Source organism: Saezia sanguinis (assembly GCF_963921665.1).
Classification (GTDB): domain Bacteria; phylum Pseudomonadota; class Gammaproteobacteria; order Burkholderiales; family Burkholderiaceae_C; genus Saezia; species Saezia sanguinis.
In genome coordinates, this window is the sequence record NZ_CAWUGC010000016.1 from 180,515 (window position 1) to 223,685 (window position 43,171).

Sequence of the window (43,171 nt, forward strand, 5' to 3'; positions counted from 1 at the left end):
TAGATCAACACATTGGCACCTGTTGCGCTGACACTGCCATCCAGTATAGATTTCAGCGCCTTGTAACCCACTTCGCCTTCATCAAACGAAAGATCATCGGCAAAAATAATGAATTTTTCCGGCCGTTCGCTTACACATTCGACCAGGTCAGGCAGATCCATCAGGTCAGTCTTGTCCACCTCAATCAGACGCAACCCCTGGCCTGCAAAAGCATTCAGGCAGGCTTTCACCAGGGAACTTTTCCCCGTCCCGCGCGCTCCGGTCAGCAGTACATTATTAGCCAGCCGGCCCTGTACAAACTGCTCCGTATTGCGTACCAGCCGTTCTTTCTGCGCATCGGTCACTGCAATATCACTCAATTGAATTTCAGCAACATGCCGCACCGGCTCCAGCACGCCATGGCCTGATGCTCGCTTGCGATACCGGAATGCTGTAGATGCATTCCAGTCCGGCGCACGCAATGGTCCGGGCAGCGCATCTTCAATGCGCACCATCAACTCCTCTGCCCGCAATAAAAACGCTTTCAATTCCGGTGTCATGATCGGTAATCCGCATTGATGGATACATAATCATGACTCAGGTCACACGTCCATACGGTTGTTGATGCCGCACCGCGCCCCAGTTGCACCCGCACTGCAATTTCTGCTTGTTTCATGACACGCTGTCCGTCTTCTTCCTGATAATCCGGATGACGCCCGCCACGGGTCACCACATGCACATCATCAAGGAATAATTCAATCTGGTTTTGGTCAAGGTCTGCAATACCCGCATAACCCACAGCTGCCAGAATGCGCCCCAGATTCGGGTCACTGGCAAAAAATGCGGTTTTCACCAGGGGTGAATGGGCTATCGCATATGCCGCCTGGGCACACTCCTGCTCGTTTTTCCCACCTTCAACAGTGATGGTAATGAATTTGGTCGCACCTTCACCATCACGGATAATGGCCTGGGCCAGCGTCTGCGCCACCTGTTTCACCGCAGCATACAGTTTCCGGCCTGCTTCACTAGCCAAACTGTCAATCACCGTCTTTCCACGTCGCTGGGTTGCCATGACAATGAACGAATCATTGGTCGACGTATCACCATCTACCGTAATGCGGTTAAATGATGCATTGGCAGCCTGTTGCACCAGTTGCTCCAATGCCTCGGCTGAAATTTTGGCGTCCGTTGCCACAAACCCGAGCATGGTCGCCATATTCGGGTGAATCATGCCCGAACCTTTGCTGATGCCGGTCACCGTGACCGTCTCACCATCCAGTTCAATCTGTACCGATGCCGCCTTGGGGATGGTATCGGTCGTCATGATCGCGGTCGCAGCATCCATCCAGCCGGCTTCACGCCCATCAGCAACCGCCGCAGGCAATCCAGCAACCAACCGATCTACCGGGAGCATTTCCATGATCACCCCGGTTGAAAAAGGCAACACCTGTTGCGCATTGACCTTCAAAAGCTGAGCCAGCGCCGCACAGCTTTGTTGCGCCGCAGCCAGTCCGGCTTCCCCTGTTCCGGCATTGGCATTGCCGGTATTGATCACCAGTGCGCGTACCGCGGCACTCTGCGCCAGATGCTGCCGGCATACCTGTACCGGTGCCGCACAGTAACGGTTTTGCGTAAAAACGCCGGCAGCCAAGCTGCCTTCAGCCAGTTGAATCACCGTCAGGTCTTTTCGCCCCGCCTTGCGTATACCCGCCTGCGTCACACCCAGTTTGACACCAGCTACGGGGAAAATTGCCTTGGGATCAGGAGTGCTGAGATTAACCGCCATTTTTGATATCCTTTATGACCTCTCAAAGTTTATTATTTTACAACGCTTACAGCCGCCTGCCCGTTAAATAGTTTGCGTGGTCAAAAGCTGTACTGCCGTAATAAAAATCGCATCCATTTAGCACATTCAACTTGATGCCTTCTGTCACGCCTGCGCTGATGTCAGCGTTTTACTTTTACTTTAAATTCAGCGTACATGAAAAAAGGGGCTTGCGCCCCTTTTCCCTTTTCAAAACAGAGACACGCATCAACGCAGCCGTCCATGGCATTGTTTGAATTTTTTGCCGCTGCCGCACGGGCAGGGATCGTTGCGCCCGACGCCTGCGTAAATATCATTCACCATGGTGGACGGGTCTGTCAATGACTCAACCCCGCCCGTATCGGTCGGCGCGGTATACGTCAGGTTATGTACAGCAGGTGCCGGTGGCGCACTCAGGTTCACCGGTTGTTGTTCTTCCGGCATCTGGATCTTGACCCGCATCAGCACACGCGTGACCTCATCGCGGACCCGGTCCAGCATCAGGCCAAACAACTGGAATGCCTCACGTTTGTATTCCTGCTTAGGCTGCTTCTGGGCATACCCGCGCAGGTGAATCCCCTGACGCAGATAATCAAGTGCAGCCAGATGCTCACGCCAGTCGTTATCCAGTGTCTGCAGCAGAATCGCTTTTTCAAAAGGCATGAAATTGGCTTTCCCTACCAGTTCCACTTTACCGTTAAAGGCCTCATTGGCAGCCTCAAGTACTTTTTCCAGCAAGTCCTGCGCATCAAAATCCGAGCTGTCCCCGATAATGGCTTTCAGGAACACATCCAGATGGAACTCATCGTGCAAGGCACGCTCAAGCCCGGCCAGATCCCATTGTTCTTCCAGACTTTGCTCAGGCACATACATGCGGACCATATCGGTCACCGCATTTTCGCGCATGGTACTGATATGCTCCGTCACATCTTCGGTGTCCAGAATTGCATTGCGCAGTTCATATATGGCACGGCGCTGGTCATTGGCCACATCATCAAAATCCAGCAACTGCTTGCGGATGTCAAAGTTGCGCCCTTCGACCTTGCGCTGTGCGCTTTCGATAGAGCGTGTCACAATGCCCGCCTCAATGGCTTCGCCGCGCGGTATCTTCAGACGCTCCATGATCGCACGTACCCGGTCTGCGGCAAAAATACGCAGCAACGGATCATCCAGGCTCAGATAAAAGCGCGATGACCCCGGATCACCCTGCCGCCCTGAACGGCCACGCAACTGGTTATCGATACGACGGCTTTCATGACGCTCGGTCGCAATGATGCGCAAACCGCCCAGGCTGATCACCTGCTCATGCAGTTGTTTCCATTCATCACGCAGAGCCTGAATACGCTGTGCCTTCTCTGTGTCTGAAATGCTTTCATCCACCTCAATGGCTTCAATATCTTTCTGGATATTGCCCCCCAGCACAATGTCGGTACCACGGCCAGCCATGTTGGTCGCAATGGTAATCATCTTCGGACGCCCGGCCTGGGTAATGATATGCGCTTCTTTTTCATGCTGTTTGGCATTCAGCACCTGATGCGGGAGCTTGGCCTTGGTCAGCATCGCGGAAATCAGCTCCGAGTTTTCAATCGATGTGGTGCCAACCAGCACCGGCTGCCCGCGCTGGTAGCATTCGCGAATATCTTCCAGCACCGCCTCATATCGTTCATCAGAGGTTTTATACACGCGGTCCAGATTGTCCACCCGCTGGCTGGGTTTGTTCGGTGGAATAATAACGGTTTCCAGACCATAAATCTGCTGGAACTCATACGCTTCGGTATCTGCCGTCCCGGTCATGCCACCCAGTTTTTCATACATGCGAAAGTAGTTCTGGAATGTGATCGAGGCCATGGTCTGGTTTTCGGCCTGAATCTTCACCCCTTCTTTGGCTTCCACCGCCTGGTGCAACCCTTCCGACCAGCGCCGACCCTGCATCAAACGCCCGGTGAATTCATCCACGATGATCACTTCGCCATCCTGCACCACATAGTGTTGGTCGCGGAAATACAGATTATGTGCACGCAGCGCTGCATACAAATGGTGAATCAGCGCAATATGCTGCGGGTCATACAGCGACGCGCCTTCGGTAATCAGCCCCTGCTGTACCAGAATGCTTTCCGCTTTTTCGTAGCCCTGATCCGTCAGCGTCACATTGCGCGATTTTTCATCAATGGTAAAGTCGCCCGGCTCAATCACGCCTTCACCGGTACGCGGGTCTTCTTCACCAATCTGCTTTTTCAGTAGCGGTGCAATCTGATTCATCTGTAGATACAGCGTTGTCTGGTCTTCAGCCTGACCGCTGATGATCAGCGGCGTTCTGGCCTCGTCAATCAAAATGGAGTCCACTTCGTCGACAATCGCATAGTTCAACTTACGCTGTACACGCTCATTCTTGTCATAAACCATGTTGTCGCGCAGATAGTCAAACCCATACTCATTGTTGGTGCCATAGGTCACATCCGCAGCGTAAGCAGCCTGTTTGTCCTCTTTGGGAATATAGGCCATGTTAATGCCCACCGTCAGCCCCAGAAAGTTATACAGCCGCCCCATATCCGTCGCGTCACGCCGTGCCAGGTAATCATTGACTGTCACCACATGCACGCCCTTACCGGCCAGCGCATTCAGATACACCGGCAATGTGGACATCAGCGTTTTACCTTCACCGGTGCCCATTTCCGAAATCTTGCCCTGATGCAGCGCAATGCCACCGAGCATCTGCACATCAAAATGCCGCATTTTAAGAACCCGCTTGCTGCCTTCCCGCACAACAGCAAACGCTTCGGGCAGCAGGCTGTCCAGAGTTTCACCCTTTTGCAGCCGGTCACGGAACTCATCTGTTTTCGCCCGCAACTGTTCATTTGTCAGGCTTTCCAGTTGAGGCTCCAGCACGTTGATCTTGGCAACAAGTTTGCGGTACTGTTTCAACAAACGGTCATTGCGACTACTGAAAATCTTGGTAAGGAAATTGGCCATAATGCTCGAAGGTGATCCATCAGGCATCACCCCCGGTGTTCTTTCAATTAAAAACTAAATAATATGTCAGACTTTAAACCTTAAGGGGTTTGCCACCTGCCACCCAGTCAATCTGTCGATTTTACAGCCTGTAGCCAATTATCTGGTCATAACTGCTATATTTCACATATATCTGTGCATTTTTACCTGCAAAAGTTCGTCTTTTTATGAAATCCCGTCATCCCGGTGCCCGAACTGTTCAGCAAGTGCTTGACCAGTCCCCCGCACTGACACAATTAACTGCGCGCCTGCAACTATCGAAACAATGCCTGCAGGCTGTACTACCCCTTATCGCCCCGGCCATGCGCAAAGCCGTACATGCCGGCCCGGTAGAATTTGGCACCGACACCACGCCCGCCTCTGGCGGCGAAACCGCAGCCGCGCCTCATGCTTACTGGGTACTTTTAGCCGATAATGCTGCTGTGGCAGCTAAACTACGCCAATTGCAGCCCCTCATGCTGCAATCACTGGGAAAAACCGGTATCTCCCTACAGGAAATCCGCATACAGGTTGTTCCCCCTACAACGTAGCGATTCTGTACTTTGCAAAGCAATAACAACCATGACCGGTCCACAACGTTACATCGCTCACCTAGATATGGATGCTTTTTACGCATCTGTTGAGCTGTTACGTTACCCGCAACTCAAAGGCCTGCCGGTTGTCATCGGCGGACGCAAAAGACATGCCGGAGAGGTCACCGAAACAGATCTGCCTTTGGCCCAATGGCCACGCCTGAAAGACTATACCGGGCGTGGTGTCATCACCACGGCCACTTATGAAGCCAGAGCGTTTGGGGTTCACTCGGCCATGGGCATCATGAAAGCTGCGGCGCTTGCGCCAGATGCATTTTTACTGCCGGCAGATTTTGACCGCTACCGGCATTTTTCTCGTTTATTCAAAGCTGCCGTGCGAGAGATTGCCCCGGTGATTGAAGACCGTGGAATTGACGAGATTTACATTGACCTGACTGATATCCCCGGCATTGACGCCTCCACCCCAACCGACCCTATGGCCGGCGCCAGACGCATTGCGCAGGCAATCAAGGATAACGTCAGACAGGCCACGCAACTGAGCTGTTCTATTGGCATTACGCCCAACAAACTCCTCTCTAAACTGTGTTCCGACCTGGAAAAACCCAATGGCCTGACCCTGCTGCGCGCGCAGGATATTCCTGAGCGCATCTGGCCGCTGCCGGTGGCGCGTGTCAACGGCATTGGCCCACGTGCCACCCAGAAACTGCATGACCTGAACATCATCACCATTGGCGAGCTGGCCCAAACACCTGTCACCACGCTGATGCAGCACTTCGGGCACCGTTATGGCGTCTGGCTGCACGAAACGGCACTGGGGCATGATGAACGCATCATAGAAACCGAACGGCTGATACAAAGTGTCAGCCGCGAAACAACTTTTGAACACGACCTGCACGTCAAACGCGACAAACAGTTGCTGGGGGAAACCTTCACCCGCCTGTGCCAGCAGGTCGCCAAAGACCTGAGTGCAAAAGGTTTTGTCGGGCGCAATATTGGCGTGAAGCTGAAGTTTGACAACTTTCAGACCGTAACGCGAGCCATCACCATTCCCTACCCTACGGGGGACGCCAGAGTGATCCGGCAAGTGGCAGGCCAATGCCTTAAACGCATTGAGTTCAGCCGGAAACTGCGCCTGCTGGGGGTACGGATAGGCACGCTGACGCCCTACTCGCCGGAACAAAACACCACGGCACTTGATCAGGGCGATACTTTGCCCCTGTTTTGAGCCGCTTTGCTGCACATGGCATCGCGTGCACGCTCAAAATCCTGCCAGAACCGGGCATCCTGGGAGGTTGCAAAGTTGATACGCATATAGGTAGAAGCGCCCGAGTTGACCATGAACAGCGCACCCGGCGCAAGCAGCCAGCCCATATCAGCCATGCGCTGCGCAAGCGCTGCCGTATCAACACCGGTATCCACCCAGCCAAACAGACCAGCCGGATCAAAAATAAACTGGCAGCCGGCTTTTTCCGCCAGCCGGACACTGCGCACCCGTGCAGCATCCAGCCGCTCGCGCAGCCGTTCGGCGTGGCGACGCACCTGCCCCTGCTCCAGGCTGTATGCCAGTGCACGCTCCATCAGCGAAGGTGTGGTCAGTGTTGAAATCAGTTTGGTGGCAATCAGCCGGTCAACCAGCGCCGGCGCAGCAGCCAGATAGCCTACGCGCCAGTTGGGCGCGAGTATCTTGGAAAAACCGCCCACATAGATCGTCCTCACCAATCCATCGAGTACGCTCACACGCGTCATGTGTGCTGGGGCAAAAGAAGCATAGGTATCATCTTCTGCAATATAAAAATCGTGTTGCTGCGCCAGTTGCAGCATTTGATGCGCCGTCATCGGCGACAGGCAGGTACCGGTCGGGTTGTGCAGCACACTGACGCTGACATACAGGCGCGGATGAAACTCTTCACAATAATGCTGCACCACGCTCAAGTCGGGCCCCTGCGGGCCACGCGGCACCGGCAGCACGCGCATCCCCAAAGAAACCAGCCGCGCAAACTCCACCGACCAGCCGGGCTCTTCCACCATTACCGCATCACCCGACTGCAACAATGTGCGCGTGATGATATCCAGCGCCTGGGTGGCGCCAATGGTCGTCACAATCTGGTCTGCATGCGCCACCACATCGTACTGCGCCAGGCGATGCGCCAGCATTTCACGCAGCAGCCGGTCTCCGGCAGGCTCTCCATAACGCAGGCTCATGTCATTGAACAGCTTGGCACTGCTGGCGCGGCGCAAAGCCATGCCTAAAAATGAATTCTCCAGCCATTCCACCGGCAGCGCTCCGGAACCCGGCATCGGGCGGTCCTGAAAACCCGGCCACGGCTGCATCATGCCACGAATCAATGCCACCGCATTAACCGGCGCATGCACATCCGCGCTATTGGCAGAAGACCGGTTGTGCGCAGCATGGTTATGCTGCAGGTCATGCGACACATCGCGCACATAAAACCCACGCTGCTTTCGCGCCTCCACCAACCCTTGCGCCTGCAACTGGTCATAAGCGGCAACCACGGTATACGGGCTGACGCCATGGCGCCGGGCACACTCACGCACAGAAGGCAGACGCGCACCCGGCAGCAGCACACCCTCCTGAATCTGCCATGTATACCGGTTGACCAGTTGTTCGGTCAATGTTTGGGAAGAGGTTCTCGTTAACATCTGATCTTTATCCTTTCCCCTTCTGTATTGGTAAATTAACCAATACAGAGTCAGGAATTGATTGCATTACTGTATTGGGACTGTACTGGTTTCTTTTTATAAAGTAAAGCCTTCATACAAAACACTTTTATTTTTGATTCCCGTTGATGATGCGCAGTGAAACCCGTGGACTTTGGCTTGGTTTTTTAGGTGTTGCTATTTTTGCAGCAACGGTACCTATGACGCGCTTGGCAACCGGAGATGCCTCCAACCCGCAACTCTCTCCATGGTTCATTGCATTCGGGCGCGCCTTTGTGGCCGGCATGCTTTCCATCATCTTTCTGGCGGCTGTACGCTCCCCCTGGCCCAAAGGGCGTATGCAATGGACATCGCTGAGCCTGGCGGTCGTGGGCAATGTCATTGGCTGGCCCCTGTTTCTGGGGCTGGCCATGCGGCAGGTATCTGCAACACACGCCGCCGTTATCACCGCTTTGGCACCCTTGGCAACGGCCATTGTTGTGGCCTGCATTCTCAAGCTCAGGGCACGCCCGCTGTTCTGGGTCTGTGCCTTTCTGGGCGCCGCTTTGACCATGGGCTTTTCGATGCTGCGCGCTTATCAGCAAGGGCATGGTTTTGCGCTGGAAACGGCAGACTTGTACCTGATTGCTGCAATCATTTTTGCCGCGATTGGGTATGCATACGGCGCACGTGTCACCCCGGCACTGGGTGCAGAGCAAACCATCTGCTGGATATGCATCCTTGGTTTGCCCATCACCATTCCGGGCACGCTCATGAGCTGGCCGCAAGCCCCGGTGGAAACCAGTGCCTGGATCGGTTTTGCCTATACCGGTATTTTTTCGATGTGGGCCGGCTTTTTTGCCTGGTACCGTGGGCTTCACCTGGGTGGGCCGTTGCGCGTCAGCCAGTTGCAGTTGTTTCAACCCTTTCTCAGCATTCTGATAGCGATTCCCCTGCTGGGAGAAGCGTTTGACCCGACCGCTTTGTTGTTTGCCGCGGCCGTTGTGATGGTCGTTATGATTGGCAAACGCCATGCCATACCGAAATAAGCAGTTTTCAAGGCCGCACTATCATTAACAAAACATTTCATCATCTCACTTTTATATAAAAACAGGAATTAGCATGACAGAATGGACACTAGCACAACGCGTTAAATCATTTGATCCGGGCATCGTCCAGGGGTTGCTCAAGCTGACAGAAAACCCTCAGATCATTTCGCTGGCTGGCGGTTTGCCAGCCGCACAGACGTTCCCGGTTGAAATGATGGCGCGTGCCTGCCAGCAGGTGCTGTCCAGTGCAGGGTCTGACGCCTTGCAATACTCCGCCGGCGAAGGCTACGCCCCACTGCGCGAATGGGTTGCCAACGACCTGAAAAAACAGGGGATGAAAGTGGATGCCGATCAGGTCATCATCACAACCGGCTCGCAACAAGGGCTGGATCTGATTGCCAAAGTATTGCTGGACTGCGGCAGCCGTATCCTGGTTGAAACGCCCACGTACATGGGGGCCCTGCAGGCATTCTGCCCCATGGAGCCGGTCGTGGACAGTGTGCAAAGTGACGACTGCGGCCCCATCCCTGCAGACCTGAGGGAAAAAGCCGGAACCGGCGCACAAAAAGCGCGCTTCATGTATGTTCTGCCCAATTTCCAGAACCCAACCGGCCGCTTCATGAATGATGAGCGCCGTGCCGCTCTGGCACAGGAAGCACAGCAGCTTGGCATTCCGCTGGTGGAAGATAACCCTTATGGCGACCTGTGGTTTGAAGCGCCGCCACCGGCCTCGCTGACTTCGCGCGCACCTGAGCAAAATATCTATCTGGGCTCATTCTCCAAGGTGCTGGCACCAGGCCTGCGCATGGGCTATCTGGTTGCGCCAAAATCCATTTTCAGCAAACTGCTGTTTGCCAAAATGGCCGCAGACCTGCACGCCCCGACCTTCAACCAGCGCATTGTGTATGAAGTCATTAAAGACGGTTTTCTGGACCAGCACGTGCCAACCATTCGCGCGCTCTATAAAGAAAAGCGCGATGCCATGCTGGCAGCGCTGGAGCGTGAAATGACCGGACTGGGTGTGACATGGACACGACCCGTTGGCGGCATGTTCCTGTGGCTGGATCTGCCCAAGCAGATCAACACCATGGACATGTTCCCGCGTGCCATTGCCCACAATGTGGCCTATGTGCCCGGCGCAGCGTTTTACGCCAATGCCCCGGAACAAAACCACATGCGCTTGTCTTATGTTACCGCATCGGTGGAACAGATCAATACAGCAATTGCGGCTTTGGCAACCACCATTAAAGAAGAACTGGCACGCTCTTAAGCCCTTGCACGCCGTACTTCATTGAATAACAGACTGGATCAATACTTGCTTGACCAGTCTGTTAATTGTTTTTTACAGGGAATTATTCCCTTCTATTTCACAAAACAAGCATGTTGCACACCTGTTTTGTGAATGTACGGCGTTATGGAAGGCGGTGAATATTGGTTATCATCGCCTTTCCTTGCAGTGGTTTATGTATTTCAACCATTGCCTTATAAGGTTGTGCGTTGGGAATGACTATTTTTGCATCGCAAATAAAACGGTAATTCATACCCGCAACAATTTGAGTTGCCACAGAAACCGGTACATACTGAACGCCGACAAAGCCTGTCAAGGCTTCGTCAAATACGGCCTTGTCCTCTTTGGTCAATGGTTTCTGTTCACTCCAGCCGCCCACCATATTGGCATTGTTAGCGCTTCCTGCTGCAGGCTGAATTTCAACGGTCATTTCCTCTTCGTACAAAGCATTGGAAAGATCAAACACTCTGAATTTTGCCAGTTGAAATACTGCTTTCCCCGGCTTCATGCCTGCAAAGCTGAATACCCGTTTTACAGGCCCTCCGGATAAAGATGACTGGGATACCACATCCATGTCGATCAAAGACAACCCGCCGTCAAGTTTGACCAGATGGTAGCTATATCCTGTACCAGCCTGTTCTACACGCTCTACTGTAAATACTTCACCAACATTCTTTTTCATCCAAGTCTCCTGTTTTACAAATTTAAAATATGACAACGCATGGCCATGTACTTCAATACATACCAAATGTCACAGTTGAATGGAATTTAAAACTACAACTCCGTAGTTACCCTGGATATTTCAATACAACGTTTGGCCAAAAAAACGGCCATTTTTATAATCTCAGGTATGGAATCGTATCGGGATGAAAACTTAGCAAATCCGCAATAAGTAAGGCTTTTCCAAGTAACCGGTTTCAGTATACATGAAAAAAACTGGCTCAATCAACGATTTCAAAGAATAATTCCGCATCGCAAAATCTCCTCTCATATGCGTGTTGCTGTGGCCCAAAAGTCAACACAAATTCAAATGGATTGCAACGGCTACTTTGCGCTGATCATCATAAAAAATATGAATCCGGTAGCATGGCATATCAATCACTGCTACAGTGGAACTTTTAAAGTTAAACCATTTATTTTTGAAAGCCAACGATGGTTTCATATCCTTTTCATCTGGTTGATGTTTTTTCTTCACAGCCATTTCGCGGTAACCCTCTGGCCGTTGTGCACCATGCGCAGGCACTGGATGAAATCGCCATGAAGCGCATTGCCAGTTGGCTGCACCTGTCGGAAACGGTATTCCTGCTCCCACCCACTCAGGCTGATGCAGATTATCAGATGCGCATATTCACCGCCAACGGTACCGAACTGCCGTTTGCAGGGCATCCAACCCTGGGCGCCTGCCATGCCTGGCTGCAAACAGGCGTTCAACCAAAACATACCGGCAAAATAATCCAGCAATGCAAAGTCGGCCTGGTGGAAATACGCCAGATGAATCCCGCGTATCGCAGCTTTGCCGCGCCGCCAATTCAGCGCACACCATTGGCCAAAGCGGATCTGGAACTGATTTGCCGGGCGCTTGACCTTGATTGCTCACAAGTTGTGGACCATCAGAGGCTGGATGCCGGGCGTCCTTACAACGCCCTTTTGCTTGACAGCGCGCAAACCGTGTTAAACGTTATCCCCAACCTGCAAATGCTTGGCGAGGCCGGGCTGGATGTCGGGCTGATCGGCCCACACGAGAACATTGCTGAAAACGCAGACTCACCCCAATTTGAAGTCCGTTTTTTTGCGCCTGTCATGGGAGTTGCAGAAGACCCGATCACCGGCAGCCTGAATGCATCGCTGGCGCAATGGTTGATTGCAACACAACAGGCACCCACGCACTACCTGGCAGCACAAGGCACAGTACTGGGGAGGACTGGCCGCATCTATATCCAGCAGGATGACGCTGGCCAGGTCTGGGTCGGAGGACATACCACGACCTGTTCTGAAGGAAACTTGCAGCTCTAGCCGACTTGCCGTTGCATATAACCATCCAAAGAAACATCCGTATATGAGCCATTCGCCTATTCTGACATCCGATCAGCTTGCCCATGCCGGTCAGGTCGTTTATGCCCATTTGCCAGCGTCCCCTCAATATGCCTGGCCGTTACTGAAAAAACGGGTTGGCGCCACCGTCTGGGTCAAACACGAAAACCACCTGCCTGTAGGTGCCTTCAAGATTCGCGGCGGGCTGGTTTATGCCAACCGCCTGCTGCAAGCCGGCACCAAGCCTGCGGGCTTATTGTGTGCCACACGGGGCAACCATGGGCAGTCCGTCGCACTGGCTGCAAGCCTGTGCAATCTGCCGGTAACCATTGTGGTACCGCATGGCAACTCGGCAGAAAAAAACGCGGCAATGCAGGCCTTAGGCGCCGAGCTGGTGGAACATGGCGACGACTTCCAACAGGCCAAAGAATACGCGACAGCGCTCCAGCACCAGCAGTCTTTGCATTTTGTTCCTTCATTTCACCCTGATCTGATTGCAGGCGTTGCCACCGCATGGCTGGAATTTTTTAAAGCCGTACAACCAGATGTGCTTTTTGTCCCCATCGGACAAGGGTCGGGCTTCTGCGCTGCAGCGGCTGTTCGTAACCTGCTCAATCTGAAAACACGTTTGATTGGTGTGGTTTCGGCACATGCCTCCGCCTATCAGCAATCATTCATTGAAAAGCGCGCCGTTGTCGTTCCGGCAACAACACAACTTGCCGACGGCCTGGCATGCAGCACGCCTGATCCACAGGCGCTTGAACTGATCTGGCAGGAAGCAGAAGATGTTGTTGCTGTCACCGACCAGGAAGTTGCCAACGCCATGCGTATTCTGTTTACCGACACACATAACGTAGCTGAAGGCGCAGGTGCTGCCGCACTGGCCGCAGCCATCCAGCAAAAAGACCGCTGGCAAAACAAAACCGTTGGCGTCTCCTTATCCGGTGGCAATGTAGATGCAGCATTGTTCACGCAGGTTCTGTCGCGGGCATTTTGAGCGTAAAGCAAATCGCCTTGTCATGGTTTTGGCACAGGCCACACTGCAAAAAATCTGGCTGCTGCTTCTGTTTCCTGCACATTCCATGTATATTAGAGGCTGATCGTTTTTGATGGCAGCATGCCATTTTTGTGCTTCTGGTCAGCACCAGACAAAAGGCTTTAGATATTCAGGGCGTTCTCTATGCGTATCATTGGTATTGAAAACACAGCACGTGAGTATACTCAGGCACCCCAGGCACTCAGTGGCAGCGAATTTTTATGGCTGTCCTGCGCCCGGAGTGAATTTGAAGAATGTCTACCTGATATTCAGGAGATTCTGACGAATCTGGATGGCCGTCCGTTACTCGATTTTCACATCCAAGATCTGCTGAGCACACAACAGCCGTCGCATTATGACTTTACCTCCTATTACGATGTCATCGTATTCCGGCGCCTGACCGCTTATAACATGGATGACAGTGAAAACGAAAACCCGGATGCGTGCGAGTTGAGCTTTGCGCGGTATATCAGCACGGCACCGGTCGGCTTTATCATCTTCGACCGCATCTTATTGACCGTGCATGACGACATTGAACACCGCAACCAGTTTGCCGCCAAGTTACTTAACGACAACACCGCATCTACCGGGCGGCTGCGGCGTACAGGCCTGCATTTACCCATCAGCCCGGATGAACTCATGCTGCGGCTGGTAGACTTTTTGATTGACGGTTATGTGGATCTGCGGCGGCACCTGTCACACCAGCTTGACCGCTGGCAAAACGCACTGCTCAGTACCGAACAGCCCCAAACCAACTGGCAGGCGTTGTTCGAATCCCGCAATGCGCTGCACCAGATGGAAGATTTGTGCGAAGACCAGAGCGTTGCCATCAAAGCCTGGCTGGAATCCATTGAAGATGAAGGGGATGACAGCAACACCGAACTGCTGGAAGTACGCGCGCGCGACGTCATTGAGCACATTGAGCGCTCACGCTCCCATGTACACCGGCTGGAATCCTCTTTAGAAGGCGCGATTCAACTGCATTTTTCTGCCACGGCCAACCGTACCAACCATGTGATGCGTACACTCACCGTACTGACCGCCATTTTCCTGCCGCTGAATCTGCTGACCGGTTTGTTTGGCATGAACTTTGCCGATATGTTCTTAACCAAATACTCATGGGGCTTCTGGCTGGTGCTGGTGGTCATGCTGGTGAACACTGCGGTGCTGGTGCATTACTTCTCCCGCAAAAATTACCTGGGGTAACCACCAGAACATGTTTTTGCAGTTGTGCCTACTTTGTCAGTATCGCCAGCCCTGCCTCTGATATGCGGTATAGTTCTACCCACATCCCTTGTTTGACGATGACCTGGCGTTAGTTGCAACATGTTTCTTTTTCAAATGACCTCTGCCTTTTCCGCGCGCATTCACCCTAAGCGGCAGCCTGTACAGCCTATATCTCATTCATCATCACACCCCCCATCCTGGCAACGCCGGCTCATGTACACCATATGCGCCGCAGCAGCACTGTTGCTGCAGGCCTGTATGGGGCCAACCGGGACGTATGACGATACAGACCCTTATGCCCACTATCCTGCGGCGGACGGGCCGGATATTCCTTTGCGCTTACCGTCTGACTACAACAGGGTTTCACCCACCGCCCGCACGATTTACATGCCGGGCAGCCGCTGGGTTCCTGTGCGCTGGGCTGATTTACCAGGCTGGAACCATGACCGTGTCGGTGAGGCATGGCAGGCGTGGGTCTGGAGCTGCAGCCAGACTTCTGCGACCTGGGCCCAGGCCTGCGGACAGATCATTCATCTGGCCAACGCCAGCGAAAATACCAAACGCCAGTGGATGTATGACCACCTCCAGCCCTACCGCATTGAAGCGCTGAACGGCAACACCAAAGGCATTCTGACCGCGTACTATGAGCCTATTTTCCGGGCCCGCCGTCAGCCACAGGGCGACTTTACCGTACCGCTTTACTCTCCTCCGCCCGACCTGCACCCCACCAACCCTTACTGGAGCCGAAAAGACATCGAATCCAACCCGCGCGCGCAACGCGCCGTCCAGGGGTACGAATTTGCCTATCTGGCAGACCCGCTGGATGCGCTGATTCTGCACATTCAGGGCTCCGGGCAACTGGTACTGACAGAGCCTGACGGCACCACCCACCGCGTACGCGCTGCTTACGCGGCCAGCAACAACCACCGCTATGGCAGTGTGGGCAGATACCTGCTCGATCGCAACCTGATTACCGATGCCACCTGGCCCGGCATCAAAGCCTGGCTGGACGAACACCCCGAACGGCTGCAGGAAGTCCTGTGGTCCAACCCGCGTTACATCTTTTTCAATGAAGTCCCGCTGGACGACCCTACCCTGGGGCCGGTTGGCGCCCAGGGCGTCCCGCTGACATCCGGGCGCTCCATTGCCGTAGATAAACGCGCCATTCCTTACGGCACACCGGTATGGATCGCAACCGAAGACCCTTCCGGGCAGACCCAGCCTTTACAGCGACTGGTACTGGCGCAGGACACCGGCTCGGCCATTGTCGGCGCGGTTCGGGCCGACTACTTCTGGGGCCAAGGGCATGAAGCCGGTGAACAGGCAGGCCGCACCAAACAGACACTTTTCATGTGGGCCTTTTTGCCCAAACCCGAATAAACCATATCGCTGCGCATAACATTTTTAGTTATAAACTCATGAAAACATGTTCTAGCCGCACAATCAGATTTCGCGCTAATATATTCACTTTAAATGACCTGCCGGCCTGCATACAGAACGCTTCAGAAAAACTGCATTCCGGGCCGCTGAACATCTACCATCACTTTGTAGCCTTTTAAAGGAGATTTTTGAATGAATACATTACACCAGCGGCGCTCCTTTTGGCGCGTGCTTTCCGGTGGCGTTGCCGCCGTTGCACTTTCGCTCACAGCATTTGCCACCCAGGCACAAACAACCACCACACTGAAGGTCGGCGCCACGGCGGTACCACATGCTGAACTGCTTGAATTTGTGAAACCTACGCTCAAAGCGCAGGGTATTGATTTGCAGATCATGGAGTTTTCCGACTATGTGCTGCCTAACCGTGCGCTTGCAGACAAGCAGCTTGATGCCAACTTCTTTCAGCACAAACCTTATCTGGACACGTTCAACAATGAACATCGCACCACGCTGGTCGTAGTGCCCAACGGCAATGTGCACATTGAGCCCTTTGGTGCTTATTCCAGAAAAATCACCCGCATTGAAGACCTGAAAGATGGCGCTACAGTGGCTTTGCCCAATGATCCATCCAACGGTGCCAGGGCATTGCTGCTGTTGCATGCCGCCAAGATCATCCAGTTGAAAGACCCGACCAACCTGCTGGCCACATCCAAAGATGTGATTGATAACCCGAAAAACCTGCGTTTTGTCGAACTGGACGCAGCCCAGTTGCCGCGTGTATTGCCTGAAATGGATCTGGCGCTGATCAACACCAACTATGCGCTGCAAGCCGGGCTGAATCCATTGAAAGACGCCTTGCTGATTGAAAGCCAGGATTCACCTTACGTCAATGTGGTGGTATCCCGCTCAGACAATGCCAACGCCCCGGCCATTGCCAAGCTGATGGAAGCCCTGCACAGCGAGCAGACCAAACAATATATTCTGGAACACTACAAAGGTGCGATCATTCCGGCATTCTGAGTGCATAAATAGAAGGCTCTATTTATAATCCGCCTAAGGCATGACAGTCTGTCATGCCTTTTGTTTTATTAAGAGATCTCATTTTTGCAGGCGCATGAAGTTAAATACAGGAAACTCAATAACCACATTGACGCTGCTCACCATCGGAACGCTTGTGCTTTTGCTGGTGCCCGGCATCGCTGTTGCGCTGCACTGGCAGTGGCTTCCTCCCGTTGAGATTCCGGCTTATCTGTTTCCGCTGTACCTTGTCACAGAAACCGGGACCGTGCCTTATGCATTTGTGACCTGTATTGTTCTGGGCATCATCCCCCTGTTTTATTACCCGCAGCTACCCGCACGCAAAAAACTGCTGCTGGTCGTCATTATGGCCGCAACGCTCGGGGTCGGACAGATTGTCAAATCCACACTCAAAAACGTGGCCCAGGCACCCCGCCCCTATATCGTCTGGCTGGAAAAAAGCAACCACATCAATGCCAGCGATTTTTACCAGCTCACGCGTGAAGAACGCAAAGAATTTCTGACACGGCAGGACTTTTCACAATTCACCGTTCCATCATGGCAGCAGGCCCATTGGGCCAAGGAAACCGGATTTTCATTTCCATCCGGGCATAGCATTTTTGTGGCGCAGTGGATGCTGATGTTGTGGCTGTTGTTATGGCGGAAAAAAGCCTACATCATGATGACATTGATCATGTGCTGGGCCTGTGCCATTGAAGCCAGCCGCCTGCTGCTTGGAATGCACTGGCCGCAGGATGTCATGCTTTCGTGTCTGCTGGCATTTATTTTGATTTACATTGCCCGCATTTGCTGGAACAAATGGGTTTTTCACGCTCCTGTTCCTTAGGGTCAGGACTCATTAAATAGAGAGATTGCGTTTGCTGGAATGGGGGTAGGACAAGGCGCGAAGCGAAGACAATGGTAAGACCCTTGCCAAGCTGGGCAACGCCCTATTTAATGTGCCCTGTCCCTAAAAGCATTCAGCAAGCCAGACACAAGCTCACCTCCGGTGAGCTTTTTTATATTCATTGCTGTTTTTCAAGCACTTGATGCTGTATAAATATACAGTATAATGGAGTATATTTTATCCGTTGACCACTGTGCCGGGTTGCCTGGGTTTGTTGGCCTGCATCACTTCTTTGCTTTCCTTGTGCAGTTGTTAAACGAGTGGAGCGGCTCATTGGCCCCAAGTGATACCATGAAAGATACGCTTGTTAAAAAGCTCGAAATTCTGGCCGAATCAGCCAAATACGATGTTTCCTGCGCGTCCAGTGGCGTTACACGCAAGCATCGGCAAGGGCAAATTGGCAGTGCTTCAGGCTGGGGCATTTGTCACAGTTTTACTGAAGATGGCCGCTGCCTTTCACTGCTGAAAATCCTGCTGACCAATATCTGCATTTATGACTGCGCCTATTGCATCAACCGCAAAAGCAACGATGTGGCACGTGCGGCATTCACCGTGAAAGAACTGGTGGAGCTGACCATTGCGTTTTACCGCAGAAACTACATTGAAGGCCTTTTTTTAAGTTCCGGCATCATTAAAAATGCCGACCACACCATGGAGCGCATGGTTCGCGTGGTAAAAGAACTGCGCTTGGTTGAGCGCTTCAATGGCTACATTCACATGAAAAGCATTCCAGGCGCCAGCCAGGAGCTGATCAATGAAGCAGGCCTGTACGCCGACCGCCTGAGCGTTAACATTGAAATTCCGTCTGAACGCAACCTGAAGCTGCTGGCACCGGAAAAAGACCACCAAAGCGTCTACCGCCCCATGCATTACATTCAGCGCGGCATTGAAGAAAACCGTGAAGCCAGACAAAAATACCGCTCTGCCCCACGGTTCGTTCCGGCCGGGCAAAGCACCCAGATGATTGTCGGCGCCTCGGGGGAAACAGACCGGGACATCCTGCTGCTTTCCTCAGCGCTATACCATCGCGCCAGCATGAAGCGCGTTTACTACTCTGGCTTCATTCCTGTCAACGCTTATGACAAACGCCTGCCAGTGGTAACGCAAGCCCCTTTGCTGCGCGAAAACCGCCTTTATCAGGCCGACTGGCTGATGCGGTTTTACCAGTTTGATGCGGCTGAAATTGTCGATGGCGATTCTGCCCAGCTTGATCTGGACATTGACCCCAAGCTGGCCTGGGCACTCCGGCATCCGGAAATATTCCCCATCGATATCAACCGGGCAGATTATGCGCAGATTTTACGAATTCCCGGCATTGGCGTGAGATCGGCCAAAATCATTATCAACGCCAGACGGCATGGCACACTCACACTGGAAACGCTGCGCAAAATAGGAGTCGTTACCAAACGTGCCCGATACTTCATTCGCTGCCCCGGCTCTGCTGCATCATCCCGGCTTGATATCAATCCGTTGCAAATCAGACGGCAGTTAACCGAAACAAAATCCGTCCGTCCGATTGCTCAGCAACTGGACCTGGTTTTTTAGGCGTACCGCCATGCAGGTATTTTTATTTGATGAAACCTTTGACGGCTTGCTGACCTGCGTTTTTGAGGCATATCGGCAAAAGTGTTTTCCCGAAAAACTGCTGCCTTACAACGCTGTGCTGCCCCTGTTTACAAGCCACGCCACCAACATTCAAACAGACACACACAAGGCAACACGTGTATGGCATGTGTTGCACAACAAGCTTTCTGACCAGGCCTGCTACCAGTTACTGTGCGCGTGGTTTTCGGAAGATGCAGACTGTGCCAGCCTGGTGTTCAGAGTCATCCAAAAAGTCGTTGACAATGACATGTCTATTGAAGGCAACCTGAGCGATGAAGATATTCTGGCATTGTGGCAACTGGCAAAAAGAGTCAGTAAAGAGCAACTGCATCTGATTCAGTTTGTACGTTTTCAGAAAACGGTAGATGACATTTACTTCGCCCCGGTCAACCCGGTGTATAACGCATTGCCGCTGACGCTTTCACATTTTGGCGACCGTTTTGCCGACCAGAAATGGATCATCTACGATATGGGACGCGGTTATGGTTACTTTTACGACCTGAACAGCATCACCGAAATCACGCTGAACTGGGATGAGCACTTTACCCAGGGACAACTCAAAGCCAGCGCATTAGCCGATGATGAAAAACTGCTGCAAACCATGTGGCAGAAATACTTTAAGGCGCTGACCATTCAGGAACGGCTGAACCCCAGACTGCACCGGCAGCATATGCCCAGGCGCTTTTGGCGCTATCTGACAGAAAAGCAGAATTTGTAAAACAGCGCATCATGCCTGTGAAAGGATATCCTCTCTGAATAAAAAAAGAGGCCTGTACAGGCCTCTTGATCTGTTGAGAGAATACGCTCTCAGTCGATGACTCCGATCATCAATATGGCTATTCATTAAACATAGCCATACATCGCAGCCAAAATATAACCAAAAATACATGATGTGATCACACCAATCAGCCCTGGGAAAATAAAACTGTGGTTGATCACAAACTTGCCGATCCGGGTGGTACCGCTGCGGTCAAACTGAATCGCAGCCAAATCACTTGGATACGTTGGCAAAATGTAATAGCCATAACATGCTGGTGCAAACGCCACAATCACGCCCGGTGGCACGCCAATGCTCAATGCCAGCGGAACAAATGCAGCAATCGCGGCCGCCTGCGAGTTCACAAATTTAGAGATGATCAGCAGCATGACCGCATACGTCCAGGGATGCTCTGTCACCACTTCACCCAAAGCGGCTTTGATCATCGGTGTATGAACCGCAAACATGGAATCTGCCATCCACGAAATCCCGAACACCGCAACCAGTGCAATCATACCGCTGCGGAAAATTTCATTTTTACCGATCTTGCCCGCATCGGTCGGTGTGAAGATCAGGATAAACGACCCGGCAAGCAACATGAAAATCTGAATGGTATTCACCATATTCAGGCGGGTAATCTTGCCGTTAGCGCCTTCCCATGCCGGCCGCAGATCTTCGTATGCGCCCATCAAAGCAACCACGACAATGGCACCCAGGAAAATCCACATGGCCAGCCAGTTGGAACGTGGCAGCTTTTTACCCAGCAGGGTTTCTGTTTCACCATAAACATACTGCCGGTTTTCGGGGTTGGAAATGAACTTCTGGAACACAGGGTCCTTATCCAGATCTTTCCCTCTGAACCAACTGAAAATACCAATACCCAACACACCACACAGCGAAGAAGGAATCGTTATTTTCAGCAAATCAAGATAGCCATCGAAACCGGCCAGCGGGTGGTTGGCATTGATCAGGAACGCTGTCAGCGAAACAACCGCCACTGAAACCGGACTGGCGATAATCCCCATTTGCGAAGCGATTGACGATGCCGCCATGGGACGCTCAGGGCGGATACCATTTTTAATGGCAATATCATAAATAATCGGGAGCATGGTATAAACAACGTGCCCGGTTCCGCACAATACAGTCAGAAAGAACGTCACAAACGGGGCCAGAAGACTGACATACCTGGGGTTGCGCCTTAAAATTCTCTCTGCGATCTGCAGCATCACATCCAGACCACCACTGGCCTGTAACGTCGCGCTGGCAACCACCACAGCCAGAATCGTCAACATGACATCAATGGCAGGTTTTCCCGGCTGGACATTGAAGCCAAAGACCAGAACCACCAGACCGATACCACCCAGCAACCCTAGCGCAATACCACCTTTCTTTGCGCCGTAAAACAAACAAATGAGGACAATGATTAATTGAAGGGCAAACTGCGTGCCTTCGTTCAAGCTGGTTAGAAAACTCATATCACGCTCCCTTATACGGTGAGAAACCAATATGGCTATTTAAAATTGTACTGATACCCGCCCTTGAGAAAAAGCAATTTATTGCTGTTAGCGTCTCATAAAAAGTGTTATTTGCAACACCATCGCCTATTGTTTCAAGAAACATTGATACGCATCAATCTGTCCAATGCCATTGTGCCCAGAACGTGCCCGGATATTTTATATATGAGGAATTTGAATATTCTTATGCGATGAGATCGCTATATTGACCATGCATATCTTATTATTTTTTTCACGGCCTGTGGACGTATTTTTCTTTATTGCATACAGATGATTGATATGCATGCATTTTTAAGAATACAAAAATCCACCAAAAAAAGGTTTTTATTCTTTTCGGCAGCAGTCTATTATTTCTGATGGATGGCCAGCATGAAAATTGCAGACACCTTGGCCAACACCATCTACCCTGCAACAGTGGTCAAAAGCGATGACCGCAGCAGGAAATCAAAATGCCCGGCGTTTTGATGCTATTTCTATAACAGGCATACAAACAAAAAAGGCCAGATCGCAAATGATCTAACCTTTTGATTTTACTTGGTGGCCAGAGACAGAATCGAACTGTCGACACGCGGATTTTCAGTCCGCTGCTCTACCAACTGAGCTATCTGGCCTTACGTAAAGAAGAAGGAGTATAGCAGATTAATTTTGATTTGTGCGTTTTGCCCGAGAAAGATCTATGCCTAATTGTTTCAGCTTGCGATACAGGTGTGTACGCTCAAGGCCTGTCTTCTCCGCCACACGGGTCATACTGCCATTTTCTTGGTACAGATGAAATTCAAAGTAAACCGTTTCAAATTCATCTCTAGCTTCGCGCAATGGTTTGTCAAGGTTAAAACTGCGCACCGGCTGGTTGCGTTCGTCTTCAACAGCAAAGCTGCCGGGCATATTGGTTGCCGCAACAGGGGCGGCCATCTGCTGCGCCATGTTTTGCATACCCGCCTGCGGCATTGCCTGCGCAGCAGACTGCATCGCAACCCCTGCCATTTGTACGGTGTTTGTATTGCCCGCAGTAGCCAACGCAGGCACAACGCCCAACATTGGTTTTGCCGGGTTCAGTGCCTGGTCCACAGCCTTCAGTAGTTTTTGCAGCGTAATGGGCTTTTCAAGAAATGCCATCGCACCAATTTTGGTGGCTTCCACTGCCGTGTCAATGGTAGCGTGCCCTGACATCATGATGACAGGCATGACCAACTGACCACTGCTGCCCCATTCCTTGAGCAGCGTAACCCCATCGGTATCGGGCATCCAGATATCCAGCAACACCAGATCCGGGCCAAATGCAGATAAAACCTGCCTAGCTTCTGTTGCATTCTGTGCGGTTTCTACCGAGTGTCCTTCATCATTCAGAATTTCTGAAAGCAACTCTCGAATACCGAGCTCGTCATCAATGATCAGTATCTTTGCCATATACGTTAAAGTTTACTCTATTGTATGCGATGCCTGCATATGCTGCGTGGGAGTAATCACTAATGCTGGAAATGATAGCAGCACTTGTGCGCCTGTGATATTTCCTTGCTCATCGACATGGTTGCTCAGACCAATACGGGCACCATGCTCATCCATAATTTTCTTAACAACCGCCAGCCCTAAACCAGTACCCTTCAGTTTTGTTGTGACATAAGGCTCAAATGCCCGTTTCAGTATTTTTTCAGAAAACCCGCATCCACTGTCACGCACAATCAAACAAACCTGACCTGCGGACTGGGCATCTTCCTGAGCCGCCTTGTATTGGGTTGCCACTACAATTTTCTGACCCGTCTGGCTTTCCTCAGTTGCATCCAGTGCGTTCTGCAGCAGGTTATGCAGAACCTGCCTCAGTTGTGCCGCATCTCCTTTGATCAGCGGAAGGTCTGCAGCAAGCATCACATCAATATGCGTTTGCTGTTTATGCTGTGCGCCTATGTATAGCTGAATAATATCACGCACCAGCACATTCAGATCAAGTGGTTTTAATTCCGCTACTGGTAAACGTGCATATTCCCGGAATTCATTGACCAGCCGCTTCATCGCGTCCACCTGATCCACAATCATTTTGACCGACCGCTGTAAAACGGCACGGTCCTGATCCTCCAGCTTACTGGCAAACTTGTGTTCAATACGTTCTGCTGATAATTGGATGGGCGTTAACGGGTTTTTAATCTCGTGCGCCAAACGGCGCGCCACTTCACCCCAGGCAACAGAGCGCTGCGCAGAAATAATGTCACTGATATCGTCTATCACCAGCAACTGCAACGTTCCCCCCAGCCAGGCGCCACGGGCAACAACGGTAATGTTATCGCCTGACTGGGTATCCTCAAGCTCAAACGTCTCCTGCCAATACGCATCCTGGTTGGCCGGCAATGTAGAGAATTGTTCTGCAACGCGTTTACCCAATGCTTCCAAAGCAGGCACGGCCTGCAATGTTTGCCCTACATTGGGCTGCAGATTCTGGCGCAAAATACGCTCGGCACCAGGATTGATGCTCTGAACCGCACCGGCGCGGTCAAGCACAATCACCCCGGCTGTCAGGTTATCCAGTATGGTCTGCAAGTGCGCCCGTGCATCTGCGACCTGCTTAAGGCTTTTTTCAGCGATAATCTGCGCCTCTCGCAATTGGTCCGTCATATCGGCAAAGGCATGCGTCAATCCACCCAGTTCATCGTGTGTATGCACCAGTTGTTTGGGGCTTAAATCCCCTGCACCCACCTGCCTGACCCCTTCGGCCAGAATCAGCAAGGGCCGCAAAAGCTGCTGCCCCAGCACAACCGCCAGAACAACCGCTACAAAAACCGCCAGAATTAACGCCAGCGTCAACGTCCCGATGTACATGCGGCGCAACCCTTCACGACCCAGCGCGCGCTCCTGATACTCCTGGTACGCTTCCTGAACCGACCGGGCATTCGCTGCCAGCGCCGCTGGCATGCTATTGGAAACCCGCAGAACACGAACCTGCCCCGTGACGTCATAGATGCTGATGGGAACAATCGCCAGCGCCCACATTTTGGGTGAAGCGCCATCTTCGTTATCCTCTATGCCCGACATGACCCGTTGCTGCATCAGCTCTGCCCGCATGACAGATGTCAATGGTTTAGCTGGCTGCAACCGATAGCTGGACGTGCCGGATGCACCCAGAATCTCACCATTGAGATTCAATAATGCCATGTCGTCCACTTCCAATTGCTGACGGAACAGGTCCATCTGCAAAATAGCAGCAGACTCAGACATTTGCGCCAGCTGATACGCAACCACCTGTGTTTTGTTCACCAGGTCTTTCAACTGCGCATCATAAGATGCCCGCCCCAGTTTTAACCCGGCGTCCAGTGCGCCTTCCACCTTGACGTCAAACCAGGTTTCTATGCTGCGCGATACAAACTGGTACGACACAGCATACACAAACAACCCTGGCAGAAACCCGACTATCACAAATATAGCGGCCAGCTTCACCAGTAGCCGGCTGCCAAACCGCCCTTTTTTCAGCCGCACCAGCAGCCGCACGGAGGCCCAGACCAACACCAGCAACAATATGGCCGCAATGGTGATATTGATACCAACCAGCCAGCCAAAATAATTAATGTAAAGGTCCTGATTTCCCGTTGTCTGAGCCAGTAAAAACAGCAGTGCTGCAACCAGACATGCTGTCGCGCTTAACGACAGTATCCAGACCCAGCGCATCGCTTTTTTGACAGACTGTCTGGAGCGGTCTTCATTGTCACTCATTGACCACCCCCAGAAATCTGCAAATCAACTTCCTGCTTCAAAGACAGGCCCCATTCCTCCTGATCCGCAACCCCCACTTGAAACAACCTGGGCAAACGGGAGCGATCCAGTTCAAAAATGAAAACCAGTTTTTTATCTCCAGAGCTATTCAATACATCAGCATCGGCAATCCGCCAATGCGAAATATGTCCGACAAAATTCAATGCTTCGGGTAGGGTGGCAAACGTCTGGCCCAAGCCGCCGATGGTCACCCGGTAACGCTGCAACAACGGCTGAAAAGTCAACCGTACCGATTTGCTTTCCTGTGCATCCACAGCATCAAACCAGTACCAGCGCACACGTTCAATTTCAGCCGATGCATTAAAGTGCAATGCGATTCCTTTATGCAGAGCCTCCTGTACCACGTCAGGCAAAACCAGCTCAATTTCGGCATTCAAATAAAGTGCACCCTGGTCTGCCTGTATCTGTAATAAAGAGATTCTGCTGCGCTCCGCAGACCATACGCCAGCAGACCATGCGCCCAAAAGACAAAACAGCACAATGCCACACCAGCACCATAACCTGGTGAGCATACCCACATTCTGCGAAGAGTGCCGATTTGCCGTTAAGCTCATTTTTCAAACAACGCGTAATAAAACCCGTCTGTCGCTGTCAATGCGCCCTGTTCCCCGTTTTCGAGATCACAGGCCATCTGGTGTTGATCTGTCGCAGCCAATGGCAAAATATGCCCGGGCGCTGGTAACCTGCTGGCATCATTGTGCCCCAGAACAAAGTTTTGTGCGTTTTCTTCCCCTTCGGCCTTGAAGAGAGAACAGGTACAGTACAAAAGCCTGCCACCAGGAGCCAGCCGCGGCCATAAAGTCTGCAATAACCGTCGCTGTTGGGCAGACAGCTCCGCCACATCACTCTCCCGGCGCAACCACCTGATATCAGGGTGTCTGCGCACAATACCTGAAGCGGTGCATGGCGCATCCAGTAAGATGGCATCAAACGTTTCATCTGCGCCAAATGCATCCGCACTGGCCGCATCTGCTGCGCGCAACTCGGCACTCCGGTGAATCCGGGCCAGTGTTTCCTCTACCTTTTGCAGCCGCTGTGCGTCAACATCCAACGCCACAACATCGATACTACCCTCTGGCATCATCTCCAGCATATGTGCCGTTTTGCCGCCAGGTGCTGCACACGCATCCAAAACGCGTAAGGGTGTTCCCAAGCGAGCCAACCGGCGCACCCATTCCTGCTGCAACAGCAACGGCGCAGCCAATTGGGCTGCAGCCGCCTGCACTGAAAAATGGCCTTGCGTAAACTCTGGGATGCTTTCTACAGGCATCGGCGTTTGCAGCTCAACAGCGTAAGGGCCGGCCACACGCACCTCAATCCCTTTTTCCTGCAGCAGCTTAACGGCCTGCTGGGCTGAGCCCCATTGCGCATTGACACGTAGCGTCATCGGTGAAGGCTGTTGCGCCGTGCGCAAAATGGCCTGCCACACATCCGGCCAGTCTGATCGCACACGGGCAATCCACCATGGTTGAAACGCCCATCTGGCTGATTCGCTGTGCTGCCTGACTTGTGCCAGCAAAGTATCCCGCTCACGTAAAAACCGGCGCACAACACCATTGACCAATGGCGCAAATGCCCGTGTTTTCGGCAACGACTTTGCCGCCTGTACTGCCTGGCTTCCCAGAACGTATGGTTTGTAATAAGGTACCCCTGTGTGCGCTGCCGTTTGCGAACCTTCACTTTCCTCACTGGCACATAAAGCCAGCACAACCCACAACAAGGCCTGAACAGCCGACGGCGGCGCTTTTTGGGTCAAAGCGGCAAGCAAGGCCTGGGACAACCCCAGATGCCGCAATGTGTAAAACGACAATGCCTGCACCCCGGGCCGCAATGCACTGTCAACGCTGTCCAGCGCTTTGTCCAGCGACTGCCCACCCGTAACCTGCCGAACAATCTCAGCCGTTTTGAGTAACTGTGTCGCCAGAGCAGGAGGTTGCATAAAGCCGTCATGAAAATTGAATAACTGGCGCTGCATGATCAGAACATCAGGCCTACAGTGAACTACGGGATCAATGCACATGAAAGCATCTGAACCGGCAGAACGCTGGAATTTTACCTGATGCCGCCAAGCAACTAAAAAGTGCAGGTACAACGCCGACACGTAACTGCTGCATTTGCAAGCACAGAGGTTGATCTACCCCGATGTTTTAAAGCTTATACCGCCAGATGCTTTCTGACATTCAAGTATTCATCCTGATCTTTGCCGAGGGTGTATCAGGGCATTGTTAATACATGGACGGCGTTTCGTGCCACGCAATTAAGCGCGGTGGGCGTGGCGTATCCAACAGATCACACATGAGCCGGAAGGTATCTGCATCCCGCTGCAGTTGTATCGGGTTGCGATCGGTTGCCACTGCCTCCCACTCATGCATCCACACCTTGATCAGTGTCGGCATCACCATGAGCGCCAGGCGATGCATTTTCAAAACCGCGGTGCGTAATTGATCGGCATCCATACTAACCTCTGGCATATCTGTGAGCTTAAGCCGGCTATAGACTTTTTTCATCCATTGCGCTTCATCTGGAATTTCCAGGCATTTTGCCAGCAGTGTGCTCAAAACGGCCACAGCATCTTTCACCTGCTCAAACGAATGGTAAATGATGGATTGGCGTTTCTTGTTTTCACGCAGCCAATACCGCGTGACAGCCAGACGCAGCCAACCACGCGGCACCGCATAAGCATAGCTGCGCAAAAGCACCAGTGCCCGCTCAACCAGTTGCTGATGCTGCTCGCGCGGCCAACCTTCCATCTGGGTAATCAATCCTTCAAATATAGGTTCACGCACTTTCAAATTCAGGCTGAACACACTTTCCAGCATCAAGGTTTGAACCCGCCCTTTATTGTTGTGACACAAATCTTCCCAGATTTTTTGCTGCTTTTCTCCGCCTTCTATGACCCAAAATGCCAGCAAAGCCCCCATGAGCTGCTCAACGGGCAATGCTTTGCTCAACAAAATCCTGCCATTTTGAAGCCGCTCCTCCGCCACAAACTGCTGTATCGGTATGTTCCCCGGCCACTCTATTTCGGGCAATGGTGTATCGGGCAGGTCGTACTTCAGAACATTTTCCACATACGGCAGATCTTCTGCCCACTGTACCGGAACATCACGTAATGCAGGCGTCACTGCGGCATCTGGCACCAGGTGGGCAGAAAAAAACTCATCCGAACTGAACTTTTGCACGTCATCGGCTGGCAGCTCTTTGCGTTGTGCATAGGAAACGCCTAACCGTTTCAGCCTTTCGACAATCGGAGGGTGTGTAGCAAACCACCTGGAATTCAAGCTGAAATGCAAAAACAGCGGTGCCAACGCCTGTGCCTGTTTGCGTTGAATCTGATCACGTTCGGTTTGCTGCTGAAAGGCAATTTTCTGCAAGGCGCCGGCAAGCCCCTTTGTCAAACGCGTGTACTTCACCGCCGAAGCATCTGCCAGAAATTCCCGCTGGCGCGACACACTTGCATACAATATCCGACCGGCCAGCCAGCCCAACCAGCCGACCAGCATCAGGGCAGATCCGACCGTCAACACCAATACAGCTCTGATCCAGCCAATACCATCGCGAAGGGATGCAACAACTGCCCGCCCCAGGTTATAAACCATTTGCAGCCCCAGAACCATGCCCATCAGCGTCATATTCAAACGGATATCCCCGTGCACAATATGGCTGAATTCGTGCGCAACCACACCTTGCAGCTCATCCCGCGACAACCGTTCGATCGAGCCTTGGGTTACTGCAATGATGGCGTCCTGAATATCCCACCCTGCGGCAAATGCGTTGATGGCCTCTTCTGAGCGCAATACAAAAATGCGCGGAGGGCGTATGCCGGCAGCAATGGCAACCTCCATAACCACATTGCATAGACGTTTTTCGTAAATGTTCTGAGGCTCTGTAATCTCCACCCCACCAGCCTGAAGCGCCAAATAAGCGCCGCCGTCGCTCAAGTGCCATGCCTCTATGGCATAACTGCCAAAAACATACAACAGCACCACGCCGGTATTCACGACAAAAAACAGTTTAGGAAAATTGGTTGAGCCTGCTGTACTGATGATCCATGCCACGGCCAGCGCTGCATTGGTAACAACCACCATACCCAGAATCAGCGCAGCAAACAATACAACAAGCATGCTTGTTGATTGTTTGGCTACACGTTGATGCTGGCGAAACAGCATGGCATTTACCTTTCTTTGGTGAACTCAGAATGTCAGAACTGAACCTTAACCGCCTGACGTTCTTCTGGTGACTCGGTGGATTGCAGCATTTCCATCGGCTTGAAACTAAACAGGTTAGCCACAATCACTTCAGGGAACTGCTGTGCCTTGTTGTTATAGTCCAGCACCACATCGTTATATGCCTGGCGCGCAAATCCAATGCGGTTTTCAGTTGTCGTCAGTTCCTCAGAAAGCTCACGCAGATTCTGGTCTGCCTTCAACTCCGGATAACCTTCCACCACAGCCATCAGGCGCCCGAGTGCAGACCCCAGCGCTCCATCAGCAGCAGCCAATGCGGCAATCTGCCCTATCCCCGCACCGGAAGGTTGGCCATGAATGGCATCGCGTGCCTGAGATGCCTGGTTGCGAGCCCCAATGACAGCCTCTAACGTTTCCCGCTCATGCTGCACATATTTACGCGCTACTTCGACCAGATTCGGAATCAGGTCATAACGCCTTTTAAGCTGCACATCAATCTGCCCAAACGCGTTATTGATTTCATTGCGTGCAAACACCAGTTTGTTATAGGAGGAAATACCCCAGATCACGCCAATAACGACCAGAGCCAACAAAACCCAGCCAATGATTCCCATAGCAACTCTCCTTTTCCGTTAAGCCCATTGTCGATTGATTTCTGTATATCCATTGTACACAGAAATGCATAATTTTCAACACGTTTAATAACGCGTACAAGAGCACATGTAATTAAATTTTACAATATTACATGAATTTAAATAAATTATCAACGCGTAATTGATTACATGTTGTGTTTTGGAAAAAGAAAAAGGGAGTGTTTCCACTCCCTTTAATCAACCGCTTTTTTCAAAAAATCACGTTGATGGCATCACTCCTGTGGAGGTGTTGCATCTTCCTGATTTTCCGCTGTCGGCTGGCTTTCTTCCAGTGCCTGCAACTCTTTGGCTGCGGCATCCTGGGCTTCGGCCAGAGCAACAGAGCGCCGTTCGATCTCTTCTGTCTCAAGCTTGTACTTGCGTGCCTGATGGTAGGCCATACCCGTACCCGCCGGAATCAGACGCCCCACAATGACGTTTTCTTTCAGACCACGCAGTTCATCACGTTTACCCATGATGGCCGCTTCGGTCAGCACGCGGGTTGTTTCCTGGAACGATGCCGCAGAGATGAACGAATCCGTCGACAGAGAGGCCTTGGTGATACCCAGCAGCAAATCATGGTAGGTTGCAGGCAGCTTATCCTGTGAGCGCAACTTGTCGTTGGTATCCAGGATTTCTGAGCGCTCAACCTGTTCTCCAATGATGTAGGTGGAATCGCCCGGATTATCAACCTGCACACGGCGCAGCATCTGACGCACAATCACTTCAATGTGCTTGTCGTTGATCTTCACACCCTGCAAACGGTAAACATCCTGCACTTCGTCCACAATATAGGTTGCCAGAGCTTCGACACCCAACAGGCGCAGAATATCCTGCGGATCTGCCGGACCGTCAACCACCTGCTCGCCCTTGTTCACCACCTGGCCTTCGTGCACCAGAATGTTTTTGTCCTTAGGCACCAGGTCTTCAAACACATTGCCGTCCAGATCGGTAATTTGCAACCGTACTTTGCCCTTGGTTTCTTTACCAAACGACACGGTACCTGTCACCTCAGCCAGCATCCCTTTGTCTTTCGGACTGCGTGCTTCGAACAACTCGGCCACACGGGGCAAACCACCGGTAATATCGCGGGTTTTCTGACCTTCAACCGGGATACGTGCCAGCACTTCGCCCGGATGAACTTCCTGACCATCGCGCACCTGGATCAAAGCGCCCACCTGGAAGCCAATGGTCACCGAGTGGTCGGTACCAGGAATCTTCACTTCCTTGCCAGAAGCATCCAACAGCTTGACCTGCGGACGTGCTACCACTTTACTGGAGCCACGGCGTTTTGGGTCAATCGCCACCAGCGTGGACAGGCCGGTAACCTCGTCCATCTGTTTGGCAACGGTAACGCCTTCTTCCACATTTTCAAACCGGATGGTCCCGGCAAATTCGGTAATGATCGGACGTGTCAGCGGATCCCAGTTGGCCAGAATGGCACCTGGTTTCACCTGATCACCATCTTTCACCTGCATGATGGCACCGTAAGGTACCTTATGGCGCTCACGCTCACGGCCATGCTCATCGGTAATCAGCATTTCACCGGAACGGGAAATGACAACCAGATCACCCTTGCCATTGGTCACATAACGCATGGCGGCGTTAAAGCGGATCACGCCGGTTGCCTTGGCTTCAATGCTGGAAGCCACGGCAGCACGGGAAGCCGCCCCCCCGATGTGGAATGTACGCATGGTCAGCTGTGTTCCAGGTTCCCCAATGGACTGGGCAGCAACCACACCCACCGCTTCGCCAATGTTCACCAGCGAGCCACGGCCCAGATCGCGCCCATAGCACTTGGCACACAGGCCATAGCGGGTGCCGCAGGTCAACGGTGTGCGAACCTTCACTTCATCCACGCCTACGGCTTCGATCTTGTCGAGCGCATCCTCATCAAGCATCTGCCCAGCCGGAACCAGCACTTCGCGTGTTTCAGGGTTGACCACATCGGCTACGGCCACGCGCCCCAGAATACGGTCACGCAGTGATTCAACCACTTCGCCACCTTCCATCAGACCACGCATGCTCACACCGTCCAGCGTGCCGCAATCATCTTCGGTCACCACCAGATCCTGTGTCACATCGACCAGACGACGCGTCAAATAACCGGAGTTTGCGGTTTTCAACGCTGTATCGGCCAGACCTTTACGTGCACCGTGGGTGGAAATAAAGTACTGAGCAACGTTCAGGCCTTCACGGAAGTTCGCCGTAATCGGTGTCTCAATAATGGAGCCGTCCGGCTTGGCCATCAAACCACGCATACCAGCCAGCTGGCGAATCTGTGCAGCAGAACCACGGGCGCCGGAATCGGCCATCATATAGATCGAGTTGAAAGACTCCTGCTCAACTTCTTTACCCGTATGATCTTCAACCTTTTCCTTGGCCAGATGCGCCATCATGACCTTGCCGACCTCGTCCCCGGCCTTACCCCAGATGTCAACCACTTTGTTGTAGCGTTCACCTGCAGTCACCAGACCGGAAGCGTATTGATGCTCAATTTCCTTGACTTCATTTTCAGCCCGACCAATGATCGCGCTCTTCGCCTGGGGCACCAGCATGTCGTCAATGGCAATTGAAATACCGCCTTTGGTCGACAGGCGATAGCCCTGATTGAGCAACTGGTCAGCCAGAATCACGGTTTCTTTCAGGCCGCAGCGACGGAACGATGCATTGATGAGCCTGGAGATTTCCTTCTTCTTCAATGCACGGTCAATCAGCTCAAACGGCAAGCCTTTGGGCAGAATCTGTGACAGCAGCGCACGGCCCACCGTTGTATGGCGCGCCACCGGTTTGCTGTCGTAACCGCCTTCAGCGTTCTTGGTGTATTCCGGAATACGCACCCAGACCTTGGCCGTCAGTTCGACAACATGGTTATCCAGCGCACGCTGAACTTCAGCAATGTCAGAGAACATCATGCCTTCGCCCAGCGCGTTCACCTTTTCACGGGTTGCATAATACAGACCCAGCACCACGTCCTGCGAAGGCACAATGGAAGGCTCACCACTGGCCGGGAACAACACGTTGTTGGAAGACAGCATCAGCACACGGGCTTCCATTTGCGCTTCAATCGACAACGGCACGTGCACAGCCATCTGGTCACCGTCAAAGTCAGCGTTGAACGCCGCACACACCAGTGGGTGCAAACGCAATGCCTTGCCTTCAATCAGCACCGGCTCAAACGCCTGAATACCCAGACGGTGCAGCGTTGGTGCACGGTTGAGCAACACCGGATGCTCTTTAATCACCTCTTCCAGAATATCCCAGACAATTGGCGTACCGGCTTCAACCTCTTTCTTCGCTGCTTTGATGGTGGTGGCAACCCCCATTTTTTCCAGGCGGCTGAAAATAAACGGCTTGAACAGCTCCAGCGCCATCAGCTTAGGCAGACCGCACTGGTGCAACTTCAGATCCGGACCCACGGTAATCACCGAACGGCCTGAATAGTCCACACGTTTACCCAGCAGGTTCTGACGGAAACGACCGCTCTTACCTTTGATCATGTCGGCCAGAGACTTCAGCGCACGCTTGTTGGCACCGGTCATCGCCTTACCACGGCGGCCATTATCCAGCAATGAGTCAACGGCTTCCTGCAGCATGCGTTTTTCGTTACGCATGATGATTTCAGGCGCCTTCAACTCCAGCAACCGTTTCAGGCGGTTGTTGCGGTTAATCACACGGCGATACAGATCGTTCAGATCGGACGTTGCAAAACGCCCGCCATCCAGCGGCACCAGCGGACGCAGGTCCGGCGGCAGCACAGGCAGTACTTCCAGCACCATCCAGTCAGGCTTGATGCCTGATTTTTTGAAGGCTTCCAGCACTTTAAGGCGCTTGGAGTTTTTCTTGACCTTCATTTCGGCACCGGTCATGTCACCGCGCAGGCGCTCAATTTCCGCATCCAGATTCATTTCTGTCAGCAGACGCTTGATACCTTCAGCGCCCATCAGCGCCACAAATTCGTCGCCGTACTCGAGCACGTTGGCGTCATAGTCTTCTTCTGACATGATGCTGAACTTTTTCAGCGGCGTCATACCAGGATCAACCACCACATAAGCTTCAAAATACAACACGCGTTCAATATCACGCAGCGTCATATCCAGTACCAGCCCCAGACGGGACGGCAACGACTTCAGAAACCAGATGTGCGCAACCGGAGAAGCCAACTCAATGTGGCCCATGCGTTCGCGACGCACTTTGGACTGAGTGACTTCCACACCGCATTTTTCGCAGATCACACCGCGATATTTCAGGCGTTTATATTTGCCGCACAAGCATTCATAGTCTTTGATCGGGCCAAAAATTTTGGCGCAGAACAGACCATCGCGCTCCGGCTTGAAAGTGCGGTAGTTAATGGTTTCTGGTTTTTTCACTTCGCCGAAAGACCATGAACGGATCTTTTCGGGCGAGGCGACACCAATACGGATGGCATCAAAATGTTCATCCGGCGTAAATTGCTTGAACAGGTCGAGCAGTGCTTTCATGTTTACTTCTCTCCTTAACCCTGTTAGTTGCGCTCAAGTTCGATATCGATACCGAGCGAACGAATTTCTTTAACCAGCACATTGAACGACTCCGGCATACCGGCATCAATCGCATGCTCGCCCTTGACGATGTTCTCGTACACCTTGGTACGGCCCTGCACGTCATCAGACTTCACGGTCAGCATTTCCTGCAAGACGTAAGCGGCACCATAAGCTTCCAGCGCCCACACTTCCATCTCACCAAAACGCTGTCCGCCGAACTGTGCTTTACCGCCCAGAGGCTGCTGCGTTACCAGGCTGTATGGGCCGGTTGAACGTGCGTGCATCTTGTCGTCAACCAGATGGTGCAGTTTCAGGTAATGCATATAGCCAACGGTAACCTGACGGTCAAACGCCTCACCGGTACGGCCATCGTACAAAGTGGTCTGGGTACGACGTTCGTTCAGGCCCTTGGCCTGTGCGATATCTTCCGGATAGGCCAGTTGCAGCAGGCTGTAAATGTCCTCTTCCTGTCCACCGTCAAACACCGGGGTGGCAAACGGAATACCCTTTGAGAGGTTGCCAATCATTTCCTTAAACTGCGCATCGGTCAACTCGCTGAACTCTTCACGCTTGCCGCTGGACTCGTTGTAGATTTTCTCAAGGAAAGCCTGCAACTCTTTGCGGCTGGCTTCTTTGCGCACCATTTCATTGATACGCTCACCCAGCCCTTTAGCTGCCCAGCCCAGGTGCACTTCCAGCACCTGCCCGACGTTCATACGTGAAGGCACGCCCAGCGGGTTCAGAACCACGTCAACCGCTGTACCGTCAGCCATGTAAGGCATATCTTCAATCGGGGTGATCTTGGAGACCACACCCTTGTTACCATGACGGCCGGCCATCTTGTCGCCAGGCTGCAAACGGCGTTTAACGGCCAAGTAAACCTTGACCATCTTCAGCACGCCGGCAGGCAGTTCGTCACCCTGTGTGAGCTTGCGTTGCTTTTCTTCAAACGCCAGATCAAACAGGTGGCGTTGCTGCTCAACCGTGTGTTTGATTTCCTCAAGCTGTTGTGCCAGGGTTTCATCTGTCGGACGAATGTCATACCAGTGGTATTTTTCCACGCTGTCCAGATAAGCCTTGTCAATGGTGGAGCCCTTCGCCAGTTTTTTGGGACCGCCGTTAACTTTTTGGCCCAACAGCAGTTTTTCAATACGCAGGAATGCATCGGCTTCCACAATACGCAACTGGTCGTTCAGGTCCAGACGGTAGCGTTTCAGCTCATCATCAATGATCTGTTGCGCACGTTTATCACGCTGAATACCTTCACGGGTAAACACCTGCACATCAATCACAGTACCTTGCGTTCCCTGCTCCACACGCAATGACGTGTCTTTCACATCAGAGGCTTTTTCGCCAAAAATGGCTCGCAGCAGTTTTTCTTCCGGCGTCAGCTGGGTTTCACCCTTGGGCGTTACCTTGCCAACCAGCACATCACCAGGCTGCACTTCAGCACCGACAAACACGATACCGGAGTCATCCAGACGAGCCAGTTGCTGCTCGGACAGGTTCGGGATATCACGTGTGATTTCTTCTGCACCCAGCTTGGTATCACGCGCCATCACCACCAGCTCTTCAATATGAACCGAGGTATAACGGTCTTCTGCGACAACCCGTTCAGAAAGCATCACCGAGTCTTCGAAGTTATAGCCGTTCCAGGGCATGAACGCGATCAGCATGTTCTGCCCCAGCGCCAGCTCACCCAGGTCGGTTGAAGCGCCGTCGGCGATCACATCGCCGGATTCAACTGCATCACCACGCTTAACGATAGGACGCTGATGGATGTTGGTGTTCTGGTTGGAACGCTGATACTTGATCAGGTTGTAGATATCCACGCCAACTTCACCGGCTGTGGTTTCCGCGTCATTCACACGCACCACAATACGGTTGGCATCCACATAATCCACCACACCGCCACGGCGTGCAGCAACCACGGTGCCCGAGTCTTTAGCCGACACGCGTTCAATACCGGTACCGACAAATGCCTTTTCCGGACGCAGCACAGGCACCGCCTGACGCTGCATGTTGGCACCCATCAAGGCGCGGTTGGCGTCATCGTGCTCCAGGAACGGCACCAAAGACGCCGCCACCGAAACAATCTGAGTTGGCGCCACGTCCATGTACTGAATACGCTCTGGTGTCGTCAAAACAGACTCGCCGTTTTCACGGGCAGACACCAGCTCATCAACCAGCTTGCCATTTTTATCCAGCGCAGCATTGGCCTGAGCAATGATGTATTTGCCTTCTTCAATGGCGGACAGATAATCAATCTGCGCGGTCACCTTCTGATCCACCACGCGGCGGTAAGGCGTTTCCAGGAAGCCATACTCATTCAGACGTGCGTACAGCGCCAGAGAGTTGATCAAACCAATGTTCGGGCCTTCAGGCGTTTCAATCGGGCACAAGCGACCATAGTGTGTCGGGTGCACGTCGCGCACTTCAAAGCCAGCGCGTTCACGTGTCAAACCACCTGGGCCTAAAGCGGAAACACGGCGTTTGTGCGTAATTTCCGAAAGCGGGTTGGTCTGGTCCATGAACTGCGACAACTGTGAAGAGCCGAAGAACTCTTTCAGCGCGGCAGAAATTGGCTTGGAGTTGATCAGGTCATGCGGCATCAACGCTTCAGTTTCTGCCTGGCCCAAACGCTCTTTCACTGCTTTTTCAATACGTGCCAGACCTGAGCGGTACTGGTTTTCGGCCAGTTCACCCACGCAACGTACACGGCGATTCCCCAAGTGATCAATATCATCCACCTGGCCACGGCCATTACGCAACTCGACCAGCACCTTGACCACTTCGAAAATATCATCGTTCGACAGCGTCATTGCGCCAGTCAGCTCACTGCGCCCCAAACGGGCGTTGAACTTCATACGCCCCACACGGGACAGATCGTAACTGTCTTCGCTGAAGAACAGGCGATTGAACAGTGCTTCCACCGCATCTTCTGTCGGCGGCTCACCAGGACGCATCATGCGGTAAATCGCCACACGTGCGGCAAACTGGTCTGCTGTTTCATCAATACGCAGCGTCTGGGAGATATAAGCACCCTGATCCAGATCATTGGTATAAATGCACTCAATCTTATCAATGCCTGCATCACGCAGCTTTTTCAGCAGCGACTCTGTCAGCTCATCATTGGCGCGGGCAATCAGTTCGCCTGTGCTTTCATCAATGACATTTTTAGCCAGCACACGACCCAACAGGTAATCTTCTGGCACGCTGACCGTCTTGGTGCCTGATTCTTCCATTTCGCGCACATGACGTGCGGTAATGCGCTTGTCTTTGGCAACAATGACCTCGCCCTTTTTGTTGGTGATATCAAAACGCGCCACTTCACCTTTCAGACGCTCCGGCACAAAATCCATCTGCGCACCGGCATCCATCAGATGCATGGTGTCATTGACATAGAAGTTTGCCAGAATCTGTTCAGAATCCAGACCAATGGCTTTCAGCAAAATGGTCACCGGCATCTTACGACGGCGGTCAACACGGAAGTACAGCAGATCCTTCGGATCAAACTCAAAATCCAACCAGGAACCACGGTAAGGAATAATACGTGCGGAGAACAACAGCTTGCCCGAAGCGTGGGTTTTACCCTTGTCGTGCTCAAAAAACACGCCAGGAGAGCGATGCAACTGGCTGACAATCACACGCTCGGTACCATTGATCACAAAAGAGCCGTTATCGGTCATGAGCGGAACTTCGCCCATGTAAACTTCCTGCTCTTTAATCTCTTTCACAACTTTGGTGCCGTTGCGGCCTTCGGCGGCTTCACGATCATAAATAATCAGTTGCACTTTGGCGCGCACAGCCGACGAAAACGTCAAACCACGCTGCTGACACTCGCGCACATCAAACACCGGACGCACCAGGTTGTATTCAACAAACTTCATTTCCACAAACCCGTTGTGCGACACGATCGGGAAAGCAGACTCAAAAGCGGCCTGCAGCCCTTCGGGCTTGCGCTTACGGGGTGGGACATCGGCTTGCAAAAATGCGCGGTAGGCATCTTTTTGCATGCTCAGCAAATAAGGAACATCCAGAACACTTTCGCGTTTGCCAAAGCTCTTGCGAATACGCTTGCGTTCAGTGAAGGAATACGCCATTGATTTCTCCGATGGGCTGACGAAGCGACTGGCGACCGGGTTGAAAGTGCAAAAATTCTCACAGGCGCTTCAAAAAGCGCGCACTTCTCGTTAAAATCCGGTTGAGACTCGGGCGGTTGGCCACTACCAACCTCTGGCTGACAACTGCCGCGGACGGTTTTCAATGAAACCCGTCGGGCAGTCCGACCAAAGTCGTCCCTCTGCAGTCGGATAAGAGGGCACTTGCAAAATCCCTGCAAAACAGGAATCTTTCAACTACGCTCTTTTTGAGATCCCCAGAAATCTATACAAAAAAAGAAAGCGCAAAAGGCTGGGGGCCTCAAAAGGCCTCCAGCCAGTCGATACAACTGTATCTTACTTGAGCTCGACTTTCGCGCCGGCTTCTTCCAGTTTCTTCTTGGCAGCTTCAGCATCATCCTTGGAAGCAGCTTCCTTAACAGGCTTCGGTGCGCCATCAACCAGATCTTTAGCTTCTTTCAGGCCCAGACCGGTGATTTCGCGGACAGCTTTAATGACTGCAACTTTGTTGCCGCCAGTTTCAGTCAGAATCACGTCGAATTCGGTCTTTTCTTCAGCAGCAGCAGCACCGCCGCCAGCAGCAGGACCTGCAACAGCCATAGCTGCAGCGGATACACCAAATTTTTCTTCAATTGCTTTGACCACTTCATTGAGTTCCATAACGGACATGCTCTCCAGAGCGGTCAAAAATGCGTCTTTATCAAATGCCATGATAATCGTTTCCTAAACTATAAGTTCTTTCACATTCTGCAAGGCCATAGTGCCATACAGGACATGCGCCAAACGGCACCCCTGAAAAAATCAGGCGGCCGCTTCCTCTTTCTGTTTTGCCACAGCAGCCAATACCCGGGCCAGGCCGGAAATGGGAGACTGCATCAAGCCCAGCAACTGTGCCAACAAAACTTCCTTGGTAGGAATATTGGCAAGCTGTTTTACACCGTTCACATCCAGTGCTTTTCCGTCATAGACACCAGCTTTGAGCACCAAAGCCGCGTTGTCTTTTGCAAAGTCAGCCAGCACTTTGGCTGCTGCCACTGCATCTTCAGAAAAACCATAGATCAGCGGACCGACCATCTGGTCAGCCGCGGCTTCAAATGGTGTTCCAGCCACAGCACGGCGTACCAGCGTATTCTTTAAAACACGCAGGTTCACACCTTGCTCACGGGCCTTCGCACGCAGGTTGGTCATATCACCAACCACAACGCCGCGGTATTCCGCCATCACGAGTGTTTGAGCTTTCGCGGCAAGCGATTGGACTTCTGCCACAACCGCTTCTTTTTCACTGCGATTAAGACTCAAGGTCTACTCCTTTCAAAACATGTATCACCCGAAGGCCATACATGCACCTGTTGCAGCGAGACCTCTGTTCAGGAACAATCCAAAATGGCGTTTACACGCTGATCCATTTTGTCATCATCCATTCCAGCGGGACCGCCATCTGCGTTGGCTGTTGTTTTAAGCAAAACACCTTGTTTTGCGCCAACGGTCTTCGATGACCTGGTTTCACATCCAGCAAAACCAGCCCACCAAACTCTTTACGGCTAACGCCGCGTTGCCGCTGCGTCAGCCCTTTACCTACATGTGTCTTTACCTGCCTGCAATTAAGCCGACAAAGAAGCTACATCCACGCGCACACCAATGCCCATGGTCGAAGATACAGCAACCTTTTTCAGGTACTGTCCTTTGCTGCTGGCAGGCTTGGCCTTATTCAGCGCATCAACCAGTGCAGCCAGATTACCTTTGAGCTGCTCAGCGTCAAATGAACGACGGCCGATTGTGCTGTGAATGATACCGGCCTTGTCAACACGGAACTGCACCTGACCAGCCTTGGCATTTTTCACCGCAGTCGCCACATCAGGCGTTACCGTACCGACTTTAGGGTTAGGCATCAAACCACGGGGACCCAAAATCTGGCCCAGTGTACCAACCACGCGCATCGCATCCGGAGAGGCAATCACCACATCAAAATTGATGTTGCCTGCTTTAACCTGTTCAGCCAGGTCATCCATACCGACAATATCAGCACCAGCAGCTTTGGCTTCTTCAGCTTTCGCGCCCTGGGTAAACACCGCAACACGCTTGGTTTTGCCGGTACCGTTGGGCAGAACCACTGCGCCGCGAACCACCTGGTCTGACTTACGTGCGTCAATACCGAGTTGCACCGCCACGTCGACAGACTCGTCAAACTTGGCATTGGCACATTCTTTAACCAGATTCAAAGCATCTGTAATCGGGTACAGCTTGGTGCTGTCCACTTTGCCTTCAAAGGCTTTTACGCGTTTGGAAACTTTACTCATTTCACACCCTCCACAGTCACACCCATGGAACGTGCCGTACCAGCAATGGTACGCACAGCGGCATCCAGATCGGCTGCTGTCAGATCTTTCATTTTGGTCTTGGCAATTTCTTCCAACTGAGCACGGGTAATCTTACCGACCTTATCTTTCAGCGGATTGCTGGACCCTTTTTCCAGCTTGATTGCTTTTTTGATCAGCACGCCAGCAGGAGGAGTTTTGATAATGAAAGTAAAAGACTTGTCAGCATAAGCCGTGATCACCACGGGCAATGCCAAACCAGGCTCCACACTTTGAGTCTGCGCATTAAATGCCTTGCAGAACTCCATAATGTTCAAACCACGCTGACCCAGTGCCGGGCCGACGGGTGGTGATGGGTTTGCCTTACCAGCCGGAATTTGCAGCTTGATAAAGCCGACGATTTTCTTCGCCATGCTTGATTCTCCTTACGGGTCCAACGTTTGACCTGCAGCGCAGGCAAACTCCCCGTTTCAAATTCCCCTGTTTAATCAGCCATGAATATGCAGGGGAAAAACATATTCATGCGTTTATTCGTATCAGCAGATGCAAACATGCATCTGCACAAAACTGTTACAGTTTCTCTACCTGGTGAAATTCCAGTTCCACCGGTGTGGCCCGACCAAAAATGGTAACAGACACACGCAGCCGTGATTTGTCGTACAGCACTTCTTCAACAGTGCCGTTAAAGTCGGCAAACGGGCCTTCTTTCACACGGACCAACTCACCCACCTCAAACTCAATTTTAGGCCGCGGCTTTTCAACGCCTTGCTGCATCTGCCCCATGATACGCTCGACTTCCGCAGTGGAAATCGGTGTCGGGCGATTGCTGCGTCCACCGCCAACAAAACCGGTGACTTTATTGGTATGCTTCACCAGATGCCAGGAGTCATCATCCATCGCCATTTCCACCAGCACATAGCCGGGGTAGAAATTACGCTGCGTTGTCCGTTTACGGCCGTTCTTGATCTCAACCACTTCTTCAGTCGGCACCAGAATACGACCAAACTTGTCCTGCATGCCTGCACGGTCAATCCGTTCGCGCAAGTTGCGTTCAACCGCTTTTTCCATCCCTGAATAGGCATGGACAACGTACCAAAGTTTACCGCTGGTTGCTGCTGCGTCTGCCATACTCATTTCATCCCCAGAAATTGGCTATACAGGATCCATTCCAGCAGCTTATCTGCTGCCCACAGGAAAATAGCCATCACCAACACAAACAGAAAAACATACAAAGTCATCTGCATGGCTTCTTTGCGTGTTGGCCATACAACTTTTTTCAGTTCCTTGACGGAGTCGCGGCAATAACCAACAAATTCTTTACCCCAGGAGCTGGTCAAAAACACACCTACTGCTGCGGCCAGCAATACAATCAATGCAAGCCATTGCGCCCAGACAGCAACTCCCTGCCCTGAAAGCACATAAAACACCACAAATGCGGCAGCAGCAAGCAACAGCGACACGCCAAGCTTGGCTTTGTCTGCCCCAGAATGAACGGTTTCAACTTGTGGATGATTAGCCATGTATGTTACCTAAAATAGCTTCCTGAACAACAACCAAGCCCGCCGAGGCATTTTCTGCTGTGGCGGGCTTCTCTTTTTAAGAGAACATCAGGTGTTGCTGGCAGGGGCAGAAGGAATCGAACCCTCAACCTTCGGTTTTGGAGACCGACGCTCTGCCAATTGAGCTATACCCCTACACCTTTTCAAAAATAAACCAATTACTCAATAATTTTAGCGACCACACCGGCACCCACCGTACGGCCACCTTCACGGATCGCAAAACGCAGGCCTTCTTCCATCGCAATCGGCGCAATCAGCTTGACTTTGATGGTGACGTTGTCGCC

General features: G+C 52.3%; 32 protein-coding genes, 2 tRNA genes and 1 pseudogene (1 of these 35 only partly in view). 12 read left to right on the plus strand and 23 right to left on the minus strand.

Annotated elements, in window-relative coordinates; all coding sequences use genetic code 11:
* The 3 genes from AACY98_RS11590 to secA all read right to left on the minus strand — a co-directional run.
* On the minus strand, window positions 1–539 hold the 5' portion of the coding sequence (locus AACY98_RS11590; protein WP_339805170.1) for an ATP-binding protein. 349 nt of this gene lie to the left of the window's left edge; the window shows 539 of its 888 coding nt (coding positions 1–539); the start codon lies at window positions 537–539; its stop codon lies off the left edge, out of view.
* Window positions 536–1,765: a bifunctional glutamate N-acetyltransferase/amino-acid acetyltransferase ArgJ gene (gene argJ, locus AACY98_RS11595; RefSeq protein WP_339805172.1), complete on the minus strand. Its 1,230-nt coding sequence runs from the start codon at window positions 1,763–1,765 to the stop codon at window positions 536–538. Before argJ ends, AACY98_RS11590 begins: the two co-directional genes overlap by 4 nt.
* Before the next feature lie 246 nt (window positions 1,766–2,011).
* Window positions 2,012–4,756, minus strand: a complete 2,745-nt coding sequence (gene secA / locus AACY98_RS11600) for a preprotein translocase subunit SecA (protein WP_339805232.1) — start codon at window positions 4,754–4,756, stop codon at window positions 2,012–2,014.
* Window positions 4,757–4,959: 203 nt separating this feature from the next.
* Here secA and AACY98_RS11605 point away from each other — a divergent pair, with 203 nt between their 5' ends.
* Both AACY98_RS11605 and dinB read left to right on the plus strand, forming a co-directional pair.
* A complete protein-coding gene (locus AACY98_RS11605; protein WP_339805174.1) occupies window positions 4,960–5,322 on the plus strand; it encodes a hypothetical protein in 363 nt (120 codons plus the stop codon).
* Between the two features lie 31 nt (window positions 5,323–5,353).
* Window positions 5,354–6,550, plus strand: coding sequence for a DNA polymerase IV (dinB, locus tag AACY98_RS11610; protein WP_339805176.1), 1,197 nt, complete (start codon window positions 5,354–5,356; stop codon window positions 6,548–6,550).
* On the opposite strand, the gene AACY98_RS11615 is transcribed toward dinB, so the two are convergent.
* Window positions 6,523–7,986, minus strand: a complete 1,464-nt coding sequence (locus AACY98_RS11615; RefSeq protein WP_339805178.1) for a PLP-dependent aminotransferase family protein — start codon at window positions 7,984–7,986, stop codon at window positions 6,523–6,525. The genes dinB and AACY98_RS11615 overlap by 28 nt on opposite strands.
* A gap of 146 nt (window positions 7,987–8,132) precedes the next feature.
* Between AACY98_RS11615 and AACY98_RS11620 the strand changes: the two genes are divergently transcribed.
* A complete protein-coding gene (locus tag AACY98_RS11620; protein WP_339805180.1) occupies window positions 8,133–9,032 on the plus strand; it encodes a DMT family transporter in 900 nt (299 codons plus the stop codon).
* A 73-nt stretch (window positions 9,033–9,105) separates the two neighbouring features.
* The gene (locus tag AACY98_RS11625) at window positions 9,106–10,302 is read left to right on the plus strand and encodes a PLP-dependent aminotransferase family protein (protein WP_339805182.1); all 1,197 of its coding nucleotides are present in this window, start codon (window positions 9,106–9,108) and stop codon (window positions 10,300–10,302) included.
* 142 nt (window positions 10,303–10,444) lie between these two features.
* Here the strand turns inward: AACY98_RS11625 and AACY98_RS11630 are convergent, their stop codons facing one another.
* Window positions 10,445–11,002: a protease inhibitor I42 family protein gene (locus tag AACY98_RS11630; protein WP_126980184.1), complete on the minus strand. Its 558-nt coding sequence runs from the start codon at window positions 11,000–11,002 to the stop codon at window positions 10,445–10,447.
* Between the two features lie 470 nt (window positions 11,003–11,472).
* Between AACY98_RS11630 and AACY98_RS11635 the strand changes: the two genes are divergently transcribed.
* The 8 genes from AACY98_RS11635 to AACY98_RS11670 all read left to right on the plus strand — a co-directional run bounded on the left by AACY98_RS11635 (window position 11,473) and on the right by AACY98_RS11670 (window position 20,241).
* Entirely contained in the window at window positions 11,473–12,333 is an 861-nt protein-coding gene (locus tag AACY98_RS11635) for a PhzF family phenazine biosynthesis protein (RefSeq protein WP_339805185.1), read from the plus strand.
* Window positions 12,334–12,376: 43 nt separating this feature from the next.
* Window positions 12,377–13,348 carry a threonine dehydratase gene (locus tag AACY98_RS11640; protein WP_339805187.1) on the plus strand — a complete coding sequence of 324 codons (972 nt, stop codon included), beginning with the start codon at window positions 12,377–12,379 and terminating at the stop codon, window positions 13,346–13,348.
* 183 nt (window positions 13,349–13,531) lie between these two features.
* The gene (locus tag AACY98_RS11645; protein ID WP_126980181.1) at window positions 13,532–14,593 is read left to right on the plus strand and encodes a magnesium transporter CorA family protein; all 1,062 of its coding nucleotides are present in this window, start codon (window positions 13,532–13,534) and stop codon (window positions 14,591–14,593) included.
* Between the two features lie 234 nt (window positions 14,594–14,827).
* Window positions 14,828–15,994, plus strand: coding sequence for a murein transglycosylase A (locus AACY98_RS11650; RefSeq protein ID WP_339805191.1), 1,167 nt, complete (start codon window positions 14,828–14,830; stop codon window positions 15,992–15,994).
* Window positions 15,995–16,186: 192 nt separating this feature from the next.
* The gene (locus tag AACY98_RS11655) at window positions 16,187–17,014 is read left to right on the plus strand and encodes a MetQ/NlpA family ABC transporter substrate-binding protein (protein ID WP_423817563.1); all 828 of its coding nucleotides are present in this window, start codon (window positions 16,187–16,189) and stop codon (window positions 17,012–17,014) included.
* 94 nt (window positions 17,015–17,108) lie between these two features.
* Complete coding sequence (locus tag AACY98_RS11660; RefSeq protein WP_339805193.1) at window positions 17,109–17,858, plus strand: phosphatase PAP2 family protein; 750 nt, start codon at window positions 17,109–17,111, stop codon at window positions 17,856–17,858.
* Between the two features lie 351 nt (window positions 17,859–18,209).
* Window positions 18,210–19,463 (plus strand): putative DNA modification/repair radical SAM protein, encoded by a 1,254-nt coding sequence (locus AACY98_RS11665; protein WP_339805195.1) that lies wholly within the window; start codon window positions 18,210–18,212, stop codon window positions 19,461–19,463.
* A gap of 10 nt (window positions 19,464–19,473) precedes the next feature.
* A complete protein-coding gene (locus tag AACY98_RS11670) occupies window positions 19,474–20,241 on the plus strand; it encodes a TIGR03915 family putative DNA repair protein (protein WP_339805197.1) in 768 nt (255 codons plus the stop codon).
* 125 nt (window positions 20,242–20,366) lie between these two features.
* On the opposite strand, the gene AACY98_RS11675 is transcribed toward AACY98_RS11670, so the two are convergent.
* The 18 genes and pseudogenes from AACY98_RS11675 to AACY98_RS11760 form a co-directional block, all read right to left on the minus strand.
* Window positions 20,367–21,755, minus strand: coding sequence for an anaerobic C4-dicarboxylate transporter (locus AACY98_RS11675; RefSeq protein WP_126980176.1), 1,389 nt, complete (start codon window positions 21,753–21,755; stop codon window positions 20,367–20,369).
* A 574-nt stretch (window positions 21,756–22,329) separates the two neighbouring features.
* Window positions 22,330–22,405 (minus strand) — tRNA-Phe (locus AACY98_RS11680).
* A gap of 28 nt (window positions 22,406–22,433) precedes the next feature.
* Window positions 22,434–23,201 carry a response regulator gene (locus AACY98_RS11685; protein WP_339805201.1) on the minus strand — a complete coding sequence of 256 codons (768 nt, stop codon included), beginning with the start codon at window positions 23,199–23,201 and terminating at the stop codon, window positions 22,434–22,436.
* 12 nt (window positions 23,202–23,213) lie between these two features.
* Entirely contained in the window at window positions 23,214–25,490 is a 2,277-nt protein-coding gene (locus AACY98_RS11690; RefSeq protein ID WP_339805203.1) for a sensor histidine kinase, read from the minus strand.
* Window positions 25,487–26,062 carry a DUF4390 domain-containing protein gene (locus tag AACY98_RS11695; protein WP_339805206.1) on the minus strand — a complete coding sequence of 192 codons (576 nt, stop codon included), beginning with the start codon at window positions 26,060–26,062 and terminating at the stop codon, window positions 25,487–25,489. The genes AACY98_RS11690 and AACY98_RS11695 overlap by 4 nt, the downstream gene beginning before the upstream one ends.
* A 38-nt stretch (window positions 26,063–26,100) precedes the next feature.
* Entirely contained in the window at window positions 26,101–27,489 is a 1,389-nt protein-coding gene (rsmB, locus tag AACY98_RS11700; RefSeq protein ID WP_339805208.1) for a 16S rRNA (cytosine(967)-C(5))-methyltransferase RsmB, read from the minus strand.
* A gap of 286 nt (window positions 27,490–27,775) precedes the next feature.
* Window positions 27,776–29,674 (minus strand): M48 family metalloprotease, encoded by a 1,899-nt coding sequence (locus AACY98_RS11705; protein ID WP_339805209.1) that lies wholly within the window; start codon window positions 29,672–29,674, stop codon window positions 27,776–27,778.
* Between the two features lie 77 nt (window positions 29,675–29,751).
* Window positions 29,752–30,351 carry a LemA family protein gene (locus AACY98_RS11710; protein WP_126980170.1) on the minus strand — a complete coding sequence of 200 codons (600 nt, stop codon included), beginning with the start codon at window positions 30,349–30,351 and terminating at the stop codon, window positions 29,752–29,754.
* Window positions 30,352–30,602: 251 nt separating this feature from the next.
* Window positions 30,603–34,850 (minus strand): DNA-directed RNA polymerase subunit beta', encoded by a 4,248-nt coding sequence (rpoC, locus tag AACY98_RS11715; RefSeq protein WP_339805210.1) that lies wholly within the window; start codon window positions 34,848–34,850, stop codon window positions 30,603–30,605.
* 23 nt (window positions 34,851–34,873) lie between these two features.
* Entirely contained in the window at window positions 34,874–38,995 is a 4,122-nt protein-coding gene (gene rpoB / locus AACY98_RS11720) for a DNA-directed RNA polymerase subunit beta (protein ID WP_339805211.1), read from the minus strand.
* A gap of 354 nt (window positions 38,996–39,349) precedes the next feature.
* A complete protein-coding gene (gene rplL / locus AACY98_RS11725; protein ID WP_126980167.1) occupies window positions 39,350–39,724 on the minus strand; it encodes a 50S ribosomal protein L7/L12 in 375 nt (124 codons plus the stop codon).
* Between the two features lie 90 nt (window positions 39,725–39,814).
* On the minus strand, window positions 39,815–40,312 hold the full coding sequence (gene rplJ / locus AACY98_RS11730; protein ID WP_339805213.1) for a 50S ribosomal protein L10: 498 nt from the start codon (window positions 40,310–40,312) through the stop codon (window positions 39,815–39,817).
* A gap of 302 nt (window positions 40,313–40,614) precedes the next feature.
* The gene (rplA, locus tag AACY98_RS11735; RefSeq protein ID WP_126980165.1) at window positions 40,615–41,310 is read right to left on the minus strand and encodes a 50S ribosomal protein L1; all 696 of its coding nucleotides are present in this window, start codon (window positions 41,308–41,310) and stop codon (window positions 40,615–40,617) included.
* On the minus strand, window positions 41,307–41,741 hold the full coding sequence (gene rplK / locus AACY98_RS11740) for a 50S ribosomal protein L11 (RefSeq protein WP_126980164.1): 435 nt from the start codon (window positions 41,739–41,741) through the stop codon (window positions 41,307–41,309). Before rplK ends, rplA begins: the two co-directional genes overlap by 4 nt.
* Window positions 41,742–41,898: 157 nt before the next feature.
* On the minus strand, window positions 41,899–42,456 hold the full coding sequence (nusG, locus tag AACY98_RS11745; RefSeq protein WP_126980333.1) for a transcription termination/antitermination protein NusG: 558 nt from the start codon (window positions 42,454–42,456) through the stop codon (window positions 41,899–41,901).
* 2 nt (window positions 42,457–42,458) lie between these two features.
* The gene (gene secE, locus AACY98_RS11750) at window positions 42,459–42,848 is read right to left on the minus strand and encodes a preprotein translocase subunit SecE (RefSeq protein ID WP_126980163.1); all 390 of its coding nucleotides are present in this window, start codon (window positions 42,846–42,848) and stop codon (window positions 42,459–42,461) included.
* 98 nt (window positions 42,849–42,946) lie between these two features.
* Window positions 42,947–43,022 (minus strand) — tRNA-Trp (locus tag AACY98_RS11755).
* 23 nt (window positions 43,023–43,045) lie between these two features.
* Window positions 43,046–43,171 (minus strand): annotated as a pseudogene (locus AACY98_RS11760) (elongation factor Tu); the annotation flags it as partial.

Bases quoted from the DNA above. Each gene is read 5' to 3' on its own strand.
- argJ (WP_339805172.1), bottom strand. From the start codon at position 1,765: ATGGCGGTTAATCTCAGCACTCCTGATCCCAAGGCAATTTTCCCCGTA.
- AACY98_RS11605 (WP_339805174.1), top strand. From the start codon at position 4,960: ATGAAATCCCGTCATCCCGGTGCCCGAACTGTTCAGCAAGTGCTTGAC.
- dinB (WP_339805176.1), top strand. From the start codon at position 5,354: ATGACCGGTCCACAACGTTACATCGCTCACCTAGATATGGATGCTTTT.
- AACY98_RS11615 (WP_339805178.1), bottom strand. From the start codon at position 7,986: ATGTTAACGAGAACCTCTTCCCAAACATTGACCGAACAACTGGTCAAC.
- AACY98_RS11620 (WP_339805180.1), top strand. From the start codon at position 8,133: ATGATGCGCAGTGAAACCCGTGGACTTTGGCTTGGTTTTTTAGGTGTT.
- AACY98_RS11625 (WP_339805182.1), top strand. From the start codon at position 9,106: ATGACAGAATGGACACTAGCACAACGCGTTAAATCATTTGATCCGGGC.
- AACY98_RS11630 (WP_126980184.1), bottom strand. From the start codon at position 11,002: ATGAAAAAGAATGTTGGTGAAGTATTTACAGTAGAGCGTGTAGAACAG.
- AACY98_RS11635 (WP_339805185.1), top strand. From the start codon at position 11,473: ATGGTTTCATATCCTTTTCATCTGGTTGATGTTTTTTCTTCACAGCCA.
- AACY98_RS11640 (WP_339805187.1), top strand. From the start codon at position 12,377: ATGAGCCATTCGCCTATTCTGACATCCGATCAGCTTGCCCATGCCGGT.
- AACY98_RS11645 (WP_126980181.1), top strand. From the start codon at position 13,532: ATGCGTATCATTGGTATTGAAAACACAGCACGTGAGTATACTCAGGCA.
- AACY98_RS11650 (WP_339805191.1), top strand. From the start codon at position 14,828: ATGTACACCATATGCGCCGCAGCAGCACTGTTGCTGCAGGCCTGTATG.
- AACY98_RS11655 (WP_423817563.1), top strand. From the start codon at position 16,187: ATGAATACATTACACCAGCGGCGCTCCTTTTGGCGCGTGCTTTCCGGT.
- AACY98_RS11660 (WP_339805193.1), top strand. From the start codon at position 17,109: ATGAAGTTAAATACAGGAAACTCAATAACCACATTGACGCTGCTCACC.
- AACY98_RS11665 (WP_339805195.1), top strand. From the start codon at position 18,210: ATGAAAGATACGCTTGTTAAAAAGCTCGAAATTCTGGCCGAATCAGCC.
- AACY98_RS11670 (WP_339805197.1), top strand. From the start codon at position 19,474: ATGCAGGTATTTTTATTTGATGAAACCTTTGACGGCTTGCTGACCTGC.
- AACY98_RS11675 (WP_126980176.1), bottom strand. From the start codon at position 21,755: ATGAGTTTTCTAACCAGCTTGAACGAAGGCACGCAGTTTGCCCTTCAA.
- AACY98_RS11685 (WP_339805201.1), bottom strand. From the start codon at position 23,201: ATGGCAAAGATACTGATCATTGATGACGAGCTCGGTATTCGAGAGTTG.
- AACY98_RS11690 (WP_339805203.1), bottom strand. From the start codon at position 25,490: ATGAGTGACAATGAAGACCGCTCCAGACAGTCTGTCAAAAAAGCGATG.
- AACY98_RS11695 (WP_339805206.1), bottom strand. From the start codon at position 26,062: ATGCTCACCAGGTTATGGTGCTGGTGTGGCATTGTGCTGTTTTGTCTT.
- rsmB (WP_339805208.1), bottom strand. From the start codon at position 27,489: ATGCAACCTCCTGCTCTGGCGACACAGTTACTCAAAACGGCTGAGATT.
- AACY98_RS11705 (WP_339805209.1), bottom strand. From the start codon at position 29,674: ATGCTTGTTGTATTGTTTGCTGCGCTGATTCTGGGTATGGTGGTTGTT.
- AACY98_RS11710 (WP_126980170.1), bottom strand. From the start codon at position 30,351: ATGGGAATCATTGGCTGGGTTTTGTTGGCTCTGGTCGTTATTGGCGTG.
- rpoC (WP_339805210.1), bottom strand. From the start codon at position 34,850: ATGAAAGCACTGCTCGACCTGTTCAAGCAATTTACGCCGGATGAACAT.
- rpoB (WP_339805211.1), bottom strand. From the start codon at position 38,995: ATGGCGTATTCCTTCACTGAACGCAAGCGTATTCGCAAGAGCTTTGGC.
- rplL (WP_126980167.1), bottom strand. From the start codon at position 39,724: ATGGCATTTGATAAAGACGCATTTTTGACCGCTCTGGAGAGCATGTCC.
- rplA (WP_126980165.1), bottom strand. From the start codon at position 41,310: ATGAGTAAAGTTTCCAAACGCGTAAAAGCCTTTGAAGGCAAAGTGGAC.
- rplK (WP_126980164.1), bottom strand. From the start codon at position 41,741: ATGGCGAAGAAAATCGTCGGCTTTATCAAGCTGCAAATTCCGGCTGGT.
- nusG (WP_126980333.1), bottom strand. From the start codon at position 42,456: ATGGCAGACGCAGCAGCAACCAGCGGTAAACTTTGGTACGTTGTCCAT.
- secE (WP_126980163.1), bottom strand. From the start codon at position 42,848: ATGGCTAATCATCCACAAGTTGAAACCGTTCATTCTGGGGCAGACAAA.